Origin of the sequence: Pseudoflavonifractor intestinihominis, assembly GCF_040096055.1 — a bacterium.
GTDB lineage: Bacteria > Bacillota > Clostridia > Oscillospirales > Oscillospiraceae > Pseudoflavonifractor > Pseudoflavonifractor intestinihominis.
In genome coordinates this window covers 57672-114357 of the sequence record NZ_JBBMFK010000009.1, presented here as the reverse complement: position 1 = coordinate 114357, position 56686 = coordinate 57672, and the positions used below count along the sequence as shown (strand labels likewise).

The window sequence follows — 56686 nt, the reverse complement described above, 5'->3', positions numbered from 1 at the left end:
GTGCCCATGAAGCAGATGGTGGCCGGCATCTACGACGCCTTCAACCACATCTGCGAACAGTATTTCTCCGGCACCGACGACAACACCACCGACTACATCGCCGAGGGGCTGATGAAGTCCCTCATCGTCAGCTCCCGGGCCGCCCTCCGCAACCCGGAGGACTACGAGGCCCGCAGCAACATCATGTGGGCGGCCACCTGGGCTCTGAACACCCTGCTGGCCATGGGCAAGTCCACCGACTGGGAGGTCCACATGATCGGCCAGTCCATCGGCGCCTACACCGACGCAACCCATGGCATGACCCTGTCCGCCGTGTCCCTGGCCTACTACCGCTTCATCATGGAGTACGGCCTGCCCAAGTTTGCCCGCTTCGCGGTCAACGTGTGGGGCGTGGACCCCAGGGGCAAGGACGACAGGGCCCTGGCCCAGGCCGGCCTGGAGGCCATGGAGGCCTGGATGAAGGAGCTGGGCGTGGCCATGAATATCCGGGACCTGGGCGTCACGGAGGATATGCTGGAGGGCATCGCCGACGGCACCTTCCTCCTGTCCGGCGGCTATCGGGAGCTGACCCGGGCCGATGTGATCCAGATTCTGAAGGCCAGCATGTAATGAGTGTATAGCGTATAAAAGGAGGAAAACAGCATGGCAGTGAAACAGACAGCGGGCAGAGCGGCGCTGGGCGAGTTCGCGCCCAAGTTCGCCCAGCTCAATGACGACGTGTTATTCGGTGAGGTGTGGAGCCGGGAGGACAAGCTCTCCCTGCGGGACCGGTCCCTGGTCACCGTGGTGGCCCTCATGGCCCAGGGCCTGGTGGACAGCTCCTTCCAGTACCACCTGACCACCGCAAAGCACAACGGCATCACCCGGCAGGAGATCGCCGAGATCCTGACCCACGCGGCCTTCTACGCCGGCTGGCCCAAGGCCTGGGCTGCCTTCCGCATGGCCAAGGAGGTGTGGGCCGAGGACAACGGTGAGGACGGCAAGGCCATGCACCAGCGGGAGATGGTCTTCCCCATCGGAGCCCCCAACGACGGCTTTGCCCGGTATTTTGTGGGCCAGAGCTATCTGCAGCCCCTCTCCACCAGCCAGGTGGGCGTGTACAACGTGACCTTTGAGCCGGGCTGCCGCAACAACTGGCACATCCACCATGCCGCCAAGGGCGGCGGCCAGCTCCTGGTCTGCGTGGCCGGCCGGGGCTACTACCAGGAGTGGGGCCGGGAGGCCCGGGAGCTCCACCCCGGCGACGTGGTCAACATCCCGCCCGAGGTGAAGCACTGGCACGGCGCCGCCCCGGACAGCTGGTTCTCCCACCTGGCCCTGGAGGTGCCCGGCGAGGACTGCTCCAACGAGTGGCTGGAGGCCGTCACCGACGAGGTATACGGCAAGCTGAGCTGATTGACGTCAGCGCAAACAGGCAGGCAGACGCATGGGCGTCTGCCTGCCTGTTTTTGCCGTTTAATTTTCATTTTCTGTATCTCTGGGCCGCAGCAGCTCCAGGTGGACCTCCGCCTCGGAGAGGAGGTCCTGGGGCTGGGGACGGGGAGGCTGCTCCGCCGTATCCTCCCACTTCACCGGGTGCAGCTCCCACACCACGGACAGGTCGCCGCCGGGGTGCTCGCCCCGGTACCGGTCCAGCACCTGCCGGAACAATCCGCCGGTGATGTGGCACTTCCAGGGCCGGGCCGTCAGGCGGACAGCGCCCTCCTTGCCCCGGAAAAAGAGGGTCACGGTCCCGCCAAACCAGAGGGCCCGGACTAGGCCCCGGCCCGCCCGGGTCCGCTCCTGCTCCAGCCCCAGGGCCAGCACAGCGCCGTCAGGACTCAGAAGGATGGCGGGGCGGAAGGGGAAACTCTCTTCCCCGTCGTCCACCACGGCCACCGGCTCCCCCGCCTGGAGCAGGGCCAGATATTGGGGCGCAATAGGGGTCAAACGCGGCAGTTCCATGGTCAATCCAGCCTTTCCAGATCGCTGTCGGGGTGGTTCCCGCAGTGTTTGTAGTCGTCGTTGGTGTTGTGCAGGCCGTGGGCCTTCCGGATGGCGTGGACCCCCTCCGCCAGACGCACGTAGTAGTCCAGAGGCGCCATGGGGCGGCAGCCCAGCCGGGTGGCCCGGTGGGGCCGCCAGATGGTCACCAGGAACTGGACGCCCCGGCTGGCAAAGAACTGGCAGGCCTGAAAGTTGGACTCCAGAGCCTCCTCCGGGTCGGAGAAGCCGTGCTTTGCCGCCAGCTCCGCCCCGGCCACCACCTGGGTGCACACCTTCCCCACGCCGAATACCTCCACCGCGTCCAGGGTGCGGCGAATCCACTCCTCGTAGCCAATCCAGCGGTGCTTGCCGGGGCACAGCTCTTTGAACAGCTCCTCCCCCCACACCTCGATGTTGGGCGCGTAGGAGGTGATGCCCGTCTGGTCATAGATCCTCTGCAACTCCGCCTTGGGATAGGCGGGGGCCATGAGCTGGCAGGGGAAGCGGCCGGTGAAGTTGCGGCCGATGGCCTGCAGCACCTTGATGTACCGGTCGATCTCCACGGAGAAGGGGGGCTCGCCGGAGAAGTCGGTGCCCCCGGACAGGCTGATCTCGGAGAACCGGCCCGGCTCCTTCACCGCCTCCCGGATGGTCTCGTACACGTCCCGGCAGTCCACCGCCCCGGCGCTGTGTCCGCCGGTGAAGAAGGCACAGAAGCCGCACTGGTCTCCCCCCTCCCACAGGCGGCACCGCTGGTAGGCGTTGAGGATCAGCTTCTGGCCCCGGACGTCGGCCACCGACGACATGGGGGTGCCCCGGCTGGTGCGCTTGCCGTAGAAGTCGGGCCGGGGGACAAAGTCCAAAGTATCCACCAGCTTCTCCCCGTCCAGGAGCAGGTACACCCCACCGTCGCAGTCAATGGTGTAGGGGTTCTCGTAGGGTTCCCCGTAGTTGACGTACACAAAGGAGCCATCCCGCAGGAGGATGGGCCCCGGCATGGCCCGGCGGCCGTCCCGGCCACCGAAGCGGATGTCAAAGGCGTTGTCGTCCCCAAAGGCGTAGGGGGAACCCTGGATACTGTCCAGAGCCCGCTCGGTGAACACGGCGCCGTAGCGGATCATGCTCAGCTTCAGCAGGGCGAAGGGGGAGAACACCGGGTGGCTCACCCGCAGTTCCTCCAGCTCTTCCAGTTTTGTCATGGTCATGGGACCTCCTTCCTGTCACAGCAGGAACCGCCCCGCCAGCAGCGCCGCGGGCAGTCCGATGAAGAACGCGATATCGATCCACCCGAAGGCCACCCGGAAGGCCACGGCCCTGGGCCGCCCCTCCTGGAAGCCCCGGGACTCCATGGCCATGGCCAGGCTCTCCGACCGCTCCAGGGCGTGGACCAGCATGGGCAGCAGCCGCTTGGGCGAGAAGGGCAGGGTCTTGATGCCCCGGACCTTCAGAGCCGTGCCCACGGTGCCGAACTCGCTGCGGACCACGGGGAAAAAGTGGTAGGCCGCCAGAATGCCGTAGGCGAACTTGGGCGGCAGATGGAACTGCTGCATCAGGCTCATGATCAGGTCCATGGAGTTGGTGGTGAAGGCGAAGAGCATGCCCAGTCCGCCGTAGACCAGCACCCGGGAGGCCAGCTGCATGGCGCTGGTGAGGGAGTTGGCGTAGATGACCCGCTGGCCGAAGGCCGCCATCTCCACCCCCTGCTGCACCCCCTCGCTGGGGAACAGGATGCCCGTCATGAACATGCCGAAGGCGGCGATGAGGAAGGGGATCATGGACAGGGCCAGCAGCTTCCGGTTCACCTTTGGGGTGCACACCGTCACCAGCAGGCAAATTCCGGCGGTGATGAGATTGAGTCTGGTGTTGTAGGTCACCGACATAATGAGGGACGCGATGATCAGGGTCAGCAGCTTCCAGGCCGGATTCAGCTTCCGCACGGGACGCACCCCCTCTCTCTGGCGTAGCGGTCCAGGTCCTCCGGCGTCAGGCGCTCCATCCTGCCGTCCTCCAGCAGGTAGATGACGTTGGCGCAGCGCCTGGCCAGGGTCAGGTCGTGGGTGGCGATGACCGCCGTCAGCCCGTCTTCCACCCGCCGCTCCAGCAAATCCAGAATAAAGGCGGTGGCCCGCTGGTCCTGGGCGTAGGTGGGCTCATCCAGCAGCAGCAGGGGCTGCTCCCCCGCCAGCATGGCCAGCAGAGCCAGGCGGCGCTGCTGCCCCTGGCTGAGGGCGTAGGGGGAGTGCTTCCGCCAGGCCAGCAGGCCGAACTCCTCCAGCAGCGCCTCCGCCTGAGCGGAAAGCTCGTTGGGGTCGGCCTTCGGCTTTGCGGCCCGGAGGGTGGTGAGCACCTCCTCCTCCACCGACAGGCTGAGAAACTGGAACCGGGGGTTCTGGAATACCAGGCCCACAGGGCCCTCCACCCGCAGCTTGCCCTTGTACCCGCCCGCGCCGGCGATGGCCGTCAGCAGAGAGGTCTTGCCGCTGCCGTTGCGGCCCACCAGGGCGGTGACGCCCCCCTTGGGGAACCGGAAGGACAGCCCCGTGGCCACGGTCTTACGGCCGTACACCAGGCTCACATTCTCCCCCTCCACCGCGGCCGTCTCCGGCTGGGGCAGGGGCAGAGGCCGCCGCCGCTCCAGCCACTGGTCGTCCAGAAACAGGCCCCGGGCCTCAAATTCCGCCCGGTGGCTCTCCAGCTCGTCGGGCCGCAGACAGCCCGGCTCCAGGGAGCCGTCCCGGTTCATCATCAGCACCCGGGTCAGGAAAGGCCGCCAGTAGTCGGGACGGTGATCCACGATCAGCAGGGTCAGCCCCTGCTTGTTCAGCTGCCGCAGCTGCTCGGACAGCTGGGCGCAGGCACCCGGGTCCAGGTTGGCAAAGGGCTCGTCCAGGATCAGCATCCGGGCCCCGTTAGCCAGGGCGGTGGCCAGGGCCAACTTCTGCTTGGTGCCGCCGGACAGGGTGTGGATCAGGGCGGTCTCCACCGCCTCCAGCCCCACCAGGGCCAGCAGCTGCCGCATCCGCGCCCTCAGGTCGCCGGGATAGTTGATATTCTCCAGGGCAAAGAGGACCTCGTGGTCCACCCGGTCCATGCAGAACTGGTTGTCCGGGTTCTGAAACAGGATGGACACCGCCTGGGCCCGGTCTGCAATCTCATACTGGGCCAGGGGACGGCCCTCCAGGGTGATCTCCCCGGACAGCTCCCCGCCGTAGGCCGGATAGAGGCCGGACAGGCAGTAGGCCAGGCTGCTCTTGCCGCAGCCGGACGGCCCCATCAGCAGCACGGCCTCGCCGGGCTCCACCGACAGGGACAGGTGCTCGAACACCGGCTCCCCCTCATAGCGGAAGGTCAGGTCCCGGCACGCCAGGATGGGCTCAGCCATTGTGGACAGCCCGGCCCAGGGCGTAGCTCTTGAGCAGTCCGGTCTTGGCCAGGGCGTCGCCCATCACCTTGCACAGCACGCCGGAGAACAGGAAGGCGCTCACCAGCCGCACAAGGAAGTACACCACCAGCAGACCCGGGGCGATGGCGATGTAGTTGGAGCGGACAAAGCTCCACAGGAAGCTGGTGATGGTGCAGCCCACAGTGGCCAGATACATGGTGGTGCGGTCAAAGCGCTTGTAGCGCCACAGGGCAAAGACGATCTCAGCCCCCGCGCCCTGGACAATGCCCGCCACGATGACCATGGGGCCATACATGTTGCCCAGCAGCACCTCGACGAGGGAGGCCAGCACCTCGGCCACGATGGCCACGCTGGGCTTCTGGATGATGTAGGCCGCCAGGGTGGGGGCCATGAACCAGATGCCGAAGATCAGCTCGGTGCCCAGCAGGGACATACCGGTGGGGGCAAAGACGGCGGTCAGGGGCGAGATGAGATAGACGGCGGCCAGATAGACCACGCCCAGAACCACGCACAGCATGGTCACGAAAATAACGTCCTTCAGCTTCCAGATACCTTCCTTTTTGGTTTCCATGGGAACCATTCTCCTTTTATATATATATATGTAGGTCTTACTCCTGCGTGGGGCTGTTCACCGACAGGGTGCAGTGGAGGATGTAGTGGGGCACGGACTGCTCCATCAGACGGCACACCGACTCCAGATAGCGGAACACATCCTGCACGTCGCCGGTCAGACGGGTGGCGTAGTGGATGCTGGTGGGCTGGAGGCCGGCGTCCTCCGCCATGTGCCACACCTTGGCGATGTGGTCGATGTAGTCGGGCACGCCCATGGGGTAGAGGGCGATCTTGCACAGCACCGGGAAGTGGGCGCCCGCCACCACGGCGGCGTTGGGGGCCTCCCCCTCCCAGCCCAGGAAGCTGTCCCCGTCGCAGTCGCCGGGGCAGCCCTTGGAGAACTGGCACTCCAGGGCCATGTGGACCCCCTCGCGGAAGGCGTTGATGAACAGGCCCTCCACCGCGTCCACCACATAGGGCAGCTTGCCCCGGTAGACGGTGGACAGGGCGTCCGACTGGCTCCACACGGCGGAGGTGTCGGTCTTCTCCAGCGCGCCCAGGATGATGGACACAAAGTCCGAGTCCATGGGGTACAGGGAGAAGCGGCAGCCAGAGATATCCAGCGTGGCGCCCCGCCCCGACCAGGGCAGGTCCTCCCGCTGGCAGCAGCAACAGCTCTTGGGTTCTGTCATAAAAATTCCTTCTTTCTAAAAATAAAAAGGGTGCCTTCCCTGGGGAAAGCACCCTTTGTTCACGTCTTTTTCGGAGAACGGTACAGAATTGCTTCCCTACGCTGGTATGAGCCAGATCAGGTTCATAGGGTCAGGTTTTACCTTCTCAACTCCGCAGAGTCCCCCCAGAATTCCATCGTCGTGATTCAATTTTCAGGTGTTACTATAGCACTGTGGAAAAGCGCTGTCAAGAATCCGGACTCCCATTCCAGCTCACCGGTGCCCTGCCGCCGCCTCATCCCCGCCGCGCAATCTACGGCAGTACTGAGTACAGAGCTTGTCCGTACACTCGGAGCACTTCAGGGCCGCGTTGGAGCGGTCCCAGAACCGCTCCGGGTACATCATGACGCACAGCTCCCACACCAGCCACGCCATCGCGGACATCAGCACCAGCGAAACCGCAAAAAAGCCGCCCATAAAGATCAGCGGCGAAAACATCATGAGATGGTCCCAGTTGAAGATCCTGCACGTGGTGCAGCAGCGGTTCTTCATAATCAGCCGGAAGGGGCACCAGATCAGCACGCAGATCAGGTCGCACACATAGAACAGCACGGAGATCATGAACAGCGTGATCCTGTCGATCACGCCGGAATAGTACAGCGCCCCGATCCCCGCGATCAGCAGGCACCAGAGGATAAACACCTTGTATGCGCTCTTTGTGATGTCCACGATATAGTTTCTCAGCGCCTCATAGTTGATCTTGTCCCGGATGGGCCTGAAGCGGTTGGCAAAGAGCTTCTGGGAGCCCAGGGGGACCTTGTTCCGGATGGGGATGATCTGGAGAAACATGTCCACCACCCATACGCCCCACAGCAGATGCAGCGGCGAGAGCATTTTGAAAAAGTTCCACCCGTCCAACACGGCAAAGGGTGCCCGCCAGAACAGGTACATCAGGACGCACAGGATAAAAATTAGGCAGCGCCCCACCAGCCGGGCAAAGTAGGTCTTTCTTGTGGCAGACATCTCATTCTTCCTTTTCTATCTGTATCGGAACGGTGAAACGGGAGCAATAAAACGCATAAGAAACCTGCTTTTGACCCGGGTCAAAAGCAGGTTTCTTATGCTGGAGCAGGTGAAGGGAATCGAACCCTCGTGTTCAGCTTGGGAAGCTGACGTTCTGCCATTGAACTACACCTGCATCTGAAATTGACTTTGATAGTATAGCACACAGGGCAGAAAATAGCAAGGAATTTTTTGCGACACAAAAATACACAGTTTGTTTACAATTTATTTATCAATTTTGTACAATTGTCCCTTGTTTCTTGACCTTCACTGCACTATAATAAAGTCATCAAATCTAGAAAGGGGGTTGAGGCCATGAAGTGGACTGACATCCAGAGCACGGATGTCGACGAATTGATTTTTGGCGGCGATGAGCAGGTTATCGTCAGCGATCGATAAACTCGACAGTACATACCGTGCGACACAGAAGTTCCACACCGGCTGCGGTGTGGCTTTTTGTTTATTGGGGCGGCTTCCGGTTTCGGCCGGGGCCGCCTTTTTTATGGCTTTCAAAAGGAGCGCCTGCCGCGTGTTTTCTATTTATTCAAACAATCTTAACCTTTTCCCTATGGCATCTTTTATCTCCCTGTGGTAGCCTTATGGTAATGGATGTCGGATATGGTCGTCCGGCTCCCATCCCGGCAGCGCAAGACAAGGGGCTTGGCATATGAAAAAAAGAAATCAAAAATGGATCGCCACGCTGATCCTCACCATTCTGATCCTAGGCGGCATCTTCCTTTTCCTCTGGAACACCGGCTTTTTCTCCGCCGCCAGATCCCTGGACGGCATCCAGGACTACATCACCCGCTTCTCCCCCTACTCCCACCTGGTCTTTTTCCTGGTCCAGCTGGCCTCGGTGGTCATTGCGCCCATCCCCAGCAACATCACCGCCGCAGGGGGCGCACTGCTCTTCGGCATGTGGCCCGCCTTCCTGCTCACGGCAGGGGCGGTGGTGCTGGGTTCCGTGGTGGTGTTCTGGCTGGCCCGGGTGCTGGGCCAGTCCTTCGCCGGCCGCTTTGTCAGCCAGAAGGTGTCCGACCGATACCTGGAGGTGATCCGCCGCAAGCGGGACGTGTTCCTGGCGCTGGTCTTTCTCTTCCCCTTCTTCCCCGACGACCTGATCTGCATCCTGGCGGGTCTGACCGACATCGGCCTCCCCCGCTTCCTGGTGATCGTGGTCCTCACCCGGCCCTGGGGCCTGCTGGTGGCCTCGGCTGTGGGCAGCTCGGTGATCGCCGTCCCCATCTGGGCCATGGCCCTCATCGGTCTGGCCGGTCTGGCTCTGTTCCTGGCCGCCATGAAGTACGGCGACCAGTGGGAGGCCCGCCTGCTGGAAAAATTCAAACACTAAAAAAGGGAGGACGCTCGGTCTGTGAGCGTCCTCCCTCCTGCTTTGTTCAGCTGTCCTTTTTCTCCTCGGTGAAGCGGTAGCCCGCCCAGGGGTCCAGGTGGTCGAACAGCAGCTTGTCCCCGTCCCAGAGCTGGTAGCGGACGGGGGGATGCTCCCCCTCTCCCGCCGGCTCCACGGCCAAGCGCAGGGCGCCCTGCCGGATCAAGGTCCCCGCCGGAGACCACTGCTCCACGCTGGCCCCGCGGTAGGAGACCAGGCGGTACTCCCGTCCGCCGTAGAGCACTGCGCACAGGCAGCTGACCCGCGGCCCCGCCAGGGTGGACACCCGCTCCACGCTGACCAGGATGCTGTTGCTCCGCTCCTCACGCCAGATGCTCTGGCTCCACAGAGATGTAGAAGGCCGGTCGGTGCCCCGGACCGTCTCAATAAACCCGGTGCCGCCGGTGAAGTCGATGCGCCGGCCGTTGAGCAGCAGAACGCCCTCCAGCCGGTGGCCCATGCTGATGACCCCCCGGCGTACCGGGAACACGGGCAGCGCCCCCAGCGGCCCCATCAAATCGTACTTCAGCGGCGTAAAGGGGCCGTATCGCAGCTCGCCGCACAGGGTCATGCCTCCGGTCCGCAGGTCCAGCCACAGCCCCTTCCGGTTGAAGAGGCTGCCCTTCACCCACACCTGGAACAGCCCCTCGGAGGCCTGGAAGCTCTCTCCCGGACAGCTGATGTTCCACGTGCCCTCCCGGGACTCCACCCGGACGGACGCCGTGGTGCCCCCCGCCCTGTCGATGCGCAGCATCGGAAACAGGGACAGCGTCTCGCCGCCGGGCGCCTGGTGCCGGAGCTGCCAGCCTTCAAAATAGGGCCCCCTCTTTCCGGCCCCATAGAAATATTTCACCCTTCATCACCTGGTCTCAATCCACCCCTGCCGGCAGGGGCTTTCATCTGGTAGCTTACATGTTAGCACGTCCCTCCGCCGATTGCAATTCCCCTTCCCGGGAAAACTTGACCCCTTGGCAATTGTTTTCCCCTTCTTCTGATATTTTGGATTTTTGTCTATTTTTTAACCTTCTTTCTTCTCTTTTTTTGTCAAAGAGTAAATTCCCATTTCCCCTATTGACATCTATTTTTTATCTCACTATAATATGTTAGCAATCTAACTAAAGTGAGGGGGTAGATCGCCATACAGCGCCAGAACTCCGTTGGCTTTGTCATCCGCAGCCTGTCCAATCTGCTCCGTCGGAAAATGATGGAGCTCACCCCCCCCCCGCCTGAGGGCCGCCACGGCATCACTGAGACGGAGGGACTCATCATGGGCTTTCTCTGCGACCACCTGGACCGTGAGCTCTATCAGCGGGACGTGGAAGAGGTGTTCTGCATCCGCCGCTCCACCGCCTCCCGGTTTCTCCAGAACCTGGAGCGGGACGGTATGCTCACCCGCCAGAGCGTCCCCCAGGACGCGCGGCTGAAAAAGCTGGTCCCAACGGAAAAAGCCATGGCCATCCACGCGGAAATTGCGGAGAAATTCCAGATCGCCGAGGCCCTCATGACCGCCGGCCTGACGGCGGAAGAACTGGAGCAGTTCATCGCCACGGCGCGGAAAATTCAGCGCAATCTGCTGGATTAGCCCCCGGGACAGCCGGTCCCTGCACTCTCACGATTCCAACTGCAAAGGAGCGATTTCATGATCAAACGTCTGAACGCCTGTATTCAGGAGTACAAGCGGGACACCATCCTGACCCCCATCTTCGTTATCTTCGAGGTGGCCTTTGATGTTCTGATCCCCATGATGATGGCCCAGCTCATCGACAAGGGCATCGAGGCCGGGAGCATGGAGAACATCGTGCGGTACGGCGTACTGCTGGTGGTGATGGCCCTGGTGGCCCTGCTGTTCGGCGCCCTGTCCGGCCGCTTCGCCGCAAAGGCCGCCACCGGCTTCTCCCGCAATCTGCGCCGGGAGATGTACCGCAACGTGCAGAAGTTCTCCTTCTCCAATATCGACAAGTTCTCCACCGGCGGCATCATCACCCGCCTGACCACCGATGTGACCAACGTGCAGATGGCCTTCATGATGATCATCCGCATCGCCGTGCGCTGCCCCATCATGCTCATCTGCGCCTGGGCCCTCACCTTTACCATCAGCCCCAAGCTGGCCCTTATCTTCCTGATTGTCATCCCCATCCTGGCTCTGGGCCTGTTCCTCATCATGACCAACGCCCACCCCATCTTCGAGCGGGTGTTCAAGAAGTACGACTGGCTCAACAACGTGGTGCAGGAGAACCTGCTGGGCATCCGGGTGGTCAAGTCCTTTGTCCGCGAGGACCACGAGCGGGCCAAGTTCGGCAACGTCTCCAACGAGATCTTCACCGACTTCACCAGGGCCGAGAAGCTCATCTCCTTCAATGCGCCCCTGATGCAGCTGTGCGTGTACGGCTGTATGCTGACCGTGTCCTGGGTGGGCGCCCATCTGGTGGTGGGCGGCGAGATCACCACCGGCAACCTGACCAGCATGTTCAGCTACATCATGATGATCCTCATGAGCCTGATGATGTGCTCCATGGTGCTGGTGCAGATCATCCTGGCCCGCGCCTCCGCCGAGCGTATCTATGAGCTGCTCAGCGAGGAGAGCGACCTGAAGAACGGTCCCAACCCCGTCACCGAGGTGAAGGACGGCTCCGTGGTCTTTGAGAACGTGGGCTTCAGCTACGCCAACGACCCCAATAAGGAGTGCCTGAAGGACGTGAACCTGACCGTCAAGTCGGGCGAGACCGTGGGCATCCTGGGCGGCACCGGCACCTCCAAGACCACCCTGGTCCAGCTCATCCCCCGCCTGTACGACGCCACCGAGGGCCGGGTGCTGGTGGGCGGCGTGGACGTCCGGGACTACGACATGGAGGCCCTGCGCCAGCAGGTGGCCATGGTACTCCAGAAGAACGTGCTCTTCTCCGGCTCCATCAAGGAGAACCTGCGCTGGGGCGACGCCGACGCCACCGATGAGGAGATGGTCCGCATGTGCCGTCTGGCCCAGGCCGACCCCTTCATCCAGGAGTTCCCCGACAAGTACAACACCCACATCGAGCAGGGCGGCTCCAACGTGTCCGGCGGCCAGAAGCAGCGTCTGTGTATTGCCCGCGCCCTGCTGAAGCGGCCCAAGATCCTCATCCTGGACGACTCCACCTCCGCCGTGGACACCAAGACCGACGCCCTCATCCGCCAGGCCTTCCGGACCGAGATCCCCGACACCACCAAGTTCATCATTGCCCAGCGTATCTCCTCCATTGAGGACGCGGACAAGATCCTGGTGATGGAGGGCGGAAAGATCAGCGCCATGGGTACCCATGAGGAGCTGCTCAAGACCTGCCAGACATACCGCGAAATCTACGATTCCCAGACGAAGGGAGGCAGCGACGATGAATAAGAAAGCCCAGCCCTTCAACAGACGTCATACTGCCGGTCGGATCCTCAGCTATGTGTTTGCCGGCTACAAGTTCCGCTTCTTCCTGGTGCTGCTGTGCATCCTGGTCAGCGCCATTGCCTCCGTGGGCGGCTCCCTGTTCCTCCAGGCCCTCATCGACGACTACATCGCCCCCCTGCTGACCATGGAGACCCCGGTATACACCGCCCTGCTCCAGGCCCTCATCATGATGGCCTGCCTGTACGTCACCGGCGCCCTGTGCACCCTGGCCTACAACCGGATCATGGTGACCATCTCCCAGGGCGTGCAGAAGACCATCCGCGACGACCTGTTCAGCCACATGCAGACCCTGCCCATCAAGTACTTTGACACCCACGCCCACGGCGACGTGATGAGCGTGTACACCAACGACGTGGACACCCTGCGCCAGATGCTCTCTCAGAGCATCCCCCAGATGTTCAACTCGGTGGTCATGATCGCCGTCACCTTCTTCGCCATGCTGTTCAAGAACGTGTGGCTCACCATCGTGGTGCTGCTGTGCGTGGGCTGCATGCTGGTGGTCACCCGTTACATCGCCGGCCGCAGCGCCAAGTACTTTATCCGCCAGCAGATGAAGCTGGGCGACCTGAACGGCTACATCGAGGAGATGATCAACGGCCAGAAGGTCATCAAGGTTTTCTGCCACGAGGAGGAGGCCGAGAAGGGCTTTGACGAGGTCAACGACGCCCTGTGCGACAGTGCCTATCAGGCCAACAAGTACGCCAACATCCTCATGCCCATCATGATCAACATCGGCAACATCCAGTACGTCATCGTGGCCATGGCCGGCGGCCTGATGGCCCTGGGCGGCTTCGACACCGGCATCACCCTGGGCGTTATCGCCTCCTTCCTCCAGCTGTCCAAGAGCTTCAGCAACCCCATCAGCCAGATCTCCCAGCAGCTCAACTCCGTCATCATGGGTCTGGCCGGCGCCGAGCGTATCTTCCAGCTGATGGACGAGGCCCCCGAGGAGGACCACGGCGTGGTCACCCTGGTAAACGTGTCCTACGACAAGTCGGGCAGCCAGCTGGAGGAGAGCGAGAAGCGGACCAACCTCTGGGCCTGGAAGGTACCCCACGGCGTGGGCGCTACCATGGTGCCGGTGCGCACCCGGGAGGACGGAAGCCTTAAGGAGCTGAAAAAGCCGGAGGCGGGTTCCGCCTGGGCCTGGAAATACCCGGAGACCGAGACCGGCCCCTCCTACCGTATCATTCAGGGCCCCGTGCGCAACGTGGAGGGGGAGGACCACTACCTGGTCAAGCTCTCCGGCGATGTGCGCTTCGACGGCGTGGACTTCGCCTATGAGCAGGGCAAGACCATCCTCCACGGCATCACCCTCTTCGCCAAGCCCGGCCAGAAGCTGGCCTTCGTGGGCGCCACCGGCGCGGGCAAGACCACCATCACCAACCTGATCAACCGGTTCTACGACATCGCCGACGGCAAGATCCGCTACGACGGCATCTCCATCAACAACATCCGCAAGAGCGACCTGCGCCGCTCCCTGGGCATCGTGCTCCAGGACACCAACCTGTTCACCGGCACCGTCCGGGAGAACATCCGGTACGGCAACCTGGACGCCACCGACGAAGAGGTGGAGGCCGCCGCCGTGCTGGCCAACGCCGACGACTTCATCCGCCGCCTGCCTCAGGGCTACGACACCATGCTCACCGGCAACGGCGCCAACCTGTCCCAGGGCCAGCGGCAGCTGCTGGCCATCGCCCGGGCCGCCGTGGCCGATCCCCCGGTCATGATCCTGGACGAGGCCACCTCCTCCATCGACACCCACACCGAGGCCCTGGTCCAGCGGGGCATGGACAGCCTGATGAGCGGGCGGACCGTGTTCGTCATCGCCCACCGGCTCTCCACTGTCCGCAACTCCGACGCCATCATGGTGCTGGATCACGGCCGCATCATTGAGCGGGGCAGCCACGAGGACCTGATCGCCCAGCACGGCGTGTACTACCAGCTCTACACCGGCGCTTTCGAGCTGGAGTAAGACCATTCATCCCATACAAAAAGCCTGCCGGACGCATATGCGTCCGGCAGGCTTTTTTCGCTCAATACAGTCCCAGAACGTACCGGAACACCAGCCGGTCCAGTCTGCCCCGGCTCTGGTCCGCCGCTTCGGCCCCCTGCTCCGTCAGAGCGCGGGCGGTCTCCCGCTCCTGGGCCGTCAGCACGTGGGCGCTGAAGGTCGCCTTCTTGGCCAGGGTCTCCAGGGTCTGGTCCACGGTCCCGCCGGTGTGGGCGGCCACCTTCTCCATGTAGAGATACATCTCGATCACCGCCCGGTTGGGATCGGGCTGTCCGAACTTACGGGCTCTGCTCCGGGCCGCCAGATGGCGGCGGAGCACCAGACCGGCTACCGCCAGCACCAGCACAGCGGGAATGGCCAGCAGCCACAGCCAGGGGCTGAGGGGCTCCCGCTCCTCTGTCCCCTCCGGCGTCGCTGGCTCCCAGGTGGGCCGCGGCGCCTGGCTGTGGGTGGGCGCGGGGGTGGCCTCGGGGGCCTGGGTCTCGGTGGGCGCCGGCGTCTCCTCCGGCTCCTTCTCCCAGGCAAAGGTGCCGTCGTAGCCCGGCGTCACCTCCACCGGCTGCCAGCCGTACCCCGTCAGGTACACCTCCACCCAGGCGTGGGCGTTGTAGTCGGGCACATCCACCCACTCCCCCGCCACCGTGTCCGCCACATAGCCGGACACATACCGGGCAGGCAGACCGATGCTCCGCAGCATCAGGGTGGCGGTGGTGGCGAAGTGCATGCAGTAGCCCCGGCCCTCGTCCAGGAAGTGGGTGACAAAGTCCGTGCCATCCGGGGCCGCGGGGGTGTCCGGGTCGTAGACGGCGATGGAGGACAGATAGGCTGCGATGTACCGGGTCAGGGACACAGCGTACGGTACCCCCTGATCCATGTTCGCCTCCATCTCCTCCATGGCCTCCGGGCTGTTCCAGCCCGCCAGGTCCTGCACCAGCCCGTCAATCTCCGGCTTCAGCTCCTCGGGGAGCTGAAGGTAGTTCTCATAGACGAAATAGCGGTAGCTCTCCTCCGCCTGTGCGGCATCCCCCGTGAGCCTGGCCCTGAGGGGGCTGGCCGTCTCACGGGCGTAGAGGATGTGGGTCCACACGCCGGTGCCACGGGCCAGATAGGCGTCCCCCACGAACTCCGCGCCGGTCATCCGGTCGGGGGTGGTGCTCAGCTGGTAGGGGGTGTACACGAACCGGTCGGCCGCCCCCACGTTCTCCACCTCGATGCGGACAGAATCTGCATCGGCGTCCGCCATGGCGGGGAAGTTGATGGGCTGGTAGTCCCCGATGCCGTCTATCTGCAGTTCCGTCCCGCTCTTCATGGAGGAGATAGCCGCCATATCGGGCACGGTAAACGTCCACCCCTCCCGCATCTGCTGGTACACCTCGTCGGACAGCTGTTCCCAGCCGCCGCCGGTGTAGACGGCGGAGGAGAAGCCACGCAGGTAGATGTGGCCGGTGGTCTCGCTGCGCACCCGCAGGGCCGTGTCGCCGTCAAAGTCCAGGGGTCCCACCCGGCTCAGGTCGATCTGGTCGGAGCCGGAGGCCAGGCCCAGGTCCGCCCCGGCGTTGGCCACGCCCCGCCCGGCCGCCGCCAGGCGGTCGATGATCTCCAGCCGGGCCTCCGCCGCCCAGTCGGTCTGCTCGTACTCCTCCCTGGGCAGGGCCAGCCCCAGCCCCGCCAGCAGCAGGGCGCACAGGGGCAGCGTCATGAGCACGGTCTTGGCGCTGCCGGACAGGTCCTTCTTGTTGGCCTGGCGCACCAGCAGGCCCACGCCCCAGAACAGGAGCAGCATCAGCAGGGGCGTCCAGCCCGGGGTTACGGTCACCGACAGCGGCAGCGCCAGCAGCGGGAAGGTGCCCCAGAAGGTGAGCCAGAAGGACCGCATCCGCTGCCACAGCCACCCGATCCAGAAGGCCAGGGCCACGGTCAGCAGGAGGAACAGGGCGGTCATGGCCGCCGCCTCGCTCCCCAGGGTGGTCTCGCCGGTCAGGGATGTGATATCCAGGGTCACACTGCTGCCCAGAGCCCAGGCGAAGGTGTTCACCACCTGCCGGGCCAGCACCAGGCCGCCCAGCTCCAGCAGATCCAGCCAGCGCCAGGCCGTCACCGCCACAGCGGCGGCACAGCCCAGATAAAGCGCCCCTCTGGCCCAGCGCCAGGGCAGGGAAAACACCGCTGTAAAGAGGGGCGCGCACACCAGGCAGGTGACGGTGATGGTCCGGTAGTCCACCGGCAGGTGGAAGGCGGAGATCAGGCAGAACACCGTGCCGTACAGGCCCAGGAAGAGCATCAGGCAGTCGGAGAGGACCACCGCTGTGCGGCGGGTGAGGGTGAGATTTTCTCTCATTGGGTACCCTCCTCTCCCCTGCCGTCCCCGGCGGTGATGTGGAGACTGCGGACCAGGGCGCCGCCGCCCCCATTCAGTCTGGCCGCCGCGGTGTGGCCGTCAGCCGGGGCGGGGGTGGAGAAGATCTCCCACTGGCAGGCCCGCAGGTCGGTCAGGCTGGACACTCTCCGCTCCCTGACCCGGCCCGCCCCCTCCTCCAGCCATCGGACAGCGTGGGGCCGCTCCCGCTCGATGAGGGCACGGGACACCGCCTCCAGCCGGTCCTGGATCAGGTCCAGGTCCTCCGGTGTGCCGAAGTGGTCAAAGCTCAGGACAATGACGGCCTTCTGGGGCTCCAGGGTCTCCCGCACCACCAGGGCATCCACCTTGGTGGACAGCTTCCAGTGGACCGAGCGGAGGGGGTCCCCAGCCCGGTAGGGCCGCAGGTCGTAGTCCTCGCCGGGGCCGCCGCCGGGCCGGGGCCGCATGACCTGGTTCTTCTCCGCCCCCAGCAGGGCCGGCACCGGCTCGGGGGGCAGGTCCAGGGGGAGCACCGCCAGCTCGGCCGCCGGGGGAATGGGCCGCCGGAAGGCGAACAGCCCCAGCAGGTCGCACACCCGCACCCGCGCCACCCGGCAGCGCACCATGCCGCAGTGGCCGGTGGGCAGGCCCTCCCGCCGCACCGCCCCCAGGGACGCCCCGGACAGCTTGACCCGGGCTCCGCCGGACTGGCCGTTCATGGCGTTGTCCCATCTCAGGTCCACGGTCAGCCGCGCCACCGGCAGGCGGCTGCGGCTGATGACAGTGAGCTGGGCCTCCGCCGTCTCGTTCCGGCGCACAGCCCGGGCAGACAGGCCCAGCTCCACGGCGCAGCCCAGCATGCCCGGCAGGCTCACCAGCAGAGAGAACAGGGGGAACACCAGAGCGAGCACCAGGACATAGAAGGAAAAATATCCGTTGAAACACACGAAAAAGAGTACCGCCGCCCCCAGCGCCAGCAGATACCCCACCCGGCACCGGGCCATTACTGCACCTTGGGCGGCGTCACCGCCCGCATCACGTCCTCCAGCGGGTCGTTCTCCCCGGCTCTGGGGGAGAGGATGAGCCGGTGGGCCACCGTGTCCTTGAACACCATGGTCACATCCTCGGGCAGCACGTAGTCCCGGTTCTGGACAAAGGCGGCGGCCTTGGCCATGGCGGACAGAGCCAGAGAGGCCCGGGGGCTGGCCCCCTGCTCGATCATGGGGTGGACCCGGGTGGCCCCCACCAGAGCCACGATATAGTCCAGCACCTGGTCGGACAGGTGGACGGCGTCCACCTGCTTCTGAAGGTCCAGCAGGCCGCCGTGGTCCACCACCCGCTCCACGCTGTCCAGGGGGTTGCCCCCCTGCCGGCGGCGGAGCATCTCCTTCTCCGCCTCGGGGGCGGGGTAGCCGATGGACAGCCGCACCATGAACCGGTCCATCTGGGAGTCGGGCAGCAGCTGGGTGCCCGCAGCCCCCGCCGGGTTCTGGGTGGCGATGACGATAAAGGGCCGGGGCACCGGGTGGGACACGCCGTCCACCGTCACCTGGCCCTCCTCCATGGCCTCCAGCAGGGCGGACTGGGTGCGGCTGGTGGCCCGGTTGAGCTCGTCGGCCAGAAACAGGTTGCACAGCGCCGCGCCGGGCTGGTACTCCATCTTCCCCGTCTCTTTATTATAGAGGGAGAAACCGGTGATGTCGGAGGGCATCACATCGGGGGTGAACTGCACCCGGTTGTAGTCCAGGGACAGCGCACGGGAGAAGGCCAGGGCCATGGTGGTCTTGCCCACGCCGGGGATGTCCTCCAGCAGGATGTGCCCCCGGGCCAGGATGGCCAGCAGGGCACGGGCGATCACCTCGTCCTTGCCCACCACCGCCTTCTTCACTTCCTGTAAGATATGTACTGCCTGGTTCATGCCTCTTTCTCCTCATTTTCCTTTTTATATATGTAGAATAATCCTTTATTTTACGGTTTATCCAATGCATATTATTTTAAGTACAATTTCAGTTCATGTCAACGCGGAATACGCTGCCAGGGCCTCCCGCTGTCCGCTTTCTCTGTAATGATATCGCTGCAAAGCGTAAAAATGTTGCAGGCCGGCTGTTTTTTCTCCTTCCAGCCTCCATTTCGTCCATTTTTACCTGCCCTCATCCTGTGAAAAAACAGGGAAAGGCCTTGCAATGGAACGCGTTCCGTGGTATACTGCGTATGATAGTAGAGGAAGTATGGTGAGAGTGGGGCTTTGCTCCGCTCTTTATTATTGAAAAAAACCGGTTTGGTTTTTTCTGACATTTTATACCGAAGGAGGCTCCTCTATGGCGAAAGTCACTGAGCTGGTCCGGGCGCTGGCCCAGCCCATCGCGGCGGAAAACGGCTGCAGCATCTGGGATGTGGAGTATGTGCGTGAGGCGGGCACCTGGTTTCTCCGGGTCTATCTGGACAAGGAGGGCGGCGTAACCATCGACGACTGCGAGGCCGTGTCCCGGCCCCTGTCCGACGCCCTGGACGAGGCCGACCCCATCGAGGGCAGCTACACCCTGGAGGTCTCCTCCGCAGGCATCGACCGGGTCCTCCGGCACCCGGAGCACTTCGCCGCCTTCCTGGGCGCCGAGGTGGAGGTCCGCCTCTACCGCCCCGTGGAGGGCCGCAAGGACCATGTGGGCATTCTGAAAGGCTACGAGGACGGCGATGTGACGGTAGAGCTCCCCAAGGGAGCCGTGACCTTCCCCAAGAAGGACGTGGCCCAGGTGCGGCTGTACGTCCGTGTTTGATTCCCCGCCGGGAATCCGTTATGGTATAAGGAGTTTGATGAAGGATTATGGCTAAGAGAAATGCAAAGGCTCAGAAGAGCAATGAGCTGGACGGCAAGGAGTTCTTCGCCGCCATCGGCATGATCGAGCAGGAGAAGGGCATCCCCAAGAGCTATATGCTGGAGAAGATCACCCAGGCCCTGATCAGCGCCTACAAGCGGGACCATGAGGGCGCCGGCGACAACATCGTGGTGGACGCCAACGAGGAGAAGGGCGAAGTCCGCATGTTCGTCAAGAAGGACGTGGTGGAGACCGTGGACAACCCCTTCACCGAGATCAGCCTTGCCGACGCCCGGATGCGCCTTCCCCACATCCAGCTGGGCGACGTGGTGCGTATGGAGGTCAAGACCAAGGACTTTGGCCGTATCGCCGCCCAGACCGCCCGTCAGGTCATCATCCAGGGTATGCGCGAGGCCGAGCGGGGCATGATTTATGATGAGTTCAGCTCCAAGGAGCACGAGCTGCTCACCGGCGTGGTCACCCGCATCGACCCCCGCTCTGGCTCCGCCAGCCTGCGCATCGGCTCGGGCAGTGAGGTCACTGAGGCCTTCCTGGCTGTGGGCGAGCAGGTCCGGGGCGAGACCATCCACGAGGGCGACCGGCTGAAGGTGTATGTGGTGGAGGTCCGCCGCTCCACCAAGGGCCCCCAGGTCCTCATCTCCCGCACCCACCCCGGCCTGGTCAAGCGCCTGTTCGAGCTGGAGGTGCCCGAGATCTACGACGGCACCGTGGAGGTCAAGTCCATCGCCCGCGAGGCGGGCAGCCGCACCAAGCTGGCCGTCTGGTCCGCCGACCCCAACGTGGACCCCATCGGCGCCTGCGTGGGTCCCCGGGGCCAGCGCGTGAACAACATCGTGGAGGAGCTCAAGGGCGAGAAGGTGGACATCATCAAGTACTCCGACGACCCCGCCGAGTACGTGGCCGCCGCCCTCTCCCCCGCCGACGTCATCAGCGTCACCACCCTGGACGACGGCAAGAGCTGCCGCGTGGTGGTGCCTGACGACCAGCTGTCCCTGGCCATCGGCAAGGAGGGCCAGAACGCCCGCCTGGCCGCCAAGCTCACCGGCTTCAAGATCGACATCAAGCCCGCCTCCAACCCCGGCGGCGATGAGGACCAGGAGTCCGACGAGGTCGTGGTGGACGACGCGCCCGTGGAGGCCGCCCAGACCGCCGAGGCCGCCGACGAGCCCCTGGACGTGTAATTTGATTTTCTGATTTTCCCGTGGAAAGGGGGCGCTTGTCCCATGCCCAAAAAAATTCCCCTGCGCCAGTGCCTGGGCTGCCGGGAGATGAAGCCCAAGAAGGAGCTGATCCGTGTGGTCCGCTCCCCCGAGGGCGAGGTCTCCCTGGACTTCAAGGGCAAAAAGCCCGGCCGGGGCGCTTACGTCTGCCCCAACCCTGAGTGCCTGAAAAAGGCCCGAAAGGCCAAGGCGTTGGAGCGCGCCTTCTCCGCCCCCCTGCCCGACGAGGTATGGGACGCCCTGGAGGCGCAGATGAAGGAGGCCCCCGATGTCTAACGCCATTCTCTCTCTCATCGGCCTGTGCAAGAAGGCAGGACGGCTGGAGGTGGGCGAGGAGCCGGTGGGCGCGGCCGCCCGCGCCCACCACGCCAAGCTGCTTCTGGTGGCCGCCGACGCCGCCGACAACACCCGCCGCCGCTGCGCCCATTTCGCCGAGGCGGGCGCCGTCCCCTGGACGGAGCTGCCCTTCTCCAAGGCGGAGCTGGGCGGCACCGTGGGCCGCAGTTCCTGCGCCCTGGTGGCCGTCACCGACATCGGCTTTGCCTCTTCCCTGGCCGCCAAGCTGGCCCTGCTGGACCAGGCCCGGTACGGCGAGCTGTCCGCCGCCCTGGACACCAAGGCCCAGAAGGCCCTCCAGCGGCAGAAGGAGCAGCGCCAGCACGAGAAAAATCTCCGTGAGGGCAAGCGCAAGCCCTGGGCCGCGCCCCCAAAAGAGCAGAAAGCCCCGCCCGCCCCGTCCAACCCCCCCCTGCGCTCCTCCCCCGCCCCCTCCGGGCGGCCCAAGGTGCCCAAGGGTAAACTGCAGGTCAAGGGCGGACTCCACCGGGGCCCCAAGCCCAAGGCATGAACAAGGTTTTCCCGCCGCTGCGGCGGTTTCCCATAGAGAACGTATCCGTTTCGAGCAGAGAGCTTGTTCCAATAAGAAAGCGCAGGGAACCCTGCCTGCGTTTTCCTATTGGTGCAGGCTCCACAATGGAGGTGGCTCATTTGCTGAACAAATACCGTGTGCACGAGGTCGCCAAGGACTTCAAAATGAACTCCAAGGATATCGCCGATATCCTCACCAAGTACGCGACCACGCCCAAGAACCATATGCAGGTGCTGGAGGACAGAGAGCTGTCCATCATCTTTGAGTATCTGACCCAGCACCACCAGGTGGACAGCATCGAGAGCATTTATGCCGATGTGTACCACGAGCCCAAGAAGGCGGAGGCCCCCAAGGCCGCCCCCGCCCAGAACCAGCAGGGCGCCAAGCAGCCCAAGGACGCTCCCAAGGCGCAGGCTCCCCAGCAGCAGGCCCAGCGGCCCGCTGCCCAGCAGAACCAGAATCAGAACCAGAACCAGCAGCGGCCTCAGCAGCAGGCCCAGCCCCAGCAACAGACCCAGGACCGCCGTCCCACCACCCGCGTGCCCGAGAAGAAGGTGGTGGACACCCGCAAGAGCGGCAACGTGAACCTGGAGAAGTACGACGAGCGCCTGGAGTCCTTCACCTCCGAGCGCCAGCAGCAGGGCGGCGGCAAGCAGAAGTTCCAGGGCCGCAACCAGCGCCGGAACAACAGCTTCCAGGGCAACAAGCGCCGGGCTGAGGAGCAGGAGAAGATGCGCCGGCTCCAGGCCGAGATCGCCAAGAAGCACCCCACCGTGGTCAAGATCCCCGACGAGATCGGCGTGGGCGAGCTGGCCAGCCGGATGAAGAAGACCGGCGCCGAGGTGGTCAAGTGCCTGATCAAGAACGGCGTCATGGCCTCCCTGAGCGACATCATCGACTTCGACACCGCCGCCATCATCGCGGAAGAGATGGGCTGCAAGGTGGAGAAGGAAGTCATCGTCACCATCGAGGAGAAGCTCATCGACACCGCCGAGGACAAGGCGGAGGACCTGGTGCCCCGCGCCCCCGTGGTGGTGGTCATGGGCCACGTCGACCACGGCAAGACCTCCCTGCTGGACTATATCCGCAACGCCCACGTGGCGGCCGGCGAGGCCGGCGGCATCACCCAGCACATCGGCGCCTATCAGGTGGACGTCCAGGGCAAGCCCATCACCTTCCTGGACACCCCCGGCCACGAGGCCTTCACTGCCATGCGTGCCCGCGGCGCCATGATCACCGACGTGGCCATCCTGGTGGTGGCCGCCGACGACGGCATCATGCCCCAGACCGTGGAGTCCATCAACCACGCCAAGGCCGCCAATATCCCCATCATCGTGGCCATCAACAAGATGGATAAGCCCACCGCCAACCCCGAGCGCATCAAGGAGCAGCTCACCAAGTACGAGCTGGTGCCCGAGGAGTGGGGCGGCGAGACCATCATCTGCCCCATCTCCGCCAAGACCGGCGAGGGCATCGACAACCTGCTGGACATGGTCATCCTGACCGCCGAGATGCAGGAGCTGAAGGCCAACCCCAACCGCTCCGCCCACGGCGCCGTCATCGAGGCCCGGCTGGACAAGGGCCGCGGCCCCGTGGCCACCCTGCTGGTGCAGAACGGCACCCTCCACCAGGGCGACATCATCATCGCCGGCACCGCTGTGGGCCGTGTCCGCGCCATGACCAACGCCCGGGGTGAGAAGGTCACCGAGGCCGGTCCCTCCGTGCCTGTCGAGATCATCGGTATGAGCGAGGTGCCCGGCGCCGGCGACGACTTCCACGCCGTGGCCGACGAGCGCATGGCCCGCGAGCTGGTGGAGCAGCGCAAGCACGACCAGAAGATGGCTGCCTCTGGCGGCGTGAAGCAGAAGGTCAGCCTGGACGATCTGTTCAGCCAGATCCAGCAGGGCGAGATCAAGGACCTGAACGTCATCGTCAAGGCCGACGTCCAGGGCTCCGCAGAGGCGGTGAAGTCCTCCCTGGAGAAGCTGTCCAACGACGAGGTCCGGGTGCGGGTCATCCACTGCGCCGTTGGCGCCATCAGCGAGAGCGACGTCATGCTGGCCACCACCTCCAACGCCATCATCGTGGGCTTCAACGTCCGCCCCGACAACAACGCCAAGGAGACCGCCGCCCGCAACAAGGTGGATATGCGGATGTACCGCGTGATCTATGACTGCATAGAGGAGATCGAGACCGCCATGAAGGGCATGCTGGCCCCCAAGTTCAAGGAGGTCTTCCTGGGTCAGGCCGAGGTCCGCGAGGTGTTCCGTATCACCGGCGTGGGTATGGTGGCCGGCTGCTATGTCACCAACGGCAAGATGCAGCGCGGCGCTCAGATGCGTCTCCTGCGGGACAACATCGTCATCTACGACGGCTCTATCGCCTCCCTCCAGCGCTTCAAGGACAGCGTGAAGGAGGTCGCCCAGGGCTACGAGTGCGGTATTACCTTCGAGAAGTTCCAGGACATCAAGCAGGGCGACGTCATCGAAGCCTACCTGATGGAACAGATTGAGGTGTAACCCCTCATTTTTCTCATTCTACAAGACCCCAAAAGCAGGGCGGGCGTTTTCGCCCGCCCTGCTTTGCTTATTTGTCTCCCCTGGAGGTCCCCATGAGCTGTGTATATCTCCTAGCCGCCTCCCATTCCCTGCCCCTCTACGACTCCGGCATCCGCCGCCTCCGCACCGTGAAGGCGGGCGGTATGACTGTCACGCTGGAGGAGGACGGCTTCTCCGTACAGGAGCATGAATACTACCGCCAGGCGGTGGATTGCCTGGCGCTGGACATGCAGCCCTGCCGGTATGAGCTGAACCTGTACCCCACCCAGGAGGACGCCGCACAGCTGCGGGCCTATCTGTCAAAAAACTGCGCCCGCGGTGAGACCGTGGAGCTGTGGCACCTCTGGGTGGGCGGCGGGGCGCACAGGATACGCCGTTTCTCCGGCCCTCTGTCCGCTTTGGCGCAGGACACGCTGGAGCAGCTGGAGGAACACCAGCAGACCTGCCTGACCATTGCAATATAGCGCGGAGGCCCTTTCGGGCGCCTCCCCGCTCACTTATGAAAGGAGATCCGATCATGTCGAGCAATCGAATCGGACGCATCAACGAAGAAATCCAGCGTGAGCTCTCCGGCCTCATCCGCACGGTGAAGGACCCCAGAGTCCACGGGCTGGTCTCTATCACGGCGGTGGACACCACCACCGACCTGCGGTATGCCAAGGTCCACGTCAGCGTGCTGGACAAGAGCGACGTCAATGAGGTGGTCAAGGGCCTCAAATCCGCCGCAGGCTACCTCCGCCGGGAGCTGGGCGCCGCCCTCTCCCTGCGGTACACCCCGGAGCTGATCTTTGAGAAAGACGACTCCATGGCCCAGGGCGCTCACATTCTGAGCATGCTGCGGGACCCCGAGGTGGTCAAGCCAGCCAATCCCGCCAACGCCCACATTAATCTGGACAGCGAGGAGTGAAGTCCCATGACCTATACGGAAGCCGCTGAACTGCTGCGGCGTCAGGACGATATTCTCATTCTCACCCACCGCCGGCCCGACGGCGACACCATCGGCTGCGGCGTGGGCCTGTGCGCCGCCCTGCGGGAGCTGGGCAAGACTGCCTGGCTCCTGCCCAACGCCGACGCCACCAGCCTCTTTACCCCCTATCTGGAGGGCTATCTGGCCCCTGACGGGTTCTCCCCCGCCTTTGTGGTCAGCGTGGACATCGCGGGCCGGGGGCTGTTCCCTGAAAATGCCCGCTGCTGGCTGGACAAGGGCGTGGACCTGGCCATCGACCACCACCCCTCCAACGAGGGCTTCGGCAGGGAGAACTGCGTGGACCCGGGCCGGGCCGCCTGCGGCGAGCTCATCTATGATATCGTCCGCCAGTGGGGGCCTGTGTCCCCTGCCGCCGCCCTGGCCCTGTACCTGGCCGTGTCCACCGACACGGGCTGCTTCCTCTACAGCAACACCACCTCCGGCACTCACCGGGTGGCCGCCGCCCTGATGGACACCGGCATCGACTACCGCAGCGTCAATAAGCGCCACTTCCGCACCAAGAGCTTCAAGCGCCTGCAGCTGGAGAGCATGATCACCGAGGGCATGGAGCTCTTCGACAACGGCACCATCGCCATCGCCGCCGTCACCCTGGAGATGATGAGGGCCCTGGACGCCCACGAGGAGGACGCCGAGGACATCGCCGCCTTTGCCGGACAGGTGGAGGGGGTGGAGACCGCCGTCACTATCCGGGAGCTGCGGCCCGGAGAGTGCAAGCTCTCCGTCCGCACGGCCGCAGGGCTCAACGCCTCGGCGGTATGTGCCCTGCTGGGCGGCGGCGGACACGCCGCTGCCGCCGGATGCTCGGTGATGGGTTCCGTCTCCGACGCCAAGACCGCCATTCTGGACGCCATCCACCAGATCCAGCAGGGCTGAGGAGGCCGGAATGCCGAACGGAATCATTGTGATTGACAAGCCCGCCGGATGGACCGCGTCGGACCACGCCCTTGTGGAACGCGCCGCCGCTGGAGCAGCGGCGCTTATCCCGGCGGGCGGCTCCTCCTTTTCGCGCCGCACCCGCTGCGCTGGGCTGCGCCGCGAGTTTACGGAGGGCTGAGTATGGCAAATGGAATTATCGTGATCGACAAACCCGCCGGATGGACCAGTATGGATGTGTGCGCCAAGATCCGGGGCGTGCTCCACGAGCGCCGGGTGGGCCACGCCGGGACCCTGGACCCCATGGCCACTGGTGTGCTGCCCGTCTTTGTGGGCCGGGCCACCCGGGCGGTGGAGTTCGCCGCCGAGGGCGGCAAGGAGTATGTGGCCGGGCTGCGGCTGGGCGTTGTGACCAACACCCAGGACACCTCTGGCACCGTGCTGGAGGAGAGGCCCGTGGCTGTTGACCGCTCCGCCCTGGAGGCCGCCCTGGCCCCCTTCCGGGGGGATATCCTCCAGATCCCCCCCATGTACTCCGCCATCAAGCGGGACGGCAAGAAGCTCTACGAGCTGGCCCGGAAGGGCCAGGAGGTGGAGCGGGAGCCCCGCCCCGTGACCATCTACGGCCTGGACGTGGTGGAACAGACCGGCCCCGCCGACTATCTGCTGCGGGTCAAGTGCTCCAAGGGCACCTATGTCCGCACCCTCTGCCATGACATCGGCCAGGCTCTGGGCTGCGGCGGGTGTATGTACTCTCTCCGCCGCACCGAGGCCGCCGGGTTCTCCCTGGACCAGGCCGTCACCCTGGACGCCCTGCTCTCCGCAGAGGACCCCCAGAGCCTGCTGCTGCCGGTGGACGCCTATTTTGCGGGAAGGCCCATACTCATTCTGAAAGCTGGGCCGGAGAAAAAGGTGCGCAACGGCACGGCGGTGTCCGTCCCACAGGCAGCCGACGGCCAGTACCGGGTCTACGGTGAGAGCGGCGCTTTCCTGGCCCTGGGCCAGGTCAGCGGCGGCCGTCTCACCACCATCAAGAGCTTTTTCGAGGTGTAAACAATGGAGCAGAAAAAACGGGTCATCGCCCTGGGCTTTTTCGACGGCGTACACCGGGGCCACGGCGCACTGCTGAGCCGGGTGGCCCAGGTGGCCCAGGAACTGGGAGCCATCCCCGCCGCCGTCACCTTTGACACCCATCCGGAAAACCTGATCATCGGCAGCCCCATGCCCCTCATCAGCTCCCCCCTGGACCGGGCGGAGCTGATGCGCCGGTACTACGGCATCCAGGAGGTCATTGTGGCCCATTTTGACGACCGGATGATGCACATGCCTTGGCGTGACTTTGTCACCGACTTCCTCGTCCGGGAGAACGGCGCCGTCCACCTGGTGGCGGGCCACGACTTCCACTTCGGCTACAAGGGGGAGGGCAACCCGGAGCGGCTGAAGGCCATCTGTGCCGAGCTGGGCCTGGGGTGCGACATCATCCCCAAGGTGGAGCTGGACGGCATCACCATCTCCTCTACCTACATCCGCACCCTGCTGGCCCAGGGGGAGATGGAGCGGGCCAACTACTTCCTTGGCCACCCCCACACCCTGACCGACACGGTGTCCCACGGCAAAAAGCTGGGCACCACCCTGGGCTTCCCCACGGTGAACCTCCGCTTTGCCCCCGGCGTACTGGTGCCCGCCCATGGCGTGTACGCCACCAAGGTGTGGTTCGAGGACGGCAGCAGCCGCCCTGCGGTGACCAACATCGGCGTCCGCCCCACGGTGGACGCCCACGGCGCCGTCAACGTGGAGGGCTACATTCTGGACTTTGACGGAGATCTGTACGGCCAGACCATCCGTATGGAGTTCTACCGCCACCTCCGCGGGGAGCGGAAGTTCCCCAGCCTGGAGGCCCTGCGGGCCGAGGTCATGCACAACGCAGACCAGACCCGGGAATACTTCGCGGAACACACCTGAGAACATACGAAAAGCGCGTCTGCCGCAGGGCAGACGCGCTTTTTCTGTCACTTGACCTGGAACATGTTGGTCATGTCCATAGTGATGTCAGTGGTGTAGGGGTTGAGATAGTTATTGATGATCTCCAGGCACTCCTCGGGGTAGTACTGCCAGCACCAGCTCCAGCCCTTGTAGCTCACCTCGCCGTTGCCGGGGAACACGGTGGTGGTGACGCTGCTGTCCAGGTCCACATAGATGCCCCGGGTGGCGAAGAAGGCCAGGTCGCTGGCCGACATGTTGGTCTTTACGTTCTGCCCCACGATCTCTGTGAACTGGGTGATCTTGGGGATGCTGTTCCAGGAGATCAGCTTCCGGGCGATGGCCACCATCAGCTCCCGCTGGGTCTGCTCCCGGTTGGTGCCGCTGCCGGCGTACACGTCGTAGACATTGTTGGGATAGGTACCCGGTCCGTCGGAGTTTTTCCGGCAGCGTGCGATCTCCAGCACCTGCTGGCCGGTGAGGTCGTAGTGCATGCCCTTGTCGTAGTGGATGTGGAGATTCTGGTCGTCCGCGTCGTAGTTCATGTCCACAGGGACATAGAAGTCCACGCCGCCCACCGCGTCCACTACCTCCACAAAGGCCTTCAGGTCCACGGTCACGTAGAAGTCGATGGGGATGCCCAGCATGTCGGCCACCACGGCCCGCAGCTCGTCAATGCCGCCGTAGGAGTAGGCGGAGTTGATCTTGTAGTATTTGTGGCTGCCGTACTTGCCGTTGACCAGGGTATCACGGGGGATGGACACCAGGGCCACCTTCTGGTTGGGCACGTCGTAGGACGCCACCATGATGGTGTCCGAGTTGCCGCTGACCTGGTCGCTGGCGGCCAGGAGGAAGGTGTAGAACTGATCCTTCCGCTCCAGTGTCTGCTGGCTGGGCGTGACCGTGCTCTCGTCAATATCCGGTGTGTCCGGGTTGTCGGTGGGGTTTTCCGCCGTCACATCACCGGTGGGCGCCGGAGGGGTCTCCACTGTGGGCGCGGGGACCAAAAACTGAAACAGCGCGTAGGTGGTCACGATCACCGCGGAGAGTGCCACCACTGCGGCGTAAAACATCCGCAGCGCCCTGCCCAGCGGTGAGCCCCGCCGTCGTTTCTTCCTTTTCTTCCGTACTCCTGCCATGGGGTATGATCACGCCCGCTTTCTTTCGCGTTATGTCAACAAATGGTATTATACTGGATAAGACGGGCGGGGGCAAGAAAAAGTTGTTGAACTTTATATTATTTTAATCTTCCGCCCCGGCTGTCACAGCTTGGCCAGCAGCGCCGCCGTCAGGGCGTTGACCGCCCCCAGCAGGTCCACCAGCGACTGGTTCTGGCGCACCGACTGCTCCACCAGCTGTTCCAGCAGCGCCCGCTCTGCCTCGCCGTCCCGACAGCTCCCCTGGGGGCGGACAAAGACGGTGTTGGGGTTGATGTAACGGTTCATGGGCATCTTCTCCAGGTCTTCCCAGGAGCTCACGGGCCGGGCTGCGGACCGCCCCTGGCCGCCCTGCCGGGCCCGGCATCTGCATTCTGCCATCTGCATTACCTCCATTCTCTGCCCCATTCTATGCATCCCGTCCCCCTTCCGCGCCGAAAGATGCTTGACTTTTCCAGCAAAACACGGTATTCTGAAAACTGTATCAGATGAGACAGTTTTTGGAGGTGGCATCTATGGCGGAGCTGGAGCGGTCAGATCTGGCTCTGCTGGCCCGCACGCCGCTCTTCCAGGGACTGCCTGAGACCCTGGCCCTCCGGGCGGCTGCCGACCGGCGGTCCACCCTGGCGGAGGCAGCCCGTGGGGAGACCATCTACACCCCCCACGCCTTTTCCCGCAGCCTGGGAGCGGTGCTCTCCGGCAAGGTGGAGGTGCGCAAGGGGGAGCTGATCGTCAGCGTACTGGGGCCTGGGGACCTGTTCGGCGCCGCCGCCCTCTTCAACGACCGCACGGACTACGCCGCCCAGCTCACCGCCCGCTCCCCCTGCCGCATGCTGCTTCTGCCCCAGGAGCTGGTGGAGGAGCTGATGGCCGCCTCCCCCACCCTGGCCCGGCAGTACATCCGCTACCTGTCCGGCCGCATCCGCTTTCTGGAGCAGAAGATCGACAGCCTCGTCGCCGGTACCGCCGAGGAGCGGCTCACCCGCTTTCTCCGCGCCAGAGTTCGGGACGGCGTGGTGCCTCTGGACTGCTCCCTCACCGGACTGGCCGGGCGGCTCAACGTGAGCCGGGCCTCCCTGTACCGGGCCCTGGACGCCCTGGAGGACCGGGGCGCCATCCAGCGGGAAGGCCGGGCCATCCGGGTGCCGGCGCCGGAGCTGCTGGAACCCATGCCGTGAACCATCATTATTTCAATGAGAAAGGATATGCCCCATGAAGAAGAAATGTCTCGCACTGACTCTGGCGCTGGCCCTTGTGCTGGCCCTGGCGGGCTGTGGGCCTCAGAACACCCAGGCCTCCGGCTCTCCCTCCCCTTCCGTCTCCCCCTCGCCCTCTGAGACCGTGGAGGTCACCCCCTCCCCCTCTCCTGAGGTGACCCCCAGCCCCAGCCAGACCACTGAGCGTCCCCAGGTGTCCCTGGCCGTTCTCAGCGGCCCCACCGGCATGGGCGCGGCCAAGCTCCTGGCCGACAACGACGCCGGCACCACCGCCCTGGACTATGACGTGACCATCGCCGCCAGCCCCGACGAGATCAGCGGCAAGATCATCAACGGCGACCTGACCATCGCCGCCATCTCCACCAACCTGGCCGCCACCATCTACAACAAGAACGCGGGCATCAAGATGGTGGCCCTCAACACCCTGGGCGTGCTCTACATCCTGGAGAACGGCGAGAGCGTCCAGTCCATGGCCGACCTGGCGGGCAAGACCATCTATGCCCCCGCCAACACCAAGGGTTCCAACCCGGAGTACGTGCTCAACTACCTGCTGGAGCAGAACGGCCTCACCCCCGGCGAGGACGTGACCATTGAGTGGGTCCCCAGCGAGGAGATCACCACCGGCATGGTGGACGGCTCCATGAGCCTGTGCATGCTGCCCGTGCCCGCCGCCACCAGCGTACTGATGCAGGGCGAGAATGTCCGCCAGGCCCTGGACCTGACCGAGGAGTGGGACAAGGTGACCACCGACAACAGCGTGCTCACCATGGGCTGCCTGGTGGTCCAGGCCGACTGGGCCGAGGAGAACCCCGACCTGCTGAACACCTTCCTGGAGGAGTACGCCGCCTCCATCGACTACGTGACCAGCAACCCGGACGCCGCCGCCGAGCTCATCACCCAGTACGGCATCACCCCCAAGGCCGCCATCGCCAAGGCCGCCATCCCCCAGGCCAACATGGTGTGCATCACCGGCAAGGATATGATGGAGGGCATCCAGGGCTACTTCGACGTGCTGTGGCAGGCCGATCCCACCTCGATCGGAGGGTACATCCCCGATGACGCGTTCTATTACATCCCCTGACAATCAAAAAACGCCCGGCCGCTCTCTGGGCCGGGACATCCTGCGGGCTGTCATACCCCCGGCCTTCTGGCTGGGGGTATGGCAGCTTGCCGCTATGTGGGTGGGCCGGAAGGCCATCGCCGCCGCCTGGCTGTCCGGAGACGGCGCCGCCCTGGCCGAGGCCATCATAGAGGGCAAGGCCCTCCTGCTGCCCGGGCCGGTGCTGGTTCTGCACACCCTGGTGGAGCTGGCGATCACGCCCCTGCTGTGGCAGAGCGCGGCGCTGTCCCTGGCACGCATCTTCTCCGGCTTCCTGGGTGGGGCGGTGCTGGGGGGCCTGCTGGCCGCCGCCTGCGCCGCCTTCCGCCCGGCACGGCTGCTGCTCTCCCCCGCCGTTGGGGTCATCCGGGCCACGCCGGTGGCCTCCTTCATCATCCTGCTCCTGCTGTGGGTGACCACCGGGCTGGTGCCCGCCGTGTGCGCCGGGCTGATGGTGCTGCCGGTGGTGTGGGGCAACGTGTTCAAGGGCATCACCCAGACCGACCCCCTCCTGCTGGAGGGGGCCAGGACCTGGCGCTTCGGCCGGTGGAAGACCCTGCGGCTGGTGTACCTGCCCTCGGTGCTGCCCTACTTTGCCAGCGGCTGCTCCACCGCCCTGGGTCTGGCCTGGAAGGCGGGGGTGGCCGCCGAGGTCCTCTGCGTGCCCAAGCTGGCCATCGGCTCCCAGGTGTACTACTCCAAGCTCTACCTGGAGACTCCCTCCCTTTTCGCCTGGACCATCACCGTGCTGGCCCTCAGCTTCCTGCTGGACAAAATGTTCGGAACCCTGTTACGCCGCATGGAGAGGGGGCGGGGCGCATGAAGGAGCTGCGCATCACCGGCGCCACCGTCCGCTTCGGGGACAAGACGGTGCTGGACCACTTCTCCCTTGCCCTGCCTCTGGAGGGCATCACCGCCCTGTCCGCCCCCTCCGGCTCCGGCAAGACCACCCTCATGCGGGTCATTGCCGGGCTCCAGTCCGGGGAATCGGGCACCGTGGACGGCCCCGCGCCCCGGGACATCGCCGTTCTCTTCCAGGAGGACCGGCTCCTGCCCTGGCGCACCGTGGAGGAGCACATCACCGACGTGCTGCCCCCCAGGCGCCGCCAGGAGGCGGGCCGCTGGCTGGAGCTGGCCGAGCTGACCGGCGAGGAGAAGTCCTTCCCCTCCGCCCTCTCGGGGGGTATGTGCCGCCGCCTGGCCCTGGCCCGCACCCTGGCCCTGGGCGGGGAGCTCTATCTGTTAGACGAGCCCTTCAACGGCGTGGACCCGCCCCGGATCGGCCGCATCCTCTCCCGCATCCGGGCACTGGGTATCCCCGTCCTGCTGGCCAGCCACGACCGGGAGGTGCTGGACCTGGCCGACCGGGTCATCGTGCTGGACGGTCCGCCTCTTCGGGTCATTCCGTAACACGCAAAACCGCCCCTGTCAGCGTCACGGTGACAGGGGCGGTCTGTTTCCTCTTACCGGTGGTAGAGCTTGTTGGTCTCGTACTGGGGTTCGCAGGTCAGGTGCATGCCCAGCTTGCTGTAGGTCACGCTGTCCGCCGGGGAGAGGATGACGCTGGAGTGGGCGTCACAGCCCCGGAGGGCGGAGAGCTGCTCCAGCGCGGCGGCGGCCAGCGGGTCGGCGGCGGCGGAGATGGCCAGGGCGATGAGGATCTCGTCGCTGTGGAGCCGGGGATTGGTGGAGCCCAGGTGCTTGACCTTCACAGTCTGGATGGGCATGATGGCCTGGGGGGAGATGAGGTGCTTCTCGTGCTCAATGCCCGCCAGCTGCTTCAGGGCGTTGAGCAGGGCGGCGGAGGAGGCGCCCATGAGGCCGGTGGTCTTGCCGGTGACCACCTGGCCGTCGGGCAGCTCGATGGCGGCGGCGGGGTTGCCGGTCTCCTCGGCCACCTGGAGGGCAGCGGCGATGACGGGACGGATGGCGGGGCTGATCTTGGCCTGCTGCATGAGCAGCTCCAGCTTGTACACCGTCTCGTCCCCGTTCTGGTTCTGCTTGCGGTCGCACAGGGCGGCGTAGTACCGGCGGACGATCTCCTGACAGGCGGCCTCCTGGACGGCCTCGTCGTCCACGATGCAGTTGCCCGCCATATTCACGCCCATGTCGGTGGGGGACTTGTAGGGGCACGCACCGGTGATCTTCTCAAACATGGCGGACAGCACGGGGAAGATCTCCACGTCCCGGTTGTAATTCACGGTGGTCACGCCGTAGGCGGACAGGTGGAAGGGGTCGATCATGTTCACGTCCCCCAGGTCGGCGGTGGCGGCCTCGTAGGCCAGGTTCACCGGGTGCTGGAGGGGCAGGTTCCAGATGGGGAAGGTCTCGAACTTGGCGTACCCCGCCTTGACGCCCCGCTTGTACTCGTGGTAGAGCTGGCTCAGGCACACGGCCATCTTGCCGCTGCCCGGGCCGGGGGCAGTGACCACCACCAGGGGACGGCTGGTCTCGATATAGTCGTTCTTGCCGTAGCCGTCGTCACTGACGATGAGGCCGATGTTGTGGGGGTAGCCGGCGATGGGGTAGTGGAGGTAGACCTTGACGCCCAGGCTCTCCAGGCGGGCCCGGAAGGCGTCCGCGGCGGCCTGGCCGGCGTACTGGGTGACCACCACGCTGCCCACCATCAGCCCCTCGCCCCGGAAGGCGTCGATGAGGCGGAGCACGTCCACATCGTAGGTAATGCCCAGATCGCCCCGGACCTTGTTCTTCTCGATGTCGTTGGCGCAGATGGCGATGACGATCTCGGCGGAGTCCCGCAGCTCCTTGAGCATCCGGATCTTGCTGTCCGGCGCAAAGCCGGGCAGCACCCGGGAGGCGTGATAGTCGTCAAAGAGCTTGCCGCCGAACTCCAGGTACAGCTTGTTGCCGAACTTGCTGATCCGCTCCCGGATGTGGGCGGACTGCATTTCCAGGTACTTCTTGTTGTCAAATCCGATCTTCTTCATCGTCCCGGCCCGGCGCGCCGCTGCGCCGCGCCCTCCCATCCTCTCTGTTACATCTAAAATCAAACGTGTCATTTCTGTTGAGAACACATAACTGAATTAGTATAGCACATCTCGCTCCAAAGGACAACGCACCTTCCCGCCTGCCCTTTCGATTTGTCAGAACGCCCAATGGAGCGGGACATTTTTGTGCGCCTTTCGGGTGCGGCGTCACCTTCCATTCCAGCCCCAACCAAAACAGGAGCCCTGGACCGCTCGGTCCAGGGCTCCTGCTCTGCTGTTATCTCCGTGTTATTCCGCCTCCGCGATAATGACCCGGATACATCCGCCCTGGGTCTGGTCCTTGTCGTACCAGCCCGTCAGGTCGTAGCCCCCGCCGGTGACCCGGCCCAGATCGGAGCGGTAGTAGTTCTCGTCCCGGTACTCGTAGACCGCCACGCTGTCCGAGATGGTCCAGGTCCGGGTGCCCGCCATGGCGGTCCTGCCGTCCACTGCCGTCAGCGCCACGCCGGTCAGGTTGTAGATCCGCTCCACCGTCTTGCCGTCGGTCCGCACCTGGCAGGGCCCCTTCTCCAGGTTCCAGATGGCGGTCTGGCTGGTATACACCCCGGGTACCCCGGCGATATCGTAGACATAGCTACTCATGATGAGCATGCCCATGGACTGCTCGGTCACGTCGGTGAGGACGCCGTATTGGTGGAGGTCGCCGGTGACGTCGTTGAGGATCAGCCGGTCGATCTGGCCCTGGGCGTTGGTGGAGTACCAGCGCACCATATTGCCGCTCAGTTCCACCCCGGCCAGGCGGCTGGGGTAGACCCGCAGGGTCTGGGTGTCGCCGTAGGTGTCCAGGATCTCCGCGTCGGCCGCCAGAGCGCAGCTGCCGATGGAATTCCCGTCGGCGCTCACCTTGCCAGTGAGGGAGGCGGAGGACAGCTTGCTGACCTGGGTACCGCCGGTGACCTGGACCAGATCGCCGGGGTCAAAAGTCTTGTCCGCGTTGTCGTACCGGTAGCGGTAGGTGCCGCCGTCGGTGGCGGTGAGGGTGATGGTGTCGGCGGTGTAGGTGTGGCCGCCGGCGTCCTGGTAGGAGGCGGTGCCGATGGCGGTCACCACGCCGCACACCGTGGCGCTGCTCTCACCGGGCGTGCGGACTGCCGCCACGCCGCCGGAGCGGCCCAGCAGCAGGGTGACGCTGTCCCCCACCCGGAAGGTACCCAGGTCGGACAGGTCGTAGGCCGCAGAGGCGGTCTCAACGGCATAGGTCTGGCCGTTTACCGTCACGGCGGTGGGGTTGGATGTGGTATTGATCTGCTGGATGGTGCCGGTGGCCTTGCCCGACCAGGCCCAGACGGTGTGCATGGGCTTGGAGTAGTACACCACGTCCAGGGTCTGGATGTCGGCGGGCTGAGCGGCCTTGCCGTCCCGGTACACCGTGGCGGTGGTCAGGGCAAAGGGCAGGGACGCCTGCCAGTCCCCCTCGGCCACCAGGGGGCCCTCCATGGCCGAGTTGACCAGAGCCACCCGGTCAATCTCGCCGGAGGCGGTCAGGCTGTGGCCCAGGGTGGTCAGGTACACCTGACCGGTCTTGGTGGGGGCGGTGAGCAGGTTGTAGAACAGCCACAGGACATCCTGACGGGTCATGGGGTCGTTCTTTCCGGCGGTGACCCCACGGTTCAGCTCCAGGGACTGGTACATAGCCATCTGGCCCGAGCCCCAGGCGCCGGAGAAGTCCTCATTGGTGTACCCCAGCAGGGAGAGCACCATGGACACCCCCTCCACCAGCTGGATCTGGCTGTCGGGGCGGAAGGTGCCGTCCAGATAGCCCCGCACCATGCCCTTCTCCTGGGCCACCTGGATATAGGGGGCCGCCCAGCTGGTCTTTGGCACGTCGGGGTAGGGGGAGATGCTGGCGGCAGGGCCCACGCTGCTCGCCCAGGAGGACGCAGCCACAGTCAGCTTGGTGAATTCCGCCCGGGTGACGGGCTGGTCCAGGTGGAGGTCGCCGTTCTCGTCTCCGGTCATGATGTCCAGGGCGGCGAGGACCTGGGCGGCCTCCTCCAGGGAGACCTGGACCTGGGCGGCAAAGGCGGGCGCGGCCAGGCCCAGCACAAGGACTGCGGCCAGCAGCGCGCAAATGATCCGTTTCTTCATCTTTGTATGCTCCTTTACTCGTAGCGCAGGGCGTCAATGGGGTTGAGCTTGGCGGCCTTGTTGGCGGGCAGATAGCCGAAGATCACGCCCACCGCCAGGGACACACCGGCGGAGATCACAATGGCGGACAGGGAGGCCTTGGCCGTGATGCCCACGATATTGCCCGCCACTGTGGCCAGCACCACGCCCAGCACGATGCCGATGATGCCGCCCAGAATGGAGGTGGTGCCCGCCTCGATAATGAACTGCCTGCGGATGTCCTTGCCCTTGGCGCCCAGGGACTTGCGGATGCCGATCTCCCGGGTGCGCTCGGTCACCGACACCAGCATGATGTTCATGATGCCGATGCCGCCCACCAGCAGGGAGATGGCGGCAATGGCCACCAGGACGGTCATGACCGTGCCCTGGATGTTGCCCAGCATGTTCATCATCTCGCTCATGGAGATGACCATATAGGAGTCATCGTCGCCGCAGAACTGCTCCAGGGTGCTCTCGATCACCGCCTTGGCCCGGGCGTTGGTGTCCTCGCTGGTGGCGGTGAACAGGTACTGGCTGATGACCGCGTTGCCGTTGAGCCGGGTGGCGTTGGTGTAGGGGATGTAGACGGCGTTGTCGCCGCCGTAGGAGGTGTTGTCCGCCTGCTCGGCCAGCACGCCCACCACGGTGTACTCATTGCCGTTGATGTACAGCTTCTCCCCCAGGCCGGCGCCGTTGAAGTTCTCCTCGCTGACATAGGAGCCGATGACGCACACATCCTGCATCCGCGCAGTGTCGATGTACTGGATGAACCGGCCCTGGCTCAGCTCCAGGCTCTTGACGGTGATGTACTCCTCCCCCACGCCGGTGAGGGTGGTGCTCAGAGTGTCGGAGCCCTGCTTCACCGTGGCCATGGAGCTGACGCTGGGGCTCATGGCGGCAATGCAGTCCGGGTTCTCGTCCTCCAGGGCGTATATCGCCTCTTCGTCAATGTTCTGTGCGGTGCCCCGGCCCATGATCTGGACCTGGAGCAGGTTGGTGCCCATCTTCTCAAACTCCGAGTTGATCATGTCGTTCATGCCGTCGCCCAGGGAGATGATGATGATGACGGCGGCCACGCCGATGATGATGCCCAGCATGGTGAGCAGGGCCCGCATTTTGCTGGTGGCCAGGCTCTTGACCGCCAGACGGAAGGACTGGGAAAAGCTCATGCCTCCCCCTCCTCTCCGAAGCCCGCGGGCTCCTCCCCGCCGCTCTCGGTGGGCTGGACCACGGCCCGGGGGTCGTGGGCGTCCCCGTCGTAGATGATGCGCCCGTCCTGGAGGCGAATGATCCGCTGGGCCCGGATGGCGATGGAGTTGTCGTGGGTGATGAGCACGATGGTGTGCCCTGCGGCGTTGAGCTGCTGGAGGAAGGAGAGCACCTCCCGGCCCGTCCGGGAGTCCAGTGCGCCGGTGGGCTCGTCGGCCAGGATGACCCCCGGGTTGCCCGCCAGGGCCCGGGCGATGGACACCCGCTGCTGCTGGCCGCCTGAGAGCTGGTTGGGCCGGTTCTTGTACTTGCTGCTCAGGCCCACCGCGTCCAGGGCCTTCATGGCCGCCGCCCGGCGCTCCGAGGAGGACATGCCGCCGTAGAGCAGGGGCAGCTCCACGTTCTCCAGCACATCGAGGGTGGGGATCAGGTTGTACTGCTGGAAGATGAAGCCCAGCATCTTGTTGCGGATGACGGCCTGCTGGTCGTCGTCCATGGTGGACACGTCCACCCCCGCCAGCTCATAGGTGCCGCTGGTGGGCACGTCCAGGCAGCCGATGATGTTCATGGCCGTGGATTTGCCTGAGCCGGACTGGCCCACAATGGCCACGAACTCCCCCTCGTCGATCTCAAAGGACACCCCGTCCAGGGCGTGGACCGCCGTGTCCCCCATGGGGTAGATCTTATAGACATCGGTAAATTTGATCATGGCTCGGTCTCCGTCCCAGAGGTGGCCGCCCCACCGGCCTGAGCTCCGCCGGACTGGGCCGCGCCCGTCATGAGCTGCTCGATCAGGTTGGTCTGCTCCATCTTGTACACCACCGTATCCCCCTCGCTCAGGCCGGAGAGGATCTCGATGTACTGGTCGTCGTTGCGGCCCAGCTCCACCGGGGTCTCCACCAGGCGGGCGTAGTCCGGGTTGCCGTCCTTGTCATAGGCGTCGGCGGGCAGCACCTGCACCACGTCGCCCCGGCCCACCATCTCCACCGGCACGCAGAGCACGTGCTCGGCGTGCTCCACCAGAATCTCGGCGGACACGTTCATGCCGGGCAGCAGGTCGCCGGGGTTGTCGATCGCCACGGTGACCGGGTAGGTGGTGACGCCGTTCATGGTGGTGCCGTTGATATTGATCTTGCTCACGTGACCGGTGAACTCCTGGCCCTCCAGGGCGTCGGCGGTGATGCGCACCTCCTGGCCCACCTCGATCTGGCCGATATACAGCTCGTCGATATTCATGGTGAAGCTGAGGCTGGACATGTCGTAGATGACCGCCAGATAGCCCGCCGCCGCGGCGGTGGTGTCCAGGTTATCCCCGGCCTTGTAGTTCTTCTCGATCACCGTGCCCGAGATGGGAGAGGTGATGGTGTAGTTCTCCAGCTGGTCCTTGGTGCTCTGGAGGCTCAGCTCGGCGGAGCGGAGGCTGAGTTCCGCGTTTTTGATCTGGCTGTCCATATCGGTGGCCTCAAAGGCGCCGATGATCTGGTCCTTGGTCACCCGGTCCCCCTCGGAGACGGTGAGGGACGCCAGAGTGCCGCTGGTCCTGGCGGTGACGGTGGACTGAGCGGCGTAGTCAAAGGCGCCGGTGCCCGCGCAGTCCGCCCCGCCCACCGAGGCGGTGCCGGTGTTCTGGTCGGACAGGGCCCCCGGGTTGGAGACGGTGATGGTGATCTCCCGGACCAGGGTGCCCCCCGTGCCCGCCTGGTCCACGGGGGAGATGGACTCCACCGTGCCCTGGAGGGTCTCGGCGGTGCCGTCCACGTACACCGTGGCGCTCTCGCCCACGTAGAAGGCCGCCGCGTCGGCGGAGTGGAAGGGGATGGTCAGCTTCATGGTGTCCCGGTCCAGAATGTCCGCGATGGGCGTGCCGACGGTCACCGTATCCCCCGCCCCATAGTACAGTTTCTGAATCACACCGGTGTCGCTGGCCTTCACGTCGGTGTTCTCTGCGGCGTCCTCCTTGCTGTCCAGGGCGTTCTGGTAGCTCAGCCGGGCCTGCTCCACCGTGATCTCCGCCCGCTCGATGGAATTCTGCACGTCGGAGGAGTCGATCTGATAGAGCACGTCCCCCTTCTCCACCTGGTCGCCCTCCTCAAAGGGGGCGTCCAGGATCTCCCCCTTCACCAGGGCGGTGACCTGGTAGGAGTCGGCGGGCTCCACGGTGCCGGTACCCGACACCGAGACGGTCAGATCCCGGTACTCCGCCGTGCCGGTCTGGTAGAGCATGTTCTCGATCTGGCTGGAGGCGCTCAAAATGGGCCGCACCAGGAACCAGAACACCAGCGCGGCCAGAATCACCAGTACGATGAGCACCTTGATCCATCTGCGCTTTTTCTTGGGCTTTGGGATCTTGAACTCCGGCCTGGCGGGAGCCGTCGGGGCCTTTGGGGACGCTGACTTGATTTCCGTGCTTTCCATGCTGATTCTCCTTTTACTCATGCTGCGGCTCAGACGGTTTGCGCGCCATGCCTCGTTTTAAGATGTCCAGCGTGCGCCGGTAGGCGTCCCGCACCGCCGACGGGTCCTCCGCCTGGATGCCCCGGAGCATCGCCTGGCCGGTGACGCCCATCAGGATGTGGAACATGCTATCCAGGTCGTCGGCGCTGCGCAGGTCCAGCAGCCTGGGGTCCACCCACTCCACCAGACGCCCCGGCGGGGGCAGGCAGCCCTCCATCCCCAGCAGGGAGGAGAGCTGTGCGCCGCTGTTGTTGCGCACAATGCTGATGACGTGGCGGCAGCCCTCGCTCCTCTCCGGGGCCCGGTACTCCGCCTGGACCCGGTCGAACAGGTCCAGAAAGGCGGCAAAAATATCCCCCTGCCGCCTCTCCAGCAGCTCCTCCATCAGGGCGGTGAGCCGCTTGCCGTACTCCCCCGCCAGATAGAGGAACAGCTCCTCCTTGTCCCGGAAGTACATGTAAAAGCTGCCCCTGGGGATGTCCGCGGTCTGGATCATCTTGTTGATGGAGGCCTCCGCATAGGGCACCCGGGCAAATTCCGCCCGGGCGGCGGAGAGCAGCTTCTCCCGCTTCTCCGCCGGCAGGTTGAAAAACGTCGTGCTCGGCATCTCATCCCTCCGCACATGGTAATCTCTCCGTCATGATACCTGACAGGTTGTCATATGTCAATTCCGGGCCTGGAAAATTTCAAGTTTGTTTACATTCCGCCCGCTCTATCTTACTACTCTTCATTTACTTTTTTTGTATTTTCATGTATATCTTTCCTCATCCCTGTCCACAATAGGACGCGAAGGGAGCTCCGGCCCCCTCAAATCTTAGGATAGGAGCGTCATAATGAAAAAACCATGGACCGACCGCTTCAGCGACTTCATGGCGGGGAAGGGCTTTTACATAGTCCTGTTCCTCTGCGTCGCCGCAATTGGAATCTCGGGCTATTACCTCTTCTCCACCCTGGGCGGGGACGACCCCGCCGCCCCGGTGGGCGGGACCGCGCAGGTCACCGTCACCCCCAGTCCCAGCGTCTCCCCCTCTCCCACCGTGGACGCGGTGAAGCCGACCATTCCGGCCACCGCCTCGTCCACCCCCACTCCCTCGGCCACGCCCGCCCCCAGCGCCAGCGCCGCCCCCTCGTCCAGCCCCAAGCCCTCTGAGGTGGTCACCTCCTCCGTGTACACCTGGCCGGTAAAGGGCGCGGTGCTCAACGCCTTCTCCCCCGACCAGCAGGTCTTCAGCCCCACCATGGGCGACTGGCGGACCCATGAGGGAGTGGACATCGCCGCCGACCTGGGCATCCAGGTGAAGGCCGCCGCAGGCGGCACGGTCACCGCCATTGAGCAGGACTACTTTATGGGCACAACGGTCACCATTGACCACGGCAACGGCATGGTGAGCGTGTACTCCAACCTGGCCGAGCTGCCCACCGTGGAGGTGGGCGACGTGGTCACCACCGGGGACATCATCGGCTCGGTGGGCAGCACCGCCAAGTCCGAGAGCCTCACCGCCTCCCATCTGCATCTGGAGATGCTCAAGGACGGGGCCTATGTGGACCCGCTGGACTATCTGCCGGATGTGAAATAACAAACGCAGGCTTTCCCCAAGCAGAAAACGAGAAGGGCACAGCGTTGGCTGTGCCCTTCTCGTCTTTATGGGGAGGTAGGATTTTGTCGGAAATCAGGCCTTTGCGGTCTTCTTCTTCCGCAGCAGCAGGGCAGCGCCTGCCACCACGATGACGGCCACCACCACGTCGCCGGCGATGAGGGCCTTCTGCCAGCCGGCCAGGGCGTAACGGATGGTCACGCCGGAGGTGATGCCCTGCATGGCGTTGCTGTTGACCACCATGTAGAGCACATTGTGGGCGGCGTTGCGCATGGCGGTCACGCCGGTGGCGGAGGAGGTGTCGGACAGGGAGCCGTCGGCAAAGGTGTTGAGCATCAGGTCGTTGCCGGCCCGCACGCCCTCATCGGGGTCCATGTAGGCGTTGCCGCCGTAGTAGTCGGAGATCACGGCGCCCTCGAAGCCCCACTCGTTGCGGAGCACCTGGGTCATCATGCCGTAGTTGCCGCCGGACCACTGGGTGCCGATGCAGTTGTAGGCGCTCATGATGGCGGTGGCGGCCTTGATCTCCCGGCTGGTCATCTGGCCGTCCTCGCCGGTGTAGTTGATGGTGGCGGAGGCCTCCTTGACGCACAGCTCAAAGGGCTTCATGTAGATCTCGCGGATGGCCTGCTCGTTGGCAAAGGTGGCCATGCCGTTGCGGCCGTCCTCCTTGTCGTTGAGGGCGAAGTGCTTCAGGTAGCAGTACACGCCCTTCTCCATGGCGCCGGACACCTCGCTGGCGGCCATCTTGCCGGACAGGAGGCCGTCCTCGGAGTAGTACTCGTAGTTGCGGCCGGCGAAGGCGGAGCGGTGGGTGTTCATGGCGGGGGCGTACCAGCCGTTGAAGCCGTTGTACAGGCCCTGCTCGCCCACCATCTTGCCCATCTCATAGGCCAGGTCCTGGCTCCAGGTGGCGGCCAGCACCTCCTGGGCGGGGAAGCCCAGGCACACGGCGTCGCCGCCGGCGGCGCTCACCCAGGTGGACCAGCCCATGGGGCCGTCGTAGTCCAGGGTGGCGGGCTTGCCGATGGAGAGCATCTCGGCGGTGTTGTAGCCGGCGTTAGCCAGCATGTTGGCCACCTCGCTCATGTTCAGCTCGTCCAGCAGCAGGTCCCAGCTGGGATCGTCATAGTCCTTGCCCCGCAGGTCGATGAGGGTCAGGCCGTTGGAGGCGCCGGTGGTGGACATCTCATCGGTGTAGACAATGCTGCCCTCCACATTGCCCAAGGTGGGGTCGGTCTTCTCGTCGAACATGGTCTCCAGGTCGGTCTTGGTGGCCTCGTCGGCCTCCATGTCGGCGGCGGTGGGGGCGGTGGGGAAGGTGCCGGCAAAGTCGGCACGGGTCATGTTCAGGGGCGCGCCCTCCTCGGGGGTGTCGGTGAACACGTCGGACACCTGGTCAAACTGGTTGACCGCGGCCACCTGGTCGGAGGGGCGCTTGTTGTCCTGGTTGTAGACCACCTTCTCCAGGCGCTGGGTAAAGATGCGGCTGCCGTCGCCCTGGGTCAGCTCAGCCCAACTGTGGGCGTTGTCGCTGAGGTAGAAGGTGTAGTCGCCCTCGTCCAGCACATAGCAGCCCTCGCCCTTGTAGTCATAGGAGGCCAGGGCCTCGGCGGGCACGGTGAGGGTCAGGGTCTGGGAGGCGCCGGGCTCCAGCTCGTCGGTCTTGCCGAAGGCCACCAGCACCACCTTGGACTTCTCCACGCCGCCGTAGGTGTAGGGGGCCTCGGCGTAGATCTGCACCACCTGGCGGCCGGAGTAGGTGTCGCCGGTGTTGGTCACCTTCACGTTGAAGGTGAAGGTGTCGTCGGCATAGGTGGGGGCGCCGTCGTACTCCATGGTGAAGTCTGTGTAGGAGAGGCCGTAGCCGAAGGGGTACTGGACGGCGGCGTCGTAGTCAAAGCCGGGGTAGTTGCCCGCCAGGGCCTCGGCGGCGGCGGTCTCGTAGTAGCGGTAGCCCACGTAGATGCCCTCTTCATACTCGATGAAGGAGCCGGACTCATAGCCGCCGATGGTGCCGTCCACGTTGGTGTAGTAGAGCTCCTGGAAGTTCTGGAAAGAGGGGTCCTTGGTCAGGTCGTACACATAGGTGTCCACGGTCCGGCCGGAGGGGGTCACCTCACCGGTGAGCACGTCGGCCAGGGCACGGGCGCCCTGATCGCCGATGCAGCCCACCCACAGGGCGGCGTCGATGCCGTAGGCCTCGTCCTCCAGGAAGCCCAGCTCCAGGGCGTTGGCGGTGTTGCACACCACGATGATCTTACTGAACACGCCCGCGTCCTTCTGCTCCTTGACGTAGGCGAGCATCTCCTCCTCGATGCTGCTCAGCTCCAGGTAGGTCTTGTCCTTGTCCTTGTCCTCCTCCCGGGGGGCGTAGTCGCTCATGTCGGTGGGCAGGTCGCAGCCCTCGCCGCCAACCCGGCCGATGAACACGATGGCCGCGCCGTTATAGGAGGTGAAGGAGTCCTTCAGGCTGTCGGGGTAGTCCTGGACGGGCACCTCGGCAATGATATCGTTGATGAACATGGCCGAGCCCATGGAAGAGATGAAGCCGCGGCCGGTGTACTCCACGGGCATGTCGCCCATGCCGGTGGGCATGGTCACCTTGTTGACCGTGGTGGAGATGGCGTGGTTGGCGTAGAAGTCATAGAGGTCGGGGTTGACCGAGAAGCCGGCCTCCTCCAGGGCGGTCTTGTAGTTCACCGGGCTGCTCTCGGTGGCCGCGCTGCCCGCGCCGGTGTAGATGGGGTCCACGCTGGTGCGGCCGAACAGGGACACCGCCCGCTCGCCGTCAGAGAGAGGCAGGGCGCTGTTATCGTTCTTCAGCAGCACGATGCCCTCGCCCTCGATGCGCTCGGCCAGCTCCTCGCTGGCGGACAGCAGCTCCTCGGCGCTGGCGTAGTCGGACGTGGGAAAGTACGACCAACTCAGCGCCTATCTGGACAAGGTCACCGGTGAGGACCTGGCCGCCCTGAATCAGATCGAGACGGGTAACGCCCTGATGGACTACCTGCTCAACCGGAAGCTGGGGGAGGCCCGGCAGCACCACATCCGCACCTGTACCGAGGTGGTGGTGCCCACCAGTCTGGCCGTCAGCGAGGACGCCCTGTGCACCATCTTGCTCAACCTGCTGGATAACGCCATCGAGGCCAGCCGGAAGGAGGAGGACCCCCTGCTCCAGATCACCATCAAGTGCGTGCAGGAGTATCTGGTGTGCGTGGTACGTAACAAGGTCAGCCGGGACGTGCTGGCGGAAAATCCCGACCTGCGCACCACCAAGGAGGACAAGGGCTCCCACGGCTTCGGCGTGAAGATCGTCTCCCAGGCGGTGGAGCGGTGCGACGGCATCCTTCGGTACAGCGTGGAGGAGGGGTTCTTCACCGTGGAGGTCATGCTGCCCCTGGCCCGTCCCAGAGGCGAATAAACAACGAAAAGGGACATGGCCCCCCTCCGGGTTCCATGTCCCTTTCACTCTGTTCAGGACTCCATGTGCCGTCCCAGGAAGCCGGCGATGGTCTGGGCCAGCTTGTAGTCGGTCTCTCCGGCGGCGGACATATCCGGGTCGGCGGAGGCGAAGAGCACGCAGCCCAGTACGTCCCCCTCGGACAGGATGGGTGCGGCTGTGGAGATAAAGTACTTTTCGTTCTCCTCGCTGACCAGCAGCGGGGTCTCTCCCTGGCGGTACTGGTAGATCTGCCGCCCTTCCATCAGCTGCTCCAGGTCCTGGGAGATGCGCTTTTCCGCCAGCTCCCGGCGGGGAGTGCCCGCCACGGCGATACAGCTGTCCCGGTCGGTGATGACCGCGATGGCGCCGGTGGTCTTGTTCAGCGTCTCGCACATCTGGCCGGCGAAGTCCCCCAGCCCGCCCATCAGGGAGTATTTCTTAAAGATGACCCCGCCGTCCTTGTCGGTGTAGATCTCCAGGGGGTCGCCCTCGCGGATTCGCATGGTCCGGCGGATTTCCTTGGGAATCACGACCCGGCCCAAGTCGTCAATGCGTCTTACGATGCCTGTGGCCTTCATAAATAGGATTCCTCCTGCGGTCTTATTTTTCTAAACAGCCCTATTATTTGCAGGTTTCTTTTCCCTATGCGAAGGCGTCCTCTGGTTTCATTTGGCAGCAAAACGGCGTATTTTTTTGAACGCTCTGTCCCTTCCCGCCGTTTCAGACAGCAAAAAGGGAGGGGTGTCGCCCCTCCCCGATTCTAATTTATAAAAACAGCACCAGCGCCCAGGCCAGTGTTGCAGCGGCCGCGCCGGCCAGTCCGTAGACCGGGCCGGGAATCCTGCGCAGCCACCGGCCCGGGCCAGTGTTGCGGCGGATGTACCCGTCCGCCACCCGCTGGGCCTCCTCCAGCACCTGCCGTGCCGTGACGCCCTGGGCGGCAAACGCCTCCTCCTTGACAATAAAGATGGCCTGCTCAAACAGCCGGCGGTCAGGGGACTTGACCACGATCACCCGGCGGGTGACGCCCTTTACCATGTCCCATCATCCTCTCCACATTGAAATTTTATATCTCCAGTATGGCCCGTTTTTTCTTCCACTATTCCCCTCCCGCCGTTTTTTCGGAAACCATTTCCTCCGCTTCTGTCCGCATATCCCGTCTTTTTCCGCCGTACAATATAGCCAAACGCGGAACAAGAAATGGGGGATTCTCATGCAGAACCGGCGCAGGCTGGTGCTTTCCCTGGCAGTGCTCTTTGCGGTCAACATCGCGGTCATCACTTTTTTCCAGTCGGCCCAGGCCGCCGTATACCGGCAGGGCTCCACCGGCGACGCGGTGCGCACCATCCAGACCAAACTGAAGAACTGGGGCTATTTCTCCGGGACCATCGACGGCATCTACGGCCCCAAGACCGAGGAGGCGGTGAAGTACTTCCAGCGGAAAAACGGCCTCACCGCGGACGGAGTGGTGGGTCCGGCCACCCTCCGGGCCCTGGGCATGTCCACCACCGGCGGGGACTCCCCCGCCTCCAGCCAGTCCAACAGCGTGGACCTGCTGGCCCGGGTCATCTCGGCGGAGGCACGGGGCGAGCCCTACAGCGGCCAGGTGGCGGTGGGGGCGGTCATCCTCAACCGGGTGGAGCACCCCTCCTTCCCCAACACCATCGCCGGGGTTGTATACCAGCCGGGCGCCTTCACCTGCATGGTGGACGGGCAGTTCAACGAGCCGGTGGCCGACTCCGCCTACCGGGCCGCCCGGGACGCCCTCAACGGCGCCGACCCCAGCGGCGGGGCCATCTACTACTTCAACCCGAACACCGCCACCAGCGCCTGGATCTGGAGCCGGCCCCTCATCACAGTCATCGGCAAGCACCGTTTCTGCTCCTGACCGGCCCCTTTTCCCCAACCGTCCCTTGACAAAGGCGGCAAAGGCGCATATACTGAATTTGTTCAGGGGTTTCCCCCCGATATAACTAAAGAGAGCACTTATATAGGCCCAAAATCGGTTGGGCGTCTCTACCGGCTGCCGGAACAGCCGCGCTATAAGTCTCCCGGTCATACCGGGAAAGACGCGCGAACCGGCAGCTTTTTTCTGCCCTTCCCGGCGGCTATACGTTTCGTGCGCGCCTATGCGCAGACTGGAGGTTACAATATGAAACAGCGCAGCTTTGCACTCAGGGGCGACCTCTGCTGGAGCAGAGACCCTCAGCACCTCAATACCCTCCGGGACGGATGGCTGGTCTGTGTGGACGGCCGGTCCGCCGGCGTGTTCGAGACCCTGCCGGAGGCGTACGCCAACCTGCCTGTGGAGGACTGGAGCGGCCACCTGGTGGTGCCCGGCCTGGTGGACCTCCACGTCCACGCCCCCCAGTACACCTTCCAGGGCCTGGGCATGGACCTGGAGCTGCTGGACTGGCTGGACCGGCACGCCTTCCCTGAGGAGGCCCGGTACGCCGATCTGGACTACGCCCGCAAGGCCTATACCCGCTTTGTGGAGGACATGAAGCACGGCCCCAACACCCGCGCCTGTGTCTTCGCCACCCTCCACGGCCCCGCCACCCTCCTGCTGATGGACCTGCTGGAGGCGTCCGGTCTGGTGGCCATGGTGGGCAAGGTGAACATGGACCGCAATTCCCCCGACACTCTGCGGGAGGAGAGCCCGGAGGCCGCCGAGGCGGAGACCCGCCGGTGGCTGGAGGCCTCTTCCGGGCGGTATGAGCGGGTGAGTCCCATCATCACCCCCCGCTTCACCCCCTCCTGCACCGACGGCCTCATGGAGCGGCTGGGCAGGCTGCGGAAGGAATTTGACGTGCCGGTACAGTCCCACCTGTCGGAGAATCGGGGCGAGGTGGCCCTGGTGCAGGAGCTGTGCCCCTGGTCCAGGTTCTACGGCGACGCCTACGACCGCTTCGGTCTCTTCGGGGGCGACCACAACTGCATCATGGCCCACTGCGTCCTGTCCGGCGACGAGGAGATCGCCCTCATGAAGGAGCGGGGCGTGTACGTGGCCCACTGCCCCCAGTCCAACACCAATCTGGCCTCGGGCATCGCGCCGGTGCGCCGCTACCTGGACGAGGGCCTCAACCAGGGCCTGGGCAGCGACGTGGCGGGTGGCTCCACCCTGTCCATCTTCCGGGCCATGGCCGACGCCATCCAGGTGTCCAAGCTGCGCTGGCGGCTCCAGGACCAGTCCCTGGCCCCCCTCACCGCCCCTGAGGCCTTCTGGCTGGGCACCGCCGGCGGCGGCGCCTTCTTCGGCAAGGTGGGCTCCTTTGACCCGGGCTACGAGCTGGACGCCGTGGTGCTGGACGACAGCCGCACCGCCCCCGTGCTGCCTCTCCCGGTGGAGGACCGGCTGGAGCGGGCCATCTACCTGTCCGAGGACCGGGACGTGGTCAAGAAGTTTGTCCGGGGCACTGCCCTCTGGTAAGACGCAAAAATCGCCCCGCACCGTAAGTGCGGGGCGATTTTTTGTGCTTTTACAGTCTCCTTCTTCTCCGGCGCACCAGGATGACAGCGGCGGGGATCAGGATCACCGCCAGCAGCAGCAGGAAAACCGGGAGGTAAAAGACCAGGTAGGACAGGTTGGGCAGCGCTTTGGCGGGATGCTCGTCCGCGCTGAGCACAAAGACTAACTCTCCCTCCGGCAGGCCGTCCAGGGACAGGGTGTAGCCTTCCTCCCCCTTCTCAAATCCCTCCAGGCTGCTCTCAGTGATGAAATAAGGGGTGTTCACCCTGATATCCAGGGTCCCGAAGGCCCGCCAGGTCCGGGCCGGAGAGAGCAGGTAGGTGTAGGTGTAGATGGATGGGTCGTAGTTGGTGTTGATGGAGGGATAGAGGGGCGCGGTCACGGTGTTGACCACCCGCTCCCCCGGCTCCACAGTGATCTCATACTCGTACCAGCGCATCAGCGCCCGGGACAGGTCCTCGTGGATGTCGCTGCCGCTGACGACGCCGCAGCTCCACTCACTCCGATTCAGATCCTCCACAAAGGCGTTGTACCAGTCCTGCTCCAGCACGCCGGAGGCGTCGGTCCAGTTTTCCAGGGCCAGGTCCTTGAAGGTCATGGTGGAGGTGTCCACCAGCTCCACAGCGCCGTCAATCTCCTTTTCGCAGGCCCCGTTTTCGTACATCCGCCAGTCCAGCTCCCCCACCGGCTCGCCGAAGCAGCAGACCGTATATCTCACCCCGTTCTCCGCCCAGGTATCCGCCAGCACGCCCTCCTCCAGGGTCTTGCCCCCGCTCTGCTCCATCAGCAGCACTCGGGTGCGGGCCGGGTCGGCGTTCAAAAGAAAGGCGGCGGTGGCGGCCGGGTAGGCCTCGCTGTCCACGCCGGAGACCTGATAGATATATTTCGTCACCGTCAGGTCCGGCGTATAGAAGGGGTCGTCCGCATAGCCGTCGTAGAGCAGGGCCATGTCCCGCTCCAGGTCGAACTGGTCGTACCGCTCCGCCAGGGTGTGCCGCAGACGCTTCTTCACCGCAGTGCCGTCCACGGTGATGTCGTATTTGTCCACGTCAACTCCCCAGCTGGAGGTCTCCAGCTGGTCGTCGTAGAAATTGCCGTAGTCGGGTACGGCCCCGAAGGGGAACACCAGGGTGGCGGTGACGGTGTAGTCCGCCGGGTTGTAGAAAGTGTACTCCGCCGTCACATAGCCGGTGTAGGAGCGGAATTCCTCCGCGGTGGAGTAGTAGTTCCTGGGGAACTCCTGCACCTCAAAGGTCAGCTTCTCCCCCTGCACCTCCAGGGGACATATCTCGTCGGCTATCAGGGCTCCTGTCCTGTCCGTGCCCGACCAGTGGGACTGGGCCGAGTTGGCGGCGGCGGTGGGGGCAATCCACGCCCCCAGGAGCAGCAGGGCCAGGACCGCCTTCCAGATGCGTCCTCTCACACCGGCCACCTCCCTCCTGCCGGGACAAGTCCCACAGGTGCGGGCCCTCCGAGGGTTCCATAGCTGAGCAGAAATTCCGGCATAGGGATGCCTCCTTTCCAGTTCACGGCGTACCTCTCTCCACCTTCAGGATACCATAACGCCCCACTTTCCGCAAGAAATGGTTCTATAAACATGGCCCCGGCGGGAGAAATTCTCCCGCCGGGGCCGTTTTTCGTTCTACTGGGAAATTGCCTCAGTTCAGAGAGCCGCCGCCCTCCTGGGGGTTGAGAATGGTGATGCGGCCGTCCAGAGCGGGGGCGATATTGCCCTGGGCCTTGATATACTCGCTGACCACGGTGCGGTAGTAGTCGTTGGTGCGGTAGACCAGCTTGCAGCCGGGCAGGTCCTGGGCTGCGGTCTCGCCGTTGTGCTCATTGCCGTCGTCGGGGTTGAACACGTTGAGCATGGTGTACCCGTCGCCGCCGCCGCACATGAAGTCGTTGCAGGCCAGGGTGTACCAGGCATCCAGGTCCAGGGGGGTGCCGTCCTCCATCGTCACGGACACAATGCGCTCGCCCGCGGGCTTGGAGCCGTCAAAGGTGTACTTGATGCCGGAGACCTGGGGGAACTTGCCGTTGGTGGTGGGATAACCGTCCACGCCGTTCTCCAGGGCGTCCCACACGGTCTGGCCGGTGACCTCCACCAGGGTGACCTTGTTGTCAAAGGGCAGCATGGCGAACACGTCGCCCACGGTCACGTCCCCGGCGGTGAGGCCGGCACGGATGCCGCCGCCGTTCTGGATGGCGATGTCGGCGTCGCAGTAGTCCCGCAGGGCGTCGGCGGCCAGGTTGCCCAGGGGGCTCTCCTGGGTGCGCACCAGGGGGCTGGACCAGGCGATATCAGAGGCGCACTGGCCAATGACGACCTCCATCTGGGCGTCCAGGTCGGCCTGGTAGTCCTCGATGATGGCCTTGACCTCCGCGTCCTCGGGCACATCGGAGGAGAGGATGATCTGGTTGAAGGTGTAGCCCAGGACCTCACCGTCCTTCAGGTTCAGGTTGGTCTGGTTGACGCAGGTGCCCACGCCGCCGGGGTTGACCACAACGGTGCCCTCGATGTTCAGAGGGCGGCCGAAGATGTCGTTGCCGCCGCCGATCTCCATGTCGATTCCGTCAATTCTGGTGGGTACGGTGTTGTTGCCGCCGTGGAGGTGGGAGAGCATGATGACCACGTCGGCCTCGGCGTCCGCCTGGGCCACAACCTCCTGGCCCACCTCCCACTGGTCGTGGAAGTCGATATCCTGGGTGTTGGCGTAGTGGGTGGTGGCCTTGCTGCCGTCATCGGTCAGGCCCACGATGGCCACCTTCACGCCGTCCAGCTCCTTGACGATGTAGGGCTCGAACTGCTCGGGGTAGGTGCCGTCCTTCCAGTAGGTGTTGGCGGAGAGCATGGCGTAATCCGCCCGCTCCGCCAGGGAGAGCAGATTGTCAAAGGAGTAGTCAAAGTCGTGGTTGCCCAGCACGGTGGCGTCATAGCCCTGGGCGTTCATCACGTCCACGCTGGACTTGCCCAGGGAGATGTTGGCCAGGTCGGTGTTATAGGGGGAGTCGCCGCCGTCGAGGATCAGGGTGTTGGGGTTGCGGCGCTCGGCCTCGTCAAAGAGCCAGGCCGCCCGGGCGGAGCCGCCCACCTCGATGCTGGAGCCGGAGGGAGTGTAGGGCACCATGTTGCCGTGGATGTCGGAGGTGGACATGGTGGTGATGATGGTCAGGTCACGGGTGGCGGTGTCCAGCAGCAGGGCCGCCTCGCCCCGGGTGATGACCGTGCCGTCCAGGGTCAGGCCCTCGGGCAGCAGGCCGTCCGCCCTGCCCTGGGCCAGGAAATCCATGTCCTTGTCCGCGCCGTAGACCGCTTTCATCACGGCCAGGGCGAACTCGGAGCGGGTCATGGTCCTGTCCCCCTGGAAGGCGCCGTCGATCTGGTCCATCAGGCGGGCCTCCAGTACGGTGTTGGCCACGGTCTCAGCCCAGGTCCCCACCGCGTCGGGGGCGGCGGGCATGAGCACCGCGTCCAGGGTGGCCACGGTAGTCTCGGTGGAGTAGAACTGCTTGGTGAGGGGCTCGGGCATGGTGCCGTCCTCATTGGCCTCGGGCGCGGGCGCCTCCATGGAGAACACGGGCACCAGGCAGAAGGCCTCATAGAGCAGGGAGGCCGCGGCGGAGCGGGTCAGAGGCGCCTCGGGGTGGTAGGCCCCGGTGCCGTCGCCCTTGATGACCCCCTTCTCCGCCAGGGCTTCAATGCTCTGGGCGTAGGGGCCCGCCACGTCGGTCAGGGAGACCGCCGACACCGGCGCCGCCAGAGACAGGGACATTGCCAGCGCCAGAGACATGGGCAGGATGCGGATGGGACGCTTTTTCATGCTTACATTCCTTCTTTCTCTCGTTTGTCCTACGGTGCTGCATTATATCAAGGGGCTGGGGCCCGCTCAACCAAGGGCTGGTAAAAAACAGGTAAAATTCCGCAGAAAATGTCGCGCCTTTCTCAGGGGTTCAGAGCGGTAATCTCCTGGTTGAGTGCCTGGAGATCGGGCATTTCAACGGGGTCGTTGGTCAGGCCGTAGGCCCCCTTCAGTGAGAGGATGCGGTACACGCTCTGATCGATCCGCTCCTCACTCAGGCGGCCGGAGGCCACCGCGTCCAGCACCGCCTGCCGGGCCAGGGCCAGATCCCCCTCGTTGTGGCACACCAGCAGCACATCGCACCCGGCCTCCAGGGCCAGGACAGCGGCCTCGTCCAGGCCGTAGTGCTCTGCGATGGCACCCATGGTCAGGTCGTCGGTAAACACCACACCGTCAAAGCCCAGCTGCTCCCGCAGCAGTCCGGTGACCACCGCCTGGGAGAGGGACGCGGGGTGCTCCGGGTCGATGGCCGCCATGAGGATGTGGGCCACCATAACGGCGGGCACCCCCTCCCCTTCCCGGCCCGCAATGGCGCTCCGGAAGGGGATGAGCTCGGAGGCCATCAGCTCGTCCACCGTCTTGGACACCGTGGGCAGGCCCACGTGGGAGTCCACCGCCGTGTCCCCGTGGCCGGGGAAGTGTTTGACCACCGGGATGACCCCGCCGTCCATCAGGCCGTAGGCCACCCAGGGGCCCACCGCCTCCACCGCCTCCGCCGTGGTGCCGAAGGCCCGGGTGCCGATGACCGTGTTCTCCGGGTTGCTCCAGATATCCAGGGACGGGGCAAAGTCCAGGTTGAAGCCGAAGGCGGCACACTCGTGGGCCAGCACCTGGCCCAGGGAATAGCCCACTTCGCTGCTGCCGCTCTGGCCGTAGGTGTAGGCGTCCTCCAGAGGGCTCACCTCGTCGGGCATGCGCTCCACGGTGCCCCCCTCCTGGTCCAGGGAGAAGAAGAGGGGGATGTGTTCCCCGTTTCTGGCCCGCAGGTCATTGACCAGGGCCACCAGCTCCTCCGCCGTGCCCACGTTGCGGCCGAAGAAGATCAGACCGCCCACCTGATAGTCCTGGATCAGGCTGTCCACATAGTCCCCGTCTTCCGTGCCGTAGAATCCGGCGATCAAGAGCTGTCCCACCTTCTCCTCCAGCGTCATAGCCGCCACCTGCTCTGCGATGGGGTCAGCGGCCGGTGTGGAGGCGGGCGGCCCGCTCTCAGCGGGCAGGGACTCCACCGGCCCAGCGGTCCCAGAGGCGGAGGGCGTGGCCGGTACGGGCTCGCGCTCAGAGGCCGTGGGCTCCGCCGCAGACGCCGGAGGCTGGGCCGGGTCGCCGGTACAGCCGCCCATGGCGGTAAGCATGGCAAGTGTCAGAACCATGGTCAGGATTCGCTTCATGTCTTCTCTCCTGTTGTCTCGCGCTTATATCCGGATTCTTTATTCTGCCAAAAATATTGTACCATAAAATACAAAAACGGGGAAGAACCATCTGCGTGCAGACGGTCCTGCCCCGCTTTTTATTTATACGAACTGGTTCCGCTGAGGGTCATAGGTATATCCAATGGCCTCCAGCTTGGCCGTGATCTCCCCGGCGTCGGCCTGGAGATCGTCGCACAGCGCCTCCAGGCTGGGGTACTCATCCCGCAGCTTGGTGTTGAGGTAGCTGAGCAAAATCACAGGGTCCTGAGGCAGCATACGCAGCCCCTCCTTTCCAGTCCACCGGACTGAGCTGTGCGCAGAGACGCCGGGCGGCTTACTGCCCCAGCTTCTCCGCCACGAAATCGTCCACTTTGGCCAGCGCGTCGTCCAGCTTCAGCACGTCGGAGCCGCCGCCCATGGCGCTGTCCGGCTTGCCGCCGCCCTTGCCGCCGCAGCAGCAGCACACCTGCTTGATCAGGTCGCCGGCCTTGACGCCCTTGCTCACGGCCTCCTTGCCGCACACGGCCAGGAAGGTGATCTTGCCGTCGTTGACGGTGGAGAGCACCGCCACCACGTTGGGCTGCTTGTCCCGGAGCATGTCGCCCATCTGGCGCAGCTTGGCCGCGTCGGCATTGGGCAGGGTGGCGGTGAGCACCTTCAGGTCGCCCACGGCGTGGCCGCCCATGAGGAACCGGTCGGTCTCGCCGGCGGCCTCCTTGGCCTTGAACTTCTCCACCATGTGGCGCAGCTCACGCAGTTCGGCGATGGTCTGCTCGGCCTTCTCCCGCAGCTCGCTGGGCTTGGTCTTGAGGACCGCGGCGGCCTCGAACAGCTTCTCCTGGTTCTGGTTCATGACCTTCAGGGACTGGGCGCCGGTGGTGGCCTCGATGCGGCGCACGCCGGAGGCCACGGAGAACTCGCTCTCAATGTGGAACACGCCCACCTTGGCGGTGTTGTCCAGGTGGGTGCCGCCGCAGAACTCCACGGAGTAGCCCTCGCCCATGTCCACCACGCGGACGGTGTCGCCGTACTTCTCGCCAAACAGGGCGATGGCGCCCTTCTTCTTGGCCTCCTCGATGGGCAGTACGTCGGTGTGGACGTTGTAGCCCTCCAGCACGGCCTCATTGACCAGGGCGGACACCTTGCCCAGCTCCTCGGCGGTCATGGCGGAGAAGTGGGTGAAGTCAAAGCGGAGCCGGTCCTCCTCCACCAGGGAGCCGGCCTGCTGCACGTGGTCGCCCAGCACGGTGCGCAGGGCCTTGTCCAGCAGGTGGGTGGCGGTGTGGGCCCGCATGACGGCCTTGCGCCGCTTCACGTCAATGGAGGCGGACACGGTGTCGCCCAGCTTGATGACGCCGCCGGACAGCTTGCCGTAGTGCATATACTTGCCGCCCTTGTTCTTCTGCACGTCGGTGACGGTAAAGACAGCGGAGCCGGCGGTGATGACGCCGTGGTCGGCCACCTGGCCGCCCATCTCGGCGTAGAAGGGGGTCTTGTCCAGCACCACGATGGCCTCCACGCCGGGCATGACCTCCTCGGCCTGCTCATTCTCCACCACCAGGGCCACCACCTTGGCGTCGTCGATGGCGGTGTGATCGTAGCCCACGAACTGGGTCTCGGGCACGTCCTTGCCGAACTCCACGCCGGCCCAGCCCAGGTCGCCCAGGGCCTCGCGGGCCTTGCGGGCCCGGACCTTCTGCTCCTCCATGAGGGCCTTGAAGCCCTCCTGGTCCACGGTCATGCCCTGCTCCTGGACCATCTCAATGGTCAGGTCGATGGGGAAGCCGTAGGTGTCGTACAGCTTGAAGGCGTCGGCGCCGGAGAACACGGTCTCGCCCTTGGCCTTGTGGCCGGAGAGCAGGTCGTTGAAGATCTTCATGCCGCCGTCGATGGTGCGGGCGAAGTTCTCCTCCTCGGTACGGATGACCTTGGTGATATAGTCCTGGCGCTCCCGCAGCTCGGGGTAGTGGCCCTCATTCTCGTGGATGACGGTGTCACACACCTCATAGAGGAAGGGGTCGTTGACGCCCAGCAGCTTGCCGTGGCGGGCGGCCCGGCGGAGCAGGCGGCGCAGCACGTAGCCACGGCCCTCGTTGGAGGGCAGCACGCCGTCACAGATCATGAAGGTGGCGGAGCGGATGTGGTCGGTGATAACGCGCAGGGACACGTCCTTGGCCTGGCTCTCGCCGTAGTGGGCGTGGGTGATCTCGGAGACCTTGTTGGTGATGTTCATGACGGTGTCCACGTCGAAGAGGGACGCCACGTCCTGGCACACGCAGGCCAGACGCTCCAGGCCCATGCCGGTGTCGATGTTCTTCTGCTTGAGCTCGGTATAGTGGCCCTCGCCGTCGTTGTTGAACTGGGAGAACACGATGTTCCAGACCTCGATATACCGGTCGCAGTCGCAGCCCACGGTGCAGCCGGGCTTGCCGCAGCCCCACTGGGGACCGCGGTCATAGTAGATCTCGGAGCAGGGGCCGCAGGGGCCGGAGCCGTGCTCCCAGAA

The 56686-nt window shown here is 64.6% G+C and carries 52 protein-coding genes, 1 tRNA gene and 2 riboswitches (2 of these 55 only partly in view); of the genes, 24 read left to right on the top strand and 29 right to left on the bottom strand.

Annotated elements, in window-relative coordinates; translation table 11 throughout:
* On the top strand, positions 1-609 hold the 3' portion of the coding sequence (locus WMO64_RS07250; RefSeq protein WP_294518562.1) for an iron-containing alcohol dehydrogenase. Its footprint begins 558 nt before the window's first position; 609 of the gene's 1167 nt are visible here — the last part of the coding sequence; the start codon falls outside the window, past its left edge; its stop codon occupies positions 607-609.
* Between the two features lie 33 nt (positions 610-642).
* Positions 643-1395, top strand: a complete 753-nt coding sequence (locus WMO64_RS07245) for a carboxymuconolactone decarboxylase family protein (protein ID WP_349231547.1) — start codon at positions 643-645, stop codon at positions 1393-1395.
* Positions 1396-1455: 60 nt separating this feature from the next.
* Here the strand turns inward: WMO64_RS07245 and WMO64_RS07240 are convergent, their stop codons facing one another.
* From WMO64_RS07240 to WMO64_RS07200, 9 genes are all read right to left on the bottom strand, one after another.
* Complete coding sequence (locus tag WMO64_RS07240; RefSeq protein ID WP_349231546.1) at positions 1456-1944, bottom strand: hypothetical protein; 489 nt, start codon at positions 1942-1944, stop codon at positions 1456-1458.
* Between the two features lie 2 nt (positions 1945-1946).
* On the bottom strand, positions 1947-3164 hold the full coding sequence (locus tag WMO64_RS07235; protein ID WP_349231545.1) for a radical SAM protein: 1218 nt from the start codon (positions 3162-3164) through the stop codon (positions 1947-1949).
* 21 nt (positions 3165-3185) lie between these two features.
* Complete coding sequence (locus tag WMO64_RS07230; protein WP_294518547.1) at positions 3186-3902, bottom strand: energy-coupling factor transporter transmembrane component T family protein; 717 nt, start codon at positions 3900-3902, stop codon at positions 3186-3188.
* Positions 3890-5347: an ABC transporter ATP-binding protein gene (locus WMO64_RS07225; protein ID WP_349231544.1), complete on the bottom strand. Its 1458-nt coding sequence runs from the start codon at positions 5345-5347 to the stop codon at positions 3890-3892. Before WMO64_RS07225 ends, WMO64_RS07230 begins: the two co-directional genes overlap by 13 nt.
* Positions 5340-5939, bottom strand: a complete 600-nt coding sequence (locus WMO64_RS07220) for an ECF transporter S component (protein WP_294518541.1) — start codon at positions 5937-5939, stop codon at positions 5340-5342. Before WMO64_RS07220 ends, WMO64_RS07225 begins: the two co-directional genes overlap by 8 nt.
* 37 nt (positions 5940-5976) lie before the next feature.
* A complete protein-coding gene (locus WMO64_RS07215) occupies positions 5977-6612 on the bottom strand; it encodes a YkoF family thiamine/hydroxymethylpyrimidine-binding protein (protein WP_349231543.1) in 636 nt (211 codons plus the stop codon).
* A gap of 76 nt (positions 6613-6688) precedes the next feature.
* A riboswitch (TPP riboswitch) is annotated at positions 6689-6788 on the bottom strand.
* A gap of 76 nt (positions 6789-6864) precedes the next feature.
* Positions 6865-7614 carry a hypothetical protein gene (locus WMO64_RS07210; protein WP_349231542.1) on the bottom strand — a complete coding sequence of 250 codons (750 nt, stop codon included), beginning with the start codon at positions 7612-7614 and terminating at the stop codon, positions 6865-6867.
* Between the two features lie 101 nt (positions 7615-7715).
* Positions 7716-7789 (bottom strand) — tRNA-Gly (locus tag WMO64_RS07205).
* A 131-nt stretch (positions 7790-7920) separates the two neighbouring features.
* On the bottom strand, positions 7921-8166 hold the full coding sequence (locus WMO64_RS07200) for a hypothetical protein (protein WP_349231541.1): 246 nt from the start codon (positions 8164-8166) through the stop codon (positions 7921-7923).
* Positions 8167-8320: 154 nt separating this feature from the next.
* On the opposite strand from WMO64_RS07200, the gene WMO64_RS07195 reads away from it, so the two are divergent.
* Positions 8321-9004 (top strand): TVP38/TMEM64 family protein, encoded by a 684-nt coding sequence (locus tag WMO64_RS07195; RefSeq protein WP_294518529.1) that lies wholly within the window; start codon positions 8321-8323, stop codon positions 9002-9004.
* A 46-nt stretch (positions 9005-9050) separates the two neighbouring features.
* On the opposite strand, the gene WMO64_RS07190 is transcribed toward WMO64_RS07195, so the two are convergent.
* Complete coding sequence (locus tag WMO64_RS07190) at positions 9051-9896, bottom strand: hypothetical protein (RefSeq protein WP_349231540.1); 846 nt, start codon at positions 9894-9896, stop codon at positions 9051-9053.
* Between the two features lie 348 nt (positions 9897-10244).
* Here WMO64_RS07190 and WMO64_RS07185 point away from each other — a divergent pair, with 348 nt between their 5' ends.
* From WMO64_RS07185 to WMO64_RS07175, 3 genes are read left to right on the top strand one after another with little or no spacing between them, the layout of a single operon-like run.
* Positions 10245-10625 (top strand): MarR family winged helix-turn-helix transcriptional regulator, encoded by a 381-nt coding sequence (locus WMO64_RS07185; protein ID WP_349231539.1) that lies wholly within the window; start codon positions 10245-10247, stop codon positions 10623-10625.
* Positions 10626-10682: 57 nt separating this feature from the next.
* Complete coding sequence (locus tag WMO64_RS07180; protein WP_294518520.1) at positions 10683-12416, top strand: ABC transporter ATP-binding protein; 1734 nt, start codon at positions 10683-10685, stop codon at positions 12414-12416.
* Entirely contained in the window at positions 12409-14448 is a 2040-nt protein-coding gene (locus WMO64_RS07175) for an ABC transporter ATP-binding protein (RefSeq protein WP_349231538.1), read from the top strand. The genes WMO64_RS07180 and WMO64_RS07175 overlap by 8 nt, the downstream gene beginning before the upstream one ends.
* A 61-nt stretch (positions 14449-14509) precedes the next feature.
* Here WMO64_RS07175 and WMO64_RS07170 read toward each other — a convergent pair whose 3' ends face one another.
* From WMO64_RS07170 to WMO64_RS07160, 3 genes are read right to left on the bottom strand one after another with little or no spacing between them, the layout of a single operon-like run.
* Positions 14510-16825: a transglutaminase domain-containing protein gene (locus tag WMO64_RS07170; RefSeq protein ID WP_349231537.1), complete on the bottom strand. Its 2316-nt coding sequence runs from the start codon at positions 16823-16825 to the stop codon at positions 14510-14512.
* Positions 16822-17829 (bottom strand): DUF58 domain-containing protein, encoded by a 1008-nt coding sequence (locus WMO64_RS07165; protein ID WP_349231536.1) that lies wholly within the window; start codon positions 17827-17829, stop codon positions 16822-16824. Before WMO64_RS07165 ends, WMO64_RS07170 begins: the two co-directional genes overlap by 4 nt.
* Positions 17829-18743 (bottom strand): AAA family ATPase, encoded by a 915-nt coding sequence (locus WMO64_RS07160; protein ID WP_349231535.1) that lies wholly within the window; start codon positions 18741-18743, stop codon positions 17829-17831. The genes WMO64_RS07165 and WMO64_RS07160 overlap by 1 nt, the downstream gene beginning before the upstream one ends.
* Before the next feature lie 400 nt (positions 18744-19143).
* Here WMO64_RS07160 and rimP point away from each other — a divergent pair, with 400 nt between their 5' ends.
* The 10 genes from rimP to ribF all read left to right on the top strand — a co-directional run bounded on the left by rimP (position 19144) and on the right by ribF (position 28128).
* Positions 19144-19599 (top strand): ribosome maturation factor RimP, encoded by a 456-nt coding sequence (gene rimP / locus WMO64_RS07155; protein ID WP_349231534.1) that lies wholly within the window; start codon positions 19144-19146, stop codon positions 19597-19599.
* Between the two features lie 47 nt (positions 19600-19646).
* A complete protein-coding gene (gene nusA / locus WMO64_RS07150) occupies positions 19647-20840 on the top strand; it encodes a transcription termination factor NusA (protein WP_349231533.1) in 1194 nt (397 codons plus the stop codon).
* 42 nt (positions 20841-20882) lie between these two features.
* Positions 20883-21155: an RNase P modulator RnpM gene (rnpM, locus tag WMO64_RS07145; RefSeq protein ID WP_294516928.1), complete on the top strand. Its 273-nt coding sequence runs from the start codon at positions 20883-20885 to the stop codon at positions 21153-21155.
* Complete coding sequence (locus WMO64_RS07140; protein ID WP_294516932.1) at positions 21148-21726, top strand: L7Ae/L30e/S12e/Gadd45 family ribosomal protein; 579 nt, start codon at positions 21148-21150, stop codon at positions 21724-21726. Before rnpM ends, WMO64_RS07140 begins: the two co-directional genes overlap by 8 nt.
* Before the next feature lie 125 nt (positions 21727-21851).
* On the top strand, positions 21852-24266 hold the full coding sequence (infB, locus tag WMO64_RS07135) for a translation initiation factor IF-2 (protein ID WP_349231532.1): 2415 nt from the start codon (positions 21852-21854) through the stop codon (positions 24264-24266).
* A 92-nt stretch (positions 24267-24358) separates the two neighbouring features.
* Positions 24359-24769 carry a hypothetical protein gene (locus WMO64_RS07130; protein WP_349231531.1) on the top strand — a complete coding sequence of 137 codons (411 nt, stop codon included), beginning with the start codon at positions 24359-24361 and terminating at the stop codon, positions 24767-24769.
* A gap of 53 nt (positions 24770-24822) precedes the next feature.
* Positions 24823-25212 (top strand): 30S ribosome-binding factor RbfA, encoded by a 390-nt coding sequence (gene rbfA / locus WMO64_RS07125; protein ID WP_294516940.1) that lies wholly within the window; start codon positions 24823-24825, stop codon positions 25210-25212.
* Between the two features lie 6 nt (positions 25213-25218).
* On the top strand, positions 25219-26166 hold the full coding sequence (locus WMO64_RS07120) for a DHH family phosphoesterase (RefSeq protein WP_349231530.1): 948 nt from the start codon (positions 25219-25221) through the stop codon (positions 26164-26166).
* 183 nt (positions 26167-26349) lie between these two features.
* Positions 26350-27219 carry a tRNA pseudouridine(55) synthase TruB gene (truB, locus tag WMO64_RS07115; protein WP_349231529.1) on the top strand — a complete coding sequence of 290 codons (870 nt, stop codon included), beginning with the start codon at positions 26350-26352 and terminating at the stop codon, positions 27217-27219.
* 3 nt (positions 27220-27222) lie between these two features.
* Positions 27223-28128: a riboflavin biosynthesis protein RibF gene (ribF, locus tag WMO64_RS07110; protein ID WP_349231528.1), complete on the top strand. Its 906-nt coding sequence runs from the start codon at positions 27223-27225 to the stop codon at positions 28126-28128.
* Positions 28129-28175: 47 nt separating this feature from the next.
* Here ribF and WMO64_RS07105 read toward each other — a convergent pair whose 3' ends face one another.
* Together WMO64_RS07105 and WMO64_RS07100 are read right to left on the bottom strand one after the other, a co-directional pair.
* The gene (locus WMO64_RS07105) at positions 28176-29219 is read right to left on the bottom strand and encodes an LCP family protein (RefSeq protein WP_349231527.1); all 1044 of its coding nucleotides are present in this window, start codon (positions 29217-29219) and stop codon (positions 28176-28178) included.
* A 189-nt stretch (positions 29220-29408) separates the two neighbouring features.
* Positions 29409-29684, bottom strand: coding sequence for a hypothetical protein (locus WMO64_RS07100; protein WP_294516955.1), 276 nt, complete (start codon positions 29682-29684; stop codon positions 29409-29411).
* A gap of 134 nt (positions 29685-29818) precedes the next feature.
* Here WMO64_RS07100 and WMO64_RS07095 point away from each other — a divergent pair, with 134 nt between their 5' ends.
* The 4 genes from WMO64_RS07095 to WMO64_RS07080 are packed head-to-tail and all read left to right on the top strand — an operon-like array spanning position 29819 to position 33029.
* On the top strand, positions 29819-30481 hold the full coding sequence (locus WMO64_RS07095; RefSeq protein WP_349231526.1) for a Crp/Fnr family transcriptional regulator: 663 nt from the start codon (positions 29819-29821) through the stop codon (positions 30479-30481).
* Positions 30482-30515: 34 nt separating this feature from the next.
* Positions 30516-31601 (top strand): ABC transporter substrate-binding protein, encoded by a 1086-nt coding sequence (locus tag WMO64_RS07090; RefSeq protein ID WP_349231525.1) that lies wholly within the window; start codon positions 30516-30518, stop codon positions 31599-31601.
* The gene (locus WMO64_RS07085; RefSeq protein WP_349231524.1) at positions 31576-32442 is read left to right on the top strand and encodes an ABC transporter permease; all 867 of its coding nucleotides are present in this window, start codon (positions 31576-31578) and stop codon (positions 32440-32442) included. Before WMO64_RS07090 ends, WMO64_RS07085 begins: the two co-directional genes overlap by 26 nt.
* Positions 32439-33029 (top strand): ATP-binding cassette domain-containing protein, encoded by a 591-nt coding sequence (locus WMO64_RS07080; protein WP_349231523.1) that lies wholly within the window; start codon positions 32439-32441, stop codon positions 33027-33029. The genes WMO64_RS07085 and WMO64_RS07080 overlap by 4 nt, the downstream gene beginning before the upstream one ends.
* Before the next feature lie 53 nt (positions 33030-33082).
* Here the strand turns inward: WMO64_RS07080 and WMO64_RS07075 are convergent, their stop codons facing one another.
* From WMO64_RS07075 to WMO64_RS07050, 6 genes are all read right to left on the bottom strand, one after another.
* Entirely contained in the window at positions 33083-34567 is a 1485-nt protein-coding gene (locus WMO64_RS07075; protein ID WP_294516967.1) for a DUF1846 domain-containing protein, read from the bottom strand.
* A gap of 288 nt (positions 34568-34855) precedes the next feature.
* A complete protein-coding gene (locus WMO64_RS07070; RefSeq protein ID WP_349231522.1) occupies positions 34856-36715 on the bottom strand; it encodes an S-layer homology domain-containing protein in 1860 nt (619 codons plus the stop codon).
* A gap of 14 nt (positions 36716-36729) precedes the next feature.
* Positions 36730-37902 carry an ABC transporter permease gene (locus tag WMO64_RS07065; protein WP_349231521.1) on the bottom strand — a complete coding sequence of 391 codons (1173 nt, stop codon included), beginning with the start codon at positions 37900-37902 and terminating at the stop codon, positions 36730-36732.
* On the bottom strand, positions 37899-38651 hold the full coding sequence (locus WMO64_RS07060) for an ABC transporter ATP-binding protein (RefSeq protein ID WP_349231520.1): 753 nt from the start codon (positions 38649-38651) through the stop codon (positions 37899-37901). The genes WMO64_RS07065 and WMO64_RS07060 overlap by 4 nt, the downstream gene beginning before the upstream one ends.
* Positions 38648-40357: an HlyD family efflux transporter periplasmic adaptor subunit gene (locus WMO64_RS07055; protein ID WP_349231519.1), complete on the bottom strand. Its 1710-nt coding sequence runs from the start codon at positions 40355-40357 to the stop codon at positions 38648-38650. Before WMO64_RS07055 ends, WMO64_RS07060 begins: the two co-directional genes overlap by 4 nt.
* Positions 40358-40370: 13 nt before the next feature.
* Positions 40371-41003, bottom strand: a complete 633-nt coding sequence (locus WMO64_RS07050; RefSeq protein WP_349231518.1) for a TetR/AcrR family transcriptional regulator — start codon at positions 41001-41003, stop codon at positions 40371-40373.
* Positions 41004-41229: 226 nt separating this feature from the next.
* On the opposite strand from WMO64_RS07050, the gene WMO64_RS07045 reads away from it, so the two are divergent.
* Positions 41230-41973: a M23 family metallopeptidase gene (locus WMO64_RS07045; protein ID WP_294516975.1), complete on the top strand. Its 744-nt coding sequence runs from the start codon at positions 41230-41232 to the stop codon at positions 41971-41973.
* Between the two features lie 93 nt (positions 41974-42066).
* Here WMO64_RS07045 and WMO64_RS07040 read toward each other — a convergent pair whose 3' ends face one another.
* Positions 42067-44823 carry a glycoside hydrolase family 3 protein gene (locus WMO64_RS07040; protein WP_349231517.1) on the bottom strand — a complete coding sequence of 919 codons (2757 nt, stop codon included), beginning with the start codon at positions 44821-44823 and terminating at the stop codon, positions 42067-42069.
* 76 nt (positions 44824-44899) lie between these two features.
* Between WMO64_RS07040 and WMO64_RS07035 the strand changes: the two genes are divergently transcribed.
* Positions 44900-45415 (top strand): ATP-binding protein, encoded by a 516-nt coding sequence (locus WMO64_RS07035; protein ID WP_349231516.1) that lies wholly within the window; start codon positions 44900-44902, stop codon positions 45413-45415.
* 53 nt (positions 45416-45468) lie between these two features.
* Here WMO64_RS07035 and WMO64_RS07030 read toward each other — a convergent pair whose 3' ends face one another.
* Complete coding sequence (locus WMO64_RS07030; RefSeq protein ID WP_294516981.1) at positions 45469-46014, bottom strand: stage V sporulation T C-terminal domain-containing protein; 546 nt, start codon at positions 46012-46014, stop codon at positions 45469-45471.
* Positions 46015-46201: 187 nt separating this feature from the next.
* Positions 46202-46474: a translation initiation factor 2 gene (locus WMO64_RS07025; protein ID WP_294516984.1), complete on the bottom strand. Its 273-nt coding sequence runs from the start codon at positions 46472-46474 to the stop codon at positions 46202-46204.
* 175 nt (positions 46475-46649) lie between these two features.
* On the opposite strand from WMO64_RS07025, the gene sleB reads away from it, so the two are divergent.
* On the top strand, positions 46650-47324 hold the full coding sequence (gene sleB / locus WMO64_RS07020) for a spore cortex-lytic enzyme (protein ID WP_349231515.1): 675 nt from the start codon (positions 46650-46652) through the stop codon (positions 47322-47324).
* 78 nt (positions 47325-47402) lie between these two features.
* A riboswitch (purine riboswitch) is annotated at positions 47403-47499 on the top strand.
* Positions 47500-47588: 89 nt separating this feature from the next.
* Positions 47589-48866 carry an amidohydrolase family protein gene (locus WMO64_RS07015; protein WP_349231514.1) on the top strand — a complete coding sequence of 426 codons (1278 nt, stop codon included), beginning with the start codon at positions 47589-47591 and terminating at the stop codon, positions 48864-48866.
* Between the two features lie 49 nt (positions 48867-48915).
* Here WMO64_RS07015 and WMO64_RS07010 read toward each other — a convergent pair whose 3' ends face one another.
* From WMO64_RS07010 to alaS, 5 genes are all read right to left on the bottom strand, one after another.
* The gene (locus tag WMO64_RS07010) at positions 48916-50328 is read right to left on the bottom strand and encodes a hypothetical protein (RefSeq protein WP_349231513.1); all 1413 of its coding nucleotides are present in this window, start codon (positions 50326-50328) and stop codon (positions 48916-48918) included.
* A gap of 235 nt (positions 50329-50563) precedes the next feature.
* Positions 50564-52729: a 5'-nucleotidase C-terminal domain-containing protein gene (locus WMO64_RS07005; protein WP_349231512.1), complete on the bottom strand. Its 2166-nt coding sequence runs from the start codon at positions 52727-52729 to the stop codon at positions 50564-50566.
* 122 nt (positions 52730-52851) lie between these two features.
* Positions 52852-54159 carry a beta-N-acetylhexosaminidase gene (gene nagZ / locus WMO64_RS07000; RefSeq protein ID WP_349231511.1) on the bottom strand — a complete coding sequence of 436 codons (1308 nt, stop codon included), beginning with the start codon at positions 54157-54159 and terminating at the stop codon, positions 52852-52854.
* Positions 54160-54282: 123 nt separating this feature from the next.
* On the bottom strand, positions 54283-54456 hold the full coding sequence (locus WMO64_RS06995; RefSeq protein ID WP_294516999.1) for a DUF4250 domain-containing protein: 174 nt from the start codon (positions 54454-54456) through the stop codon (positions 54283-54285).
* 58 nt (positions 54457-54514) lie between these two features.
* Positions 54515-56686, bottom strand: partial view of an alanine--tRNA ligase gene (alaS, locus tag WMO64_RS06990; protein WP_349231510.1) — the 3' portion only. The gene runs 504 nt beyond the window's last position; only the last 2172 of its 2676 coding nucleotides appear in the window; the start codon falls outside the window, past its right edge — the gene reads right to left on this strand; the stop codon is at positions 54515-54517.

Bases quoted from the DNA above. Each gene is read 5' to 3' on its own strand.
- WMO64_RS07090 (WP_349231525.1), top strand. From the start codon at position 30,516: ATGAAGAAGAAATGTCTCGCACTGACTCTGGCGCTGGCCCTTGTGCTG.
- infB (WP_349231532.1), top strand. From the start codon at position 21,852: ATGGAGGTGGCTCATTTGCTGAACAAATACCGTGTGCACGAGGTCGCC.
- WMO64_RS07075 (WP_294516967.1), bottom strand. From the start codon at position 34,567: ATGAAGAAGATCGGATTTGACAACAAGAAGTACCTGGAAATGCAGTCC.
- WMO64_RS07245 (WP_349231547.1), top strand. From the start codon at position 643: ATGGCAGTGAAACAGACAGCGGGCAGAGCGGCGCTGGGCGAGTTCGCG.
- WMO64_RS07165 (WP_349231536.1), bottom strand. From the start codon at position 17,829: ATGGCCCGGTGCCGGGTGGGGTATCTGCTGGCGCTGGGGGCGGCGGTA.
- WMO64_RS07185 (WP_349231539.1), top strand. From the start codon at position 10,245: ATGATGGAGCTCACCCCCCCCCCGCCTGAGGGCCGCCACGGCATCACT.
- WMO64_RS07160 (WP_349231535.1), bottom strand. From the start codon at position 18,743: ATGAACCAGGCAGTACATATCTTACAGGAAGTGAAGAAGGCGGTGGTG.
- WMO64_RS07130 (WP_349231531.1), top strand. From the start codon at position 24,359: ATGAGCTGTGTATATCTCCTAGCCGCCTCCCATTCCCTGCCCCTCTAC.
- ribF (WP_349231528.1), top strand. From the start codon at position 27,223: ATGGAGCAGAAAAAACGGGTCATCGCCCTGGGCTTTTTCGACGGCGTA.
- WMO64_RS07215 (WP_349231543.1), bottom strand. From the start codon at position 6,612: ATGACAGAACCCAAGAGCTGTTGCTGCTGCCAGCGGGAGGACCTGCCC.
- WMO64_RS07095 (WP_349231526.1), top strand. From the start codon at position 29,819: ATGGCGGAGCTGGAGCGGTCAGATCTGGCTCTGCTGGCCCGCACGCCG.
- WMO64_RS07005 (WP_349231512.1), bottom strand. From the start codon at position 52,729: ATGAAAAAGCGTCCCATCCGCATCCTGCCCATGTCTCTGGCGCTGGCA.
- WMO64_RS07240 (WP_349231546.1), bottom strand. From the start codon at position 1,944: ATGGAACTGCCGCGTTTGACCCCTATTGCGCCCCAATATCTGGCCCTG.
- WMO64_RS07100 (WP_294516955.1), bottom strand. From the start codon at position 29,684: ATGGCAGAATGCAGATGCCGGGCCCGGCAGGGCGGCCAGGGGCGGTCC.
- WMO64_RS07015 (WP_349231514.1), top strand. From the start codon at position 47,589: ATGAAACAGCGCAGCTTTGCACTCAGGGGCGACCTCTGCTGGAGCAGA.
- WMO64_RS07080 (WP_349231523.1), top strand. From the start codon at position 32,439: ATGAAGGAGCTGCGCATCACCGGCGCCACCGTCCGCTTCGGGGACAAG.
- WMO64_RS07175 (WP_349231538.1), top strand. From the start codon at position 12,409: ATGAATAAGAAAGCCCAGCCCTTCAACAGACGTCATACTGCCGGTCGG.
- rimP (WP_349231534.1), top strand. From the start codon at position 19,144: ATGGCGAAAGTCACTGAGCTGGTCCGGGCGCTGGCCCAGCCCATCGCG.
- WMO64_RS07235 (WP_349231545.1), bottom strand. From the start codon at position 3,164: ATGACAAAACTGGAAGAGCTGGAGGAACTGCGGGTGAGCCACCCGGTG.
- WMO64_RS07030 (WP_294516981.1), bottom strand. From the start codon at position 46,014: ATGAAGGCCACAGGCATCGTAAGACGCATTGACGACTTGGGCCGGGTC.
- nagZ (WP_349231511.1), bottom strand. From the start codon at position 54,159: ATGAAGCGAATCCTGACCATGGTTCTGACACTTGCCATGCTTACCGCC.
- WMO64_RS07050 (WP_349231518.1), bottom strand. From the start codon at position 41,003: ATGCCGAGCACGACGTTTTTCAACCTGCCGGCGGAGAAGCGGGAGAAG.
- WMO64_RS07070 (WP_349231522.1), bottom strand. From the start codon at position 36,715: ATGAAGAAACGGATCATTTGCGCGCTGCTGGCCGCAGTCCTTGTGCTG.
- truB (WP_349231529.1), top strand. From the start codon at position 26,350: ATGGCAAATGGAATTATCGTGATCGACAAACCCGCCGGATGGACCAGT.
- nusA (WP_349231533.1), top strand. From the start codon at position 19,647: ATGGCTAAGAGAAATGCAAAGGCTCAGAAGAGCAATGAGCTGGACGGC.
- WMO64_RS07140 (WP_294516932.1), top strand. From the start codon at position 21,148: ATGTCTAACGCCATTCTCTCTCTCATCGGCCTGTGCAAGAAGGCAGGA.
- WMO64_RS07105 (WP_349231527.1), bottom strand. From the start codon at position 29,219: ATGTTTTACGCCGCAGTGGTGGCACTCTCCGCGGTGATCGTGACCACC.
- WMO64_RS07060 (WP_349231520.1), bottom strand. From the start codon at position 38,651: ATGATCAAATTTACCGATGTCTATAAGATCTACCCCATGGGGGACACG.
- WMO64_RS07225 (WP_349231544.1), bottom strand. From the start codon at position 5,347: ATGGCTGAGCCCATCCTGGCGTGCCGGGACCTGACCTTCCGCTATGAG.
- sleB (WP_349231515.1), top strand. From the start codon at position 46,650: ATGCAGAACCGGCGCAGGCTGGTGCTTTCCCTGGCAGTGCTCTTTGCG.
- WMO64_RS07180 (WP_294518520.1), top strand. From the start codon at position 10,683: ATGATCAAACGTCTGAACGCCTGTATTCAGGAGTACAAGCGGGACACC.
- WMO64_RS07120 (WP_349231530.1), top strand. From the start codon at position 25,219: ATGACCTATACGGAAGCCGCTGAACTGCTGCGGCGTCAGGACGATATT.
- WMO64_RS07085 (WP_349231524.1), top strand. From the start codon at position 31,576: ATGACGCGTTCTATTACATCCCCTGACAATCAAAAAACGCCCGGCCGC.
- WMO64_RS07025 (WP_294516984.1), bottom strand. From the start codon at position 46,474: ATGGTAAAGGGCGTCACCCGCCGGGTGATCGTGGTCAAGTCCCCTGAC.
- WMO64_RS07055 (WP_349231519.1), bottom strand. From the start codon at position 40,357: ATGGAAAGCACGGAAATCAAGTCAGCGTCCCCAAAGGCCCCGACGGCT.
- WMO64_RS07170 (WP_349231537.1), bottom strand. From the start codon at position 16,825: ATGAGAGAAAATCTCACCCTCACCCGCCGCACAGCGGTGGTCCTCTCC.
- rbfA (WP_294516940.1), top strand. From the start codon at position 24,823: ATGTCGAGCAATCGAATCGGACGCATCAACGAAGAAATCCAGCGTGAG.
- WMO64_RS07210 (WP_349231542.1), bottom strand. From the start codon at position 7,614: ATGTCTGCCACAAGAAAGACCTACTTTGCCCGGCTGGTGGGGCGCTGC.
- WMO64_RS07045 (WP_294516975.1), top strand. From the start codon at position 41,230: ATGAAAAAACCATGGACCGACCGCTTCAGCGACTTCATGGCGGGGAAG.
- rnpM (WP_294516928.1), top strand. From the start codon at position 20,883: ATGCCCAAAAAAATTCCCCTGCGCCAGTGCCTGGGCTGCCGGGAGATG.
- WMO64_RS07195 (WP_294518529.1), top strand. From the start codon at position 8,321: ATGAAAAAAAGAAATCAAAAATGGATCGCCACGCTGATCCTCACCATT.
- WMO64_RS06995 (WP_294516999.1), bottom strand. From the start codon at position 54,456: ATGCTGCCTCAGGACCCTGTGATTTTGCTCAGCTACCTCAACACCAAG.
- WMO64_RS07220 (WP_294518541.1), bottom strand. From the start codon at position 5,939: ATGGAAACCAAAAAGGAAGGTATCTGGAAGCTGAAGGACGTTATTTTC.
- WMO64_RS07065 (WP_349231521.1), bottom strand. From the start codon at position 37,902: ATGAGCTTTTCCCAGTCCTTCCGTCTGGCGGTCAAGAGCCTGGCCACC.